We start from the raw sequence: 46,648 nt of genomic DNA on the forward strand, positions 1-46,648 counted from the left end.
TCAGAAGTGAAACCTAATAGCGGCGATGGTAGTGTGGGAGGTCCCATGTGAGAGTAGCACACTGCCAGACTCCTATTGAAGAAAAGCCCGTTAGGAAAGTAACGGGCTTTCTGCTTTTCTGCATTCTGATTTTTTGAATATCAACGTTGAGCTTTTAAATTAATTACTGGCTGATATAGCTGAATGAAAATGATTAGATGAGTGTAGATTGAATCAGAAGTGTTTATATTGAGAATTAGCAGTTGGTTTGCGCGAATTATCTACCTTGATAATTAAAACTCCATGTTTACGCGCAACCCATTCAATACTGCTATCAGCTTGTCTGTCCTAGACGGCTATCCTTGATCTTTCCTTGTTAAGCTACCTTGCTTGTACTCTTCCTGAGTATGTCCTTTCCTGTTCCTTTTCCATTTTTCCTGTTAGCATCATGCTATTTGTCGTCATCCTTGGTGCTTCCTAGCTCCTTTCGACATTGTTAATTCTAAGTAATCGGACCTGTTATTAAAGTATCTGAAACGAATAAAAACGTGTCATATTATTGTTAATTTAAAAAACTTCATATATTTCATTCGGTTAGTGTTCAGGTAAGGTTAGATTCCTGTAATTAAAAAGCAAAAACCTACGGTGGTGTGAGAAATATCTTACGTTGTATTTGGTTTATATCGCTTCTTATTCTTATTTACGTTTTATTTAGTCACCTAGAGAGATAGCCATCAATTTAGTGTAAGTTAATTGATCATCAACTCTATGAGATTGGTAAAGAAATATCTCTTCTGCTAACCAAGTTAAGGGTGGTAATTTATTATTAGTTAAGTCAGGTTCTCTATCACGGATGTAATTTCTGAATAAACTAATGTGAGGTTTAAAAGCCTGTAACGATGTTTGTGGTAGAAACCCTATCAGTTTAGCTCTTATTTGATTGGCTAAATCAGTCAGTACGTTAGTAGCGTATGAATCAACGGATAAATAAAGCACCTTTGGTTTTTTAAAGTGGTTAAGCTCTTTGGTATATAGCTCAATTGCTTTGGCTCTAATTTGAGTTAGCTGGTATTTTATCTCTTTTAGCTCAGTAACTGCCTGTATACCAATAAAGCACAAGGTGATATGGAAATTGGAGCTGGCGATAGGTCTACTATAATTTAATTGTATTTTATCTTGTCTGAACTGCTCAATCTGTTTAGTGGCATGGAAGGGGATATCAAACCCTACAAACAATCGAATAGTATCTTCATTCATTTTATTAATTGTTAGTGCCTTTTTTTAGATGAATTAGCATAATATGAGATTAGAATAATTTATTAAGCCTGCACACTTTGTTACCAATAGAATCTTGTTTTGACCAACTGCTTAATGCATTCAAATCCAACATTAATGTCACACTACAGGCACCACCTGGTACAGGTAAGTCTACATGGCTACCTTTAGCGTTACTCAATAGCGGTCATTTTAAAGGTAAACTGTTATTACTTGAGCCAAGACGAGTTGCTGCTCGCAATATCGCAAATTATTTAGCATCTAAATTAGGCGAAAAGCTAGGGCAAACAGTTGGACTGAGAATGCGAGGTCAAAGTCTCGTATCAACTCAAACTAAATTAGAAGTGATCACTGAGGGTGTCTTAACTCGGATGATACAGTCAGACCCTGAATTACTCGATTACGAGCTGATTATATTTGATGAGTTCCATGAGGCTTCATTACAGGCAGATACCGCATTTGCTTTTTGCTTTGACGCTCAGCAGGCACTGAGAGACGATCTCAAGTTATTAGTCATGTCAGCAACTTTAGATATGCAACGCATTAATCAAATTTTGCCTGATGCTCCGCTAATTGAGGTCGATGGTCGTCTCTACCCTGTTGCAATTCATTATCGTCCAATTGCTAAAAATGACTATTTGATCTCTCATTTAACCAAAGTCATTCAGTATGCAGTTAATCAGCATCAGGGCGATATCCTCGTATTTCTGCCCGGTGTTGCTCAAATTAATCAATTGTATAGCCAATTGCTTGAGCATTTGCCTGATTGCCAAGTCGAAACATTGCACGGTCAACTCAACTTGCAACAGCAGCAATCGGTACTGGCTCAATCGCACGCTGCGCAGCGGGTTATTCTATCTACCAATATTGCAGAGACGAGTTTAACCATTGAAGGTGTTGAGGTGGTTATCGATTCGGGTTTGCATCGCAGAGTACACTTTGATGATAAAACTGGCTTTAGTCGTTTACTAACCGAAAAAATTTCAATCGCTTCTGCTACTCAAAGAATGGGTAGGGCTGGAAGGGTTAAAGCAGGTCATTGCTACCGTATATGGCCAGAATCAGAACATGCACGATTGCGCGCTGATTATCCTGCCGAAATAGAGACCGCTAATATTGATGCTTTATTGCTAGACACCTTGCAGTGGGGAGCTCAAACTATTGCTGAGCTTAACTTTGCTACTTTACCGACCGACAATCAAATTGAAAAAGCTTACTCTAGATTAAAAACAGCAGGTCTTGTCTGTGAACAGCACAAATTAACTAAACTCGGTCGGGCTGTCGCTGAAGTTGGGTTTGAGCCTTATATCGGTATATTAGTACAACTAAAAGATAATACAGCGGCTAGGCTAGCTGCTTATCTGACAGATAGCCGTCCACCTGTCTTAGCCAATGAATGGCGTTTAGAAAGGCAAATTGAGCACGCGTTTTATCAGAGTAAAAGCTTGTCTAATCAAGCTAAACGCTATGGATATGATAATTCATCAGAATGCCGCTCAGAGTTTGATCGGGCCGAGCTTGCAAAAGCGCTGATTCGTATTTGGCCTGAGCGTATTGCAATGAAAGTGGGTGATAAATACAAGTTAGCTTCAGGTAGCAGTGTTGTGTTCCATCACAGTGTAACTCACTTACATCAGCCAGATCTTCTCATCGTGACAAAAGCGAGCTTCAGCCAAAATCAGGCCGCGGGTATTATTAACCAGGCTTTAGAAATAGATTGGCCTTCTATTGGCCCTTATATTGACAATATCACTGAAACACAGGTAGAGGCCGAATTAGATAAAAAAGGTCAACTCGTCTTTATCGAAAAACAGCAGTTATTTGCATTAACCATTAGTGAGCAACGCTTAACCAGTAAGCCTAATAAAGAGCAAAGAAAGCAAGCATGGCTGAGTTATATTAAGCAGAATGGATTGACAACGTTTAAACAATTTAAAGCGCTTGAGCAGCTTCTTGCAAAGATAAGTTTAGCGAAATCTCTTGCACCAGAGCATTTTGAAACTTTAGTGGACTTACCCTTAATCGAAACTAAGCCTTGGTTATTTTTTGCAATGTGGCTTGATGATATTCACAGCATTGAACAGCTACTGAGTATTAATTTAACTGAAATTGTTAATACTTATTTGAGTTACCCTGAACAGCTTTGGCTAAAGGACAACCTACCGAATAGTTATATTACGGCTGATGATAAAAAGGTAAAACTTGATTATTGCGATCCCGCGGGTGTGAAAGTATCAGCGCCTATGCAATCTTTTTACGGCATCACTGAGCACCCTAAAATTGCATTAGGCCAGGTTGTGTTAGTGATTGAAATGTTATCCCCCGCCAAACGACCGATTCAAACAACAAATGATTTACCGGGTTTTTGGCAAGGTAGTTACAGCTTGGTTCAAAAAGATATGAAAAGCCGTTACCCTAAGCATTACTGGCCAGACGATCCTGCTAACGCGATAGCAGGTACCCAAACTAAAAGAGCAAGAGGCATTTAGTGGCAAAAAAACAAGCTAAAAAAGCAACATCAGCAAATTCTAAGATGAAGTGGCTTAAATTACTGTTTATTAAGTTAGTCGTTTTGTCTTTAGCTGTTGTCATTGCTTTTGGTGTCTACCTTGATGCGCAAATTAAACAGAAGTTTGAAGGTCATAAATGGCAGCTACCCATACATGTTTATGGGCAAGCTATGGACTTTGCTAAAGGGGACGCTCTGACTCGAACAGGGTTAATCGAACGTTTGAAGCTGCTCGATTATAGTCGAAATGATCATCTCACTCACTCTGGCCAATATGCTTTAATGGCTAATAAAGACCTGCTCGAATTTGTACGCCGAGGTTACGAAACCCCCGATGTGCAAGTTGCCGCTAAGCATTTAAGGGTTCAGTTCTATCAAGGTCGCATTAAGCGCATATATGATGTTAAAGCTAAATCGCAATTGTCTGGCTTTTCTCTCGAGCCTTTCTTAGTTGATAGCATTCAAGCAAACAACTTTGAAAATCGAATCTTAGTCAATTTAGATGAGGTACCTGAGTTCTTAACTCAGTCACTTATTTTAATTGAAGATAGAGATTTTTATGATCACCACGGTGTGGCACCTTTATCTATTGTGCGAGCGCTTATCCAAAATATTAAAGCAGGTCGAACAGTGCAGGGCGGAAGTACGCTGACTCAGCAATTAGTAAAGAATATGTTCTTAAGCCATGAGCGCAGCTTGTGGCGAAAAATAAAAGAAGCATATATAGCCGTTCTGCTCGATGCCCAATATAGTAAAGAAGAGATTTTACAAGCCTATGCCAATGAAGTGTATTTAGGCCAACACAGCAAAAAATCGGTGAATGGTTTTGCAATGGCTGCAAGGTTTTACTTTGCTAAGCAATTATCTGAATTAGAGCATCATCAACAAGCACTGTTAGTTGCCCTCGTAAAAGGTGCATCGTATTACGACCCGAGACGCAACCCAGAGCGTGCGACAGAAAGACGTGATTTAGTTTTAAGGCTAATGACAGAGCATAACTATTTGTCTCGAAAAGAGTATGAATATGCGGTTTCTAGGCCACTAGATGTGATCAGTAAAGACAAGATCTTATCAGGCCGTTTTCCTAGTTACATCGCCAAAGTTAAAACAGAATTCAAGAAAATTGTTAAAGAGCAAGCTTTTAGTTTTGACCCTCATTCAGGCGTAAAACTCTTCACTCACTTTGATCCACTTGCTCAGACACGCGCGCAAAATGCTGTCGCTCGAAAATTATCTCAGCTTGAAAGCGCTAAAGGCAGTAAGCAATTACAAGCAGGTATGGTGGTTATCAATAGTCAAAACGGTGCCATTTTAGCTCAAATTGGTGATAGGAAAGCGAATTACAAAGGCTTTGATCGCGCGCTGTATGCCAAACGCAATATTGGCTCTTTAGTAAAACCCGCTATTTATTTAACTGCATTAAACCACCAACAAAATTATCATTTGGCAACACCGTTGCAAGATGAGCCTATTGCGCTGGGAAGTGAATCGGGTAAGCGCTGGCAACCAAAAAACTATGATGGTAAGTATCAAGGGCAAGTGCTACTTATTGATGCTTTGTCAGCTTCACGTAATGTACCGACAGTAAATCTTGGTATGGAGTTGGGTATTGATAAAGTGACTGATACCTTGCGTCTACTTGGTGTTGATTCATACATCCCTCAATATCCTGCCATGTTACTGGGCTCGATAGAGATGACACCCATGCAAGTTGCGAGTATGTATCAACCCATTGCTAATATGGGTTACAAACGCGATTTACACGCTTTATTCGCTATCAAAGCGCAGCACAAAGTGATTTGGCGACAGAACAATGAATACAGTCAAAAAGTTATTAATGCAGAGCAAGCTTATTTACTGAATTATGCGCTGCAAGAGACAACCAGAACAGGGACTGCAAAGTGGTTGAGTAACATGTACAGCAAAAGCCGCTTTGCAGGCAAGACAGGGACGACCAATGACAGTCGAGATTCGTGGTTTGTTGGTTATGACCAAACGGAACTTGCCGTCGTTTGGGTGGGGCGTGATGATAATAAACCAACCAAGTTAACTGGGTCATCAGGCGCGCTAAAAGTATACGGAGAGTATCAAGCTAAGCGAAAACCCATTAACCTTGTAGTGCCAAAACCTGAGTCTATTGCTCTGCGTTATTTCGATAAAAAACAGGGTACACATTTAGCACCAGGGTGTGAAAATGTGCGATTACTGCCTGCACTTTATCAAGCTCTTCCCAAACCAACAATGTGTCAGCGTAAGCCGAAAAAAGGTGAAGCTTTTGAAAAAGAACCTGAAAAGAAAAAATCGTGGTTTGAGAGGTTATTTGGTGGCTAAGACGGTTTGACTCTTACGGAAAGAGTCAAAGCAAATTGAGCCACGACTTCTCTATGTGGCGGTTCGTAAGTACCACAATAAGCACTAACGTTAACTTGTTGGTTGACCCTTTGGCCTGTATTGATTGCTCTACTGAGTTGTTTATCAATTAAATGGCCTTGCTCACAGACAAAGTAAACATCCGACTCTGGTCTTTTTAGGAATTCAGCTTGCATATCTTTAAAGGCAAAATGTATGGTGTGATTGCCCTGTTCCGCTTTGGCAAAGACCATGAAGCCTGCCGCTAAATCAGCCCCGATACACAAAGTGCCAAAATACATGCTCTTAAGGTGATTACGGGTAAACCAATTTAACCTGATCTTTACTGCGATATTTTCATCATTAATAGCTAGAATTTTAGGTCGACAGAAAAAAATCATCGGCACCTTAGTTAATGCAAATAAAGTGAGTTGCTTATTTGCGTGTTTTAAGAGGTCACTCATGCAACTACTCGATCAAAAAGACTACCTTTAGCCTAGTTTACTCAAACCAGTTTGGATAATGCGTTCTCAATTTTTTCAAATATGAACGACCAATTGGTACCAAAGTTTCTGCCAATAATAAACTGTAGCTAGCTTTGTTTTTGTTTAGCCCTGAAATGTATCTTGGGTTAATTAAATAGGAGCGATGTACTTGAACAAGTAAATCTGGGAAATAGCTTCTAATTGCTCGTAAACTCAAGTAAATGTAACTCGGATTTGTTTTGTTTTTACAATAAATACCAGAATAACCACGGGCGCCTTGAATAAATAAAATATCGTCTTTGTGTTGACTGATTTCGTGTAATTCGGCCAATAATTGTGGTTGCTTAATAAGTTTCCTAACTTGTTTTCTCGCGAGTGTGACAAGATGGGCTATCTGGGAAAAATACTGGGTTTGCTGCTCTGTTAATGTTTGCGAAAAAGTCAGGTGTAAATGAAAGTCAAAATGATCGGGATCGGTTATCTGGGCAGCGCATTTATCGTGGCTAAATATTAAACTTGGTATTTGTTCATTGTCACTAGCAGGCTCACCATCCGTTTTCACAGCAGTACAATGACCTATTTGTTCGACTACTTCATGCTCTTCAATCAGTTTTAGACCACTGACAAGGTGCTCATCTTTTAAAAAGTTAAATAAACTAGCAAGCATATCAGACAGTGAATCTTGCTTTTGCATTAATAAAGTAAAGGCTTCTAGTTTAGCTAAAGGCTCTTCTAGTGTTTCTTTAATTTGATGCTGCTGTTTGGGTTGCAGCTTGGCTATCTGAGGAAGCTGGTAACTCAGTTGAGCGGCTTTTAAAGCAATTAAATTAACTGAGTTTTGTTGTTGATCGGTTAATGAGACGGCTTTGGCAGGGTTCGATATAAGTGAAATTAGCTGCTCAGAAAGCTCAGGAAGTTGCACTAAAGCAGAATCAAACTGTTTCTTATACCAGCGCTTTTGCCCATACCAAATTAAAAAAGCCGTGAGCAGAAACAAGCTCAGCCAGATTAGGGCAAATAACCATGGCATAAGCGGTTTGATATAAGCCAAAAAAGCTAAATACCTTGCATAAAACGGGTATTCAAATTGGTGTATTTGCTTTGACAAACTGGTTTTATCACTACTATCGGCAATGATATCTGAAATAGCCATTCCAGCTAGTTGATGCTTTGCACTGAATAGCAGCTTTTCGGCTAACGAGCGATTACTTTCATAACTGATGAAGATCGCTTTTTCCCGGTTATATAGGCTGCTTGCTTTTGCTTGTTCATGCCATTGTTGGCGATAGGTGCTGTCTTGCAACAAGGTTTGAATGTGTTGGTGGCTAAACTTTCCTGTCGCACCTTGCTGATAGTCATCATAAGTCCCCATAGGAATTGACTGATAGCTTTGTCCTAGTCCTTGTTCTATGTCTTCTACACCTTGCCAACCCATGCCTAAACTCGTGATACTGATAACAAGTTGTCTATTTGGCAAACCTTGTTCAAATAGCTCTTTTACGGCGCGGGCAATATTGTCATCTACTCGGTTTTTCGCTGAAAATAACGGAGCTTTGTGTCCGGTATTCTTATTCCATGCGCCGTGATATTCGTGTGCGATAAGATTAAAAAAGCTCACGTGTTTAGCAAATTGGCTAAAATCCCAATTAACTCGATACAAGGCTTTATCTGGTACGGTAATACTGAGTACACAATCTTGGCAGGCTTGCCTTAGTTTTCTAATTAATAGTAAGTAGTTACTTACATCATTTGCTCTGACTTGTTGATTGGGTGTTGTTTTAAATCCAGGAAATCGCCAATCAATTTCAAATCCATCAAAGCCATAGCTTTTTTTCAACGCCAGTGCTGACTGTATAAAGGTTGCGGTTTTATTTTCATCGGCTGCAATATCTGAAATAAAATTAGATTGTGCCCAACCGCCAATACTCAACATGACATTTAGATCGGGGTGATTGGATTTGAGGCTTTTTATGCCGTTGTAATTGCCTTTTACACTCTGGCCCGCATCGTTTAATTGTTTTAATTCAAAGTCTATAAAATGGTCGCTCGATAACACTGTGCCACCTGGACTTAGTGCTGCTTGACTGTAAATTAAATGACTGTAGTGCGGGATTGCGAGTTGCGCGATCGGCTTGTCCAAATAACTCTGGTGCCCGTGGAAGTACCCAATGAGCTTGAACGGCTGCCCAAGCGAAGGTCCGCTAAAGAATATGATTAAAATAAGGAGTGAAAAAGTACGCATCTTTTTTGTTATTTTCGAATGACTAACTTATGGCTGACAGTTGAGCATTATTGCAAACACACTAGCGTTTAACAAAACACAGATACCATCAGTTCATATGAAAAATCTCTTTACTCAGCCAATAATTGAGCTCAGTGCTTTAATTTTTCACTGTGACTTATGGTCACTTATTGTCTAAAGTTAAATAAAAACAATATCTTATGTGTTTTCTATACGAAGGTGACAGTCGTTAGCCTACTCACTATACCGTTGAGACCTTTCAAATTACCGTTCATCAAATATTGTTATACTATTTTCTGTATAAGTTATTGATTTTAAATATTAAAATTGTTTTTTAGGTGTCGTTTATAAGATGGCATTGTCCTCCCTCTTTTTTAACAAGATTTTTACATTTAGTTTTTATCTCGTACCTCACATCGCTATGCCGATTGTTGAGGGTTTCAATCAACTTGATAACGAGGTCGATAATAATGAAAAAAACCACACTAGCCTTATGTTTGACGAGTTTACTGGGCGCCAATGCTTTTGCTGATGTTTGTAACGACACCCATGTTTACCCTGATTTCCCACAAACTAACTGGCAAGGTCAACCTAGCCATGCCGATCAAGGCGATCAAATGATTCACAATGGCTACTTATGGCAAGCCAATTGGTGGACGCAAGCTGAACCAACAATGCAGGCTAATGCATGGCAACAACTACAACCAATTGATTGCAGTGTTGGGGATATTGGCGACGGTGCCATTCAATTTAAAGGGTGGGAGTTAATGGTTAATGAAAGCTTCTATTGTGCAAATGATATCAATGCCTGTGAGCAAATGGCGTTTGATCAAGAAGATGAGTTGCTATTAAAGCTGCAATACATAGACTTTAGTGACGATGACCCACAAAGCCCTAATTTTGGTGGTCGACATTTCTCTATTGACCTTGCACTGGACAATATTGAAATGCTGACAAAAATCATTGCTTCCGGGCAAACTCCTGCATTGAATGTTGCAACATGGAAAGATAATTTACCTGCTGCCTATGCAATGCAGCACGATGATTGGTGTTTAGATAGCGCCAATGGCATAGGTGAACATGTTTTTCCTGAAGTGGCTGAGCGTGGTTTAACCACGTCAATTGGGGTAATAACCAGCCTGTGCGATGAATCTAAATGGCAAAAAGCAAAAGCGTTTGTTGATGCTGGTTTTAGTATTTTCAATCATTCAAAAACACATGCATATCCTGATGCACCCAGCTGGGATCCTAACGCTGTTATCACTTGGGATGACGAGCAAGAGGTTACTGTTGCCAACCAAGAGATATACGCACAAACTGGCTTTATGCCATCAATGTTTGGTATCCCCTATGGTTTGTTATCAAGCGATAGCCTACAAATGATGCGCGATTCAAACTTGATCACTATGGTCCGCAAACAAACTTTCCTCGATGGTAACTTTACGATGAGTCATGGCATCAATGCTGCCGATTTTTCTGACCCGTACCAGTTATTAGGAAATTTATACGATGATGAGTGGGGACCGTATAACCAAGCACACGAAGGGGCGGCAAAAATTACTGCGTATTTGGACGATACCATTGCTAATGGCGGTTTTGGTTTGCAATATTTCCACGGCGTTAACGATACTTCTTATTACAGTGTACCGCTTAATGAGTTTACCGAGTTTTTAGATTATTTAGCGGTAAAAGTGGAAGACAAAGCGGTTTGGTTAGACACACCTGAAGCGATAGTTAATTATCGTATGGCCAGCCAGAATTGTTCACTTGATATTCAAACAGTGCCTTTTGGTTATATTGCACAATTTGATTTATCAAACCCTGCATGTTCAGCATATCAAGCTGAATTGACACTCACTATAGATCAATCTCAGAAAGTAGCAGCTATTTATCAAGGAGCCTTAGCTTTGCCCTTTAATCAAACAGAGCAAGGTGTTCAGTTTGATGTGATGACTTCAGGCTTAGCTATCACAGTATTACTTGCTGGTGATCAAGTATCTGAAGGTGATTGCCAAGTTGTTGCAGATTACCAGGCTGGTCAAGTGTACTTAAAGGGGGAAAAAGCCATTTATCAAGGTACTGTTTATCAAGCTAATTGGTGGACAACAAGTATGCCTGACAATAATCCATGGGGTGCTTGGACTAAGTTAGAAGGCTGTTTATAAACACTATTTTCTCATAGCCATTGGCAGTACTTTTAATCAACTGATTTGGGTGCTGCCTTTTTTAATTGTTGCTCATTTGCAACCGACCGGTAGGTCGGTTAGAATCATTTTGTGTTCAGCAAACTAAAGTAGGTGTATATGAGAGATGCAGAGTTAACGCGTCAGAAAATCCTTGAAGTCGCCGCTGATGAAATTCACAAGCAGGGTTTTACTGCCACTAGCTTATCTTGCATATTAAAGCGTACAGGTGTTTCTAAAGGCGCGCTTTATCATCATTTCGATAATAAACTGGAACTTGGCTACGCCGTTTTTGAAGAAGTTTACACACCACAGTTTTTAGAAGCTTGGAGACCCGCAGTTGAAGTAGAAGACCCTATTAGTGGTCTAATAGCGTTTTTTTCTAGTTATTGTCAGCAGGCAGATCTGGACGACTTAATGTGTGGTTGCCCGCTAAATAATCTTTGCCAAGAGATGTCGAGTGTCGATGAAGGTTTTCGGGTTCGTATTTTAAGTTTGCAACAGCAGTTAAACACATTGATTGCCAGTAATTTAGACCGTGTCAGTGATAAGTTGAGAGATGGTGTTGATACCAGCCAAGCCGCTTATTTTATGGTTGCGTCTTTTCACGGCGCTAATAATTTGGCAAAAAGCAGTCGCAATACAGAATTATTTGAGAAAGTGATTGCAGAGCTTTGCTCTTATATAAAAAGCTTAAGTACTTAATAACTGATTCAATACAAGGCTAGTGTTACTAGCCTTGGCTTCAAATAAACGCCTTTCATTTAACCTCGGTTAACGACCTTTTATCTCAAACATCATAAATTGTTCACAATAATTCTTTACAAACCGCTTGGTCGGTATGCATAATTAACAAAACAAACCGCTTGGTCGGTTTATGTTTGAATCGCTTCTTAGTTTACCAATCACATTTAGCTAAAAAGCGCTGAAATAGAAATGTTGGGAGAGGGTCATGAACAAACACATTGCGAGCTTTTTTATTTTCTTTGCAGTCTTATTGATTAGCTTAAATACAGCCGCTGCACATAAAGAAGCGGGCTCTCCATACCAGGTTGTTAAAGTTACAGGTGAGCATTTATTTAGTCGTATCCAGCTTGAACAAACCAATTTGAAATCAGACCCCAAATTGATGCAGAAAATTGTTTTAGAAGAGTTAATGCCTGTTGTTGATCACAGATACGCAGCTTACAAAATTTTAGGTAAAACATATAAAAAAATGACAAAGCAACAACGCAAAGACTTTGTTGTCTCTATGAAAAACTACTTAGTGAAAACTTATGCTAACGCCTTGATGCAATATGATGATCAGCAAGTTATCTATCAAAAGCCTCAGGCGATTAAAGGTAAGAAATTAGTGTCTGTGGCAACAAAAATTGTAGCTGACGGTGCACCTGAAATCAGTTTGGTTTTTAAGATGCGCCAGAATAAAAAGACTCAGCAGTGGAAAGCTTATGACATGGTTGTTGAAGGAATTTCACTTATTGCCAGTAAACAGGCGGAGTTTAAAAAACGAATTTCGCAAAAAGGTATTGAGCAAGTCACGCTGGAATTAGCCGCGTTGTAAATCAAACATCATTTAAAGTCAGCTTAGGGTTTTTAGTTCATTTTTCTTCCTAAGCACCTTTGCCGCGTAATTGATAACACATGATTACGCGGCTTTTTTATTTGAGTTATAAAAAAAGGCGTTAAGTAATGATACTTAACGCCTTTTCAATTAATAGTTGGTTTAGCTTAAAGCTGAGCAAATGCCTTCTCTGCTGCACTGATTGTCTTTTCAATATCCGCATCTGTATGCGCTGTTGAAGTAAAACCAGCTTCATAAGCACTTGGTGCTAAATATACGCCTTGCTCTAACATTAAGTGATAAAACTTTTGGAAGCGTTCAATATTGCATTCCGTTGCTTGTTTGTATGTTGTAACTTGTTCTGCTTCGGTAAAGAAGAAGCCAAACATACCGCCAACTTGACTCGTTGTTAATGGAATACCGGCTTTATCTGCGGCAGCTTTAAAGCCTTTAACTAGCTTCTCGGCTTTAGCGCTAATATCAGCGTAGATTTCGTCTTGATTAGTCTTAAGCTCGGTTAATGCCGCAATACCTGCTGCCATTGCAATTGGGTTACCCGATAAGGTACCGGCTTGATAAACTGGGCCTTCAGGTGCAATGTGCGCCATAATTTCAGCTTTACCACCAAATGCACCAACTGGCATACCGCCACCAATTACTTTACCTAAACAGGTTAGATCTGGAGTCACATTGTAATGTGCTTGTGCACCACCTAAAGCAACACGAAAGCCGGTCATTACTTCATCAATGATAAGCACTGCACCTGATTGATCGCAAATTTCGCGTAAGCCTTCTAAAAAGCCTGGTACAGGTGGGATACAGTTCATATTCCCAGCAACCGGTTCAGTAATGATACAAGCGATATCATCACCGTGCTCTGCAAATAGTGCTTTTACCGAATCTAAGTCGTTAAAATCGGCTGTCAGTGTGTGTTGTGCTAATTCAGCTGGTACACCTGGCGAGCTGGGCTCACCTAGGGTTAACATACCTGAGCCTGCTTTTACTAGTAAGCTATCTGCATGGCCGTGATAACAACCTTCAAACTTTACGAGTTTGTTTCTACCCGTATAGCCACGCGCTAAGCGGATAGCTGTCATCGTCGCTTCCGTACCCGAGTTAACCATACGCAGCTTTTCCATTGACGGAACGATACTTTTTACCAGTTCAGCCATAGTGACTTCATTTGCCGTTGGTGCACCGTAACTTAGGCCTTTTTCAACGGCATCAAGCACTGCTTGGCGAATTGTTGGGTGGTTGTGACCTAAAATCATTGGCCCCCAACTACCAACGTAATCGACATAGTCTTTGCCATCAGCGTCGTACAAGTATGCACCGTCGGCGCGTTCGATGAAAATGGGGTCGCCGCCTACACCTTTAAATGCACGGACGGGTGAGTTTACGCCACCAGGAATTGTTTGCTGTGCTTTTGCGAATAATTGAGCTGATTGAGTTGTCATAATTGTATTAACCTTGTGATTTATTGCTGAACCAAACGACTTTGTCGTCATATTGTTCTACGACATTTTCAACACCTAAGGTGCAAGCAAATAATGCCATTCGCATTAATACGCCATTATCCGCTTGACGGAAGATGGCTAAGTTCGGGTTTTGGTTCATATCGTTATCTAACTCATTAGCCGCTGAGCGTGAGTCACGAGGAAGAGGGTGCATGATCACTGTGTTTGACTTACAGTGTTGAGTATAAATTGCTTGGTTTAAGCGGAAGCGTCCACGGTATTTATTCGCTTCTTCTTCTGATTCAAAGCGCTCTTCTTGAACACGCGTTTGATAGACGATATCTGCGTCTAAATTGCCTTCAAGCTGATCTTTAATTTCTACCTTATGTCCAGCATCTTCAACGGCTGAAATTACGCTGTCTGGCATGGCTAAGGCATTGGGTGAGATAAACGTAAATTTGATATCTTTGTACAGGCGCAATAACTTAGATAGTGAATGCACAGTACGGCCATACTTGAGATCGCCAACCATCGCGATGTGCATACCGTCGATTGATTTGCCGTGAGCCGATTGCTCTTTACTAATAGTAAACAAGTCTAGTAAGGCTTGAGTAGGGTGTTCATTAGCGCCATCGCCGCCATTGATAACCGGTACGCGAGAGCCTTCAGCAAACTCAGCTACCGACCCCGCTTCGGGGTGACGCATGGCGATTACATCTGAATAGCTGCTCAAAACTCGGGCCGTATCGTATAAAGATTCACCTTTAGCTAGTGCAGAGTTACTGATACCTACCGTTTCACGAACATGGCCGCCAAGTAGATTAAACGCCGTACCAAAGCTGACGCGAGTACGGGTACTTGGTTCGAAGAACAAGTTACCTAAGATTGCACCATCTAACACACGTGTACGTTTTTGACGGTGGGCATAAGGCTCCATTTTTGAAGCAATATTAAACAAATATTCAATACTTTCACGGTCGAATTGATTGACCGATAGGATGTTTGCACCTTGAAACTTCAGCATTTTGGCTTGTCCTGTCGAAGCTAACGGTTATAGGGAAAGAGATGTTTCGAGCTCTGCTCAAAATTGGCGGCAATCATAGCAAAAATATGACATTTTTACTAAGTTCACCCGCCAATTTTTATCAAGTCAAAAGTGGGCGTTTGTCAGCTTGAGTTAGAATGGCTTTACAACTACCAAGATTACAATGGCAAAAAGTACAATGACAGGCGATTCATTGACGAATCGGTAAAAGCGCGGACTGTGTTTGTTACGGTCATGCTGAAAGTCACGCATGAGCTTGAATAGGTAACCGTGGTAAATATAAAGTAGCGCAACCAAGGTCAATTTTGCATGCATCCAAGGTGAGGCTTTAAGCCAGTCTGTACCGTACATGTAAATAAGTGAGAAGCCAAAAATAGCGGTTAAAACGGCAAAGGGGGTAACAAAAAACCACAAGCGTCTTTCCATTATTTTGAACTGCTCATTGATTACTTTTTCATTATTACCTATTTGGTTTGTCGCGTGATAAATAAATAACCTCGGCAGATAAAAAATGCCGGCAAACCATGCCACCATAAAAATAATATGAAATGCTTTAAGCCATAACATTTAGTTGATACTCCATGACAAATTTCTCATTATAATGTGCCTTTAATCAGTCGTTTACGGACATCTTCCCAGCTCATTACTCCAACAATATTATCGAGTGTTTCGGTGTAAACATAAACCCAGCCATCGCGCTTTAAATGTAAGAGTTCAAATGGTTCTGCCAGAGTATACCGAGAATCGACGGCCAACATATCTTCGAAACTAAACAGTGAGTCTTTGTTGTAATCGAGACTGACATCGTAATGAACGAGCTTGAAAGTCGTATCTAGTTCGGTGACTGATTTTAGAATAACGGGGCGTTTACCTGCGCGATCGAGTGCGTTGCGAATAACGTCTGGGTCATTATCTTCAACCAAGATAAAATTGCGTCGCATATCTGCACTGATACCAATTTTTTGCAATGCTTCATATGCAGGAGGGGTTTGATAGTCGAGTTTTTGAAATTCCAGCTGTAAAATGAAGATAGATCGGTTTCTAAAAAGTTGGCTCGAAGTAATATGTGCAGTGACAATCACCAACATAGCAGGGAGAATAATATCTGGATTATGTGTAAGTTCGAGTACTGTTAGCAATGCGGCTAGTGGTGCATTGAGGGTTGCAGCCATCAAGCCTGCTAAGGCAATAACGCCGTAGGTTTCGACAAAGCCTTCTGGGTTTCCAATAAATAGCGCGCCAAGAGCCGCTAATATCGCACCAAAGAGCATGCCTAAAGCCATTATCGGTCCTATGATGCCACCCGGCACACCTAGGCTGATAGCAAAGAAGGTTAGTAGCGCTTTGCTAACAAAGATAATGATCAACAGGTTGGTTTCTGTGGTGACCAAATCAATGAGGTTAATGCCCGCAATACCAGTACCCATTGCTAATGGCACGAAGTAACCAATCAGCGCAGTCATTAATGCGGCAAGTAGTAAACGCGGCACCATGCCAATGGGTTTAAACGAACGCAGCATTTCAATTAACTGACGGTTAAATGCAAATGCAAACGCACCTATGGCTAATCCCATAAATAGTAAATAAGGATAATGGATTAAATCTAAGGCGTGAATCTGCAATTCACCTAAGTCGTGGTAGTCACCATAAAACCAACGAGTGGCGATAGCACCGGTTACAGATGCCAGCATAATTGGGATGAATACGTGAATTTTGTATTCCCTTAAAACCACCTCCATTACAAAAATGACGGCCGCTAAAGGGGTATTAAACGAGGCGGATATACCGGCAGCAATACCGCAAGCGGTTAAGGTTTTAATCGAGTTATAGGGTAGTTTTAAGCTGCGAGATAAGGCACTGGCACTGGCGGCACCTAAATGCACGGATGGACCTTCTCTACCTACACAAAAGCCCGTTGCCATCGCAGCAATACCGGCAAAAAATTGGTTTAAGGTATTTTTGAAAGGCATCATGCCGTAAAAGCTTTTCATCCGGTAAATAACAAAAGGGATACCAGTACGTTGATGTTTGAATTTGGTCCATTTTGCTACGAGCAAAACAAACACAATACCGACAAAGGGTAGGGCAAATCGCTCTAAATCGGATAAAGTGCTGAAATCGTCTGGGTTTTCCAAGTATATTAGTTGGATATTTTCAATTGCACTACGAAACGCAATAATGATGGCTGAAGCGAGTAGGCCGACAAGTAGCCCTAACAAACTCAATTGTACAGAGGTTTTGGGATAGGCGAGTTGCAGTCTCAGTTTTTCTAACCACATTGGGTTTGGGCGCTCGATTATTGTAGTGTTATAAAGATGGCGTTTATCGGGTTTTCATTGCTCATTTCAGCAAAGGCATGAATAACCTATATCGGACAGAGAAAAGTTAAGTGAATCAAGAGCAGAATACAAGCGAAAATCAGGCTGAATTGCCTGAACAGCGAGAAAAAATTGTTTATAGCAACCTAGGTATTATTTGGCAGAACCTCGCTAAGTTTTATACTGGGGTGTTGGGTATCTTAGTTTTAGTTGCTGTGGGATTTTTAGGTTTCTTTATTGCGAATAAATTACAAACGCTAACCGAACAAGATTATCAAACTGCACAAAGGGTACTCGCTGATCGTGAGCAAAACCTGTTTGAATTGAATCAGCAACTCAACTTTTTACGCGTAGAGCTCGAGGTTGAGAAGGTCGCTAACCAGAAAATCCAACAAAGTCTCAATGAACTGACCAAAGAAAATACCGAATTGAAAAAAGAATTGGCGTTTTTCCAAAATGTCATGGCACCTGAAAAATATGCTGAAGGGATTATGGTCGAAGAATTTGATGTGATCCCTACATCGAGTGCCAATCGTTTTAGATATCGAGTTGTGTTAGTACAAACGCGAAAAGAAAAACGCTTTGCAAAAGGCAATATTCAAATCCAGCTTTATGGTCAGCAGCAAGACAAAGTAACGCGCTATGATATGAAGGATTTAGAATTAGATAAAAAGGCTAACTTTAAATTCAGTTTTAAATATTTTCAGGTTATTGAAGGTGAATTCGAAATTGACCCCGTTTTCAAACCTGAACGCGTGCAAGTATCGACAATTATTCCAAAAACACGTTGGCAAAAATACAACAAAGTTGATGCTGAGTTTAATTGGAAACTGAATAGCGATAGCTAAGCAATTTAACTAATACTTGATTGAAACACTCAGGTATTAGATAATTTAACCAGTAGTTGTTTTTATAGGTGATGGTAATGGATCAGTTACCCATTAAGTTTACTGACAAAGCTGCCACAAAAGTGAAGGCTTTAGTTGAAGAAGAAGAAAACCCGAATTTAAAGCTTCGTGTATACATTACAGGTGGTGGTTGTTCTGGTTTCTCTTACGGTTTCACTTTCGACGAAAAAGTTAATGAAGGTGACGTAGAAATCGAAAAACAAGGCGTATCGCTAGTTGTCGATCCTATGAGTTTACAATACCTTCTCGATAGTGAAGTGGATTACATGGAAGGCCTAGAGGGCTCTCGTTTCTTTGTAAACAATCCAAACGCCACCACAACATGTGGTTGCGGTGCTAGCTTCAGCGTTTAATTCTGAAAGGCTCCTGTTGGAGCCTTTTTTATTTCCAGCCCTATTAACCATTTTCTACATACCGCTAGAAATATCTTGCGATAAACCGCATTTCTCGATTGTTTGTTATCTGTACTAGTGCTAGAATTCGCCACCCGATTTTTTCGGGCTTTGAAAATGGTGTGCTTTGGTCGCGAGGTCCACCTGAATTAATTTTATCGGAGAAAATCCCATGTCATACGAATTAGACGCTAGCGTACGTACAGAATTAGGTAAAGGTGCGAGCCGCCGCTTACGTCACGCAGGTCAAGTACCAGCTGTATTATACGGTTCAGAAAAAGAAGCTATCTCATTAACTTTAGCGCACAACAAAGTGTTCCAAGCTCAAGAAGATGAAGGTTTCTACACGCACATTTTAACGTTAAACGTTGATGGCGAGAAGCACGAAGCAATCGTTAAAGACATTCAACGTCACCCGTTCAAAAATCAAGTAATGCACTTAGATTTCCAACGTGTTGATGCAGCGCACAAAATCCATAAAGCTATTCCAATTCACTTCTTAAACGAAGAAGTTGCGGCTAAGAAAGGTGGTAACATCACTCACAATGCAAACGAAATTGCTGTCACTTGTTTACCTGCTAACTTACCAGAGTTCATCGAAGTTGATGTTGCTGGTTTAGAAGTTGGTCAAACATTACACTTATCTGACGTTACTTTACCTGCTGGCGTAACTTCTGATGAGTTAGCAAAAGGCGAAGGCCACGACGTTGCTGTTGTTACTTTAGCTGCGCCTAAAGGCGGTGCTGCTGAAGACGAAGCTGCTGAAGAAGCTGCTGAGTAAGCAATAACGCCATATGGCTGATATTGCTAAATTAATCGTGGGTCTGGGTAATCCAGGCCCCGAGTATCAAAATACCCGTCACAATGCGGGTGAATGGTTTGTAAGGCAACTTGCTGACCTTTACCGCACTCCTTTAAAAGTTGAATCTAAATTCTTCGGTTTAACTTGTCGTATCAATATGCAAGGGCAAGACGTTCGTTTGCTCGTACCTACTACGTTTATGAATCGCAGTGGTCAAGCCGTTGCCGCAATTGCTCAGTTTTACAAGATAGAACCTGAACAAATTATCGTTGCGCACGATGAACTCGCTATTGAACCTGGTATTGCCAAATTTAAACGCGGTGGTGGACACGCTGGCCACAATGGCCTTCGCGATATCATTGCTCGTTTGGGTAATAACAAAAACTTCTTGCGTTTGCGTATTGGTATTGGTCACCCTGGTGACAAAAATAAAGTATCTGGTTTTGTCTTAGGCAAACCACCAGCTACAGAACAAAAGCAAATTGATGAAGCAATAGATGAGGCATTGCGTTGTACTGAAATTTGGTACAAAGACGGTCTCGCTAAAGCAACTAATCGTTTACATACTTTCAAAAGTGAGTAGGCTTTAGCCTGCTTATTTCATTAACAGATTCTCAAGGTAACGAACTATGGGTTTTAAATGTGGCATCGTAGGTTTGCCTAATGTCGGTAAATCAACTTTATTCAACGCCTTAACTAAGGCGGGTATTGAAGCAGCTAACTTCCCGTTTTGTACAATTGAACCAAATACAGGTGTAGTACCTGTACCTGATACGCGCCTTAATGCTTTAGCGGCTATCGTTAACCCACAAAAAGTATTACCAACAACGATGGAGTTTGTTGATATTGCAGGTTTAGTAGCTGGTGCGTCAAAAGGTGAAGGTTTAGGTAACCAATTCTTAGCAAATATTCGTGAAACTGATGCAATTGGTCATGTTGTTCGTTGTTTTGAAGATGAGAACATTGTTCACGTATCTGGCCAAGTTGATCCCGCTGATGATATTGAAGTTATCAATACAGAATTAGCTCTATCTGATTTAGACACTGCAGAGCGCGCTATTCACCGTGTTGGTAAACGTGCCAAAGGTGGTGACGGTGATGCTAAGTTTGAATTAAAAGTATTAGAGAAAATCAAGCCGACGTTAGATGACGGTGGCATGTTGCGCTCTGTAGCGTTAGAAAAAGAAGAGCTAGCGGCAATCAGCTACCTTAATTTCTTAACGTTAAAGCCAACGATGTACATTGCCAATGTAAGTGAAGACGGCTTTGAAGATAACCCGCGTTTAGATAAAGTACGAGAAATTGCATCGACAGAAAATGCGGTTGTTGTACCTGTATGTGCAGCTATCGAATCTGAAATTGCTGAATTAGATGACGAAGAGAAAGATGAGTTCTTGGCTGATCTTGGTATCGAAGAGCCTGGTTTAAACCGCGTGATTCGAGCGGGTTATGAGTTATTGAACTTACACACGTATTTTACAGCGGGTGTAAAGGAAGTTCGCGCATGGACAATTCCTGTTAACTCTACAGCACCACAAGCTGCAGGTAAGATTCATACCGATTTTGAAAAAGGCTTTATTCGCGCTGAGATTGTTGGTTTCGATGATTACATTGAACACAACGGTGAATCTGGTGCAAAAGATGCAGGTAAGTGGCGTCTAGAAGGTAAAGACTACGTAGTTAAAGATGGTGACGTCATTCACTTTAGATTTAACGTCTAAATCAAGTCATTTGATAAAAGCCCGCTTTATAGCGGGCTTTTTTGATCCTGTGTTAAACATAGCTAATTGTCGTTGAATGTAACTTTCTATTTCAGCTTGTTTATTGGTTAAACTCAATTTGATTGCTAAATATCCATATTTACTGTTTTTTAAAAATAAATGAAAAAAGATAAAAAAAACGCGAAAAAAGTGTTGACGACAAAGGGCCTGATCAGCATAATACGCGCCACTTGCTAAGGCGAGGTTGTTGGCTACATAGCTCAGCTGGTTAGAGCACATCACTCATAATGATGGGGTCCCAGGTTCAAATCCCGGTGTAGCCACCACTTTTTAAATTAGTAATGCGGGCGTGGCGGAATTGGTAGACGCGCTGGATTTAGGTTCCAGTATCGCAAGATGTGAGAGTTCAAGTCTCTCCGCCCGCACCATGTTGGGGTATCGCCAAGCGGTAAGGCACCAGGTTTTGATCCTGGCATTCGTTGGTTCAAATCCAGCTACCCCAGCCACTTTTCTAATTTAATTTATCTCCCACGCAACGAGTTTTAAGGATGGGGTATCGCCAAGCGGTAAGGCACCAGGTTTTGATCCTGGCATTCGTTGGTTCAAATCCAGCTACCCCAGCCAACTCTCCTTTCTGATTAGATTCAAATTATTCCTTTTAAAAACAAAAAACACCCGATAAATCGAGCGTCTTTTAATTCTTGTTCTAGCTTATTTATTTTCTGTTAGCGCTTTCTGTTTTCAGTTGATCAATGCGTTTATCTGTTTGTTTAATTTTACAGCTGCGGTACTCATCAGCCGGGTTACCCTCGTGTTGTTTTTCGAAAAACACACCTCGGCATTCAGATTCAATAAATTGCAAGTAGAAGTCATTAGCTTTATTAAATTGCATGACAACGGATGTGCGGCCAGTTGATTCAGCCATCGCTTCAAGCTCTAAACGTCTATCTTGGATCCAGGTTTTTAACTCCCTGTCTTTTAATTTCATCGCTTCATCTAGGCAAATAGAGAACTTGGCTGAAGTCGGGCTTTGTGCTTTGCACTTTTCAATGCTTTCATTGGCATGAGCTGAAAATGCCATAACGGCCAAAAAGCCAAAAGTTAGTAGATTTCTTTTCAATTTATACATAAGGATCATTTAAACCTAGAGCAAAGTGTAGTGCAGTTTGCTTTAACGGACTCATTTTATCTAAAGTATTTAAAGTGAACTTTCTGAACAATTTAACTGGGACTAAATCATTACTGAAGAGTTTGTAGATGCTATCCATAGCAAAACTGGTTTGGTTATCATCTTTTACTCGGGCCTGATTATAGCGTTGCCAAATGTCAGCTTGGTGCCAGCTTTCACCTGCATTGATCGCATTGAGTAAAGTATGACTGGCTGCGGCGACATCCCTCAAACCTAAATTAACCCCTTGTCCTGCTAGCGGATGTATTGTGTGCGCTGCATCGCCAACCAATAATGCTTGATTGTGATAACGTTTGTTAACTTGTCTCTTCGTTAAAGGAAAGGCGCCAGCTTGGATAACATCAAAATCGGCCGTTATTTTCTCTTTGAACAGTTCAGCAAGTGCTTGCTTTAAACTCGTTTCGGATAGTTGCTGCAGTGCTTTGATCTTATCCGCTGAGTCATAAACGATAAGACTAGCGAAGTTGTCAAACAGTGGTAAAAAAGCAATTGGACCCTGAGGCCTGAAAGTTTGCCATGTCGTAGTTTGCTGCACTTTAGGCAAGGCCGAGTGAAATTCAATATTGACTGACAAGCAGCTTTGTCGATATTGCCAACCAAATTGAGCAAAGTTCAATGCTTGTTTGATTTGTGAATTAGCACCATCAGCCGCGATAATGAATTTAGTACGAGTCTGTCGTGCATTTTCAAACTCAATATCCCAACCTTGTTCATTCGCTTTAATAGAGGTGATGGCTAATTCTAGTTGTTGGCAATTTGCCACTTTTAGAGCTGCTTGTTGTAAATGTTTATTTTCAACAAAACAACCTAATTTATCTTCGTTGATATCGGCAGCATTAAATTGTAAGTGAGCGCCACCTTTTTCATAGCCCGCTAATGCGTTGTAAGTTTGAATTCTCGATGGGTCAAGCTGTTGATATATGCCTTGCTGCTTAAGCCAGCGAATAGCGCCTAAATTGAGTGATGAGACTCTCAAATCAGGTTGCTGTGAAAGAGGGGTTGAAGGTAAGTGTTTATCAATCAATAAGATAGATAATCCACTTTGATTAAGTGACGCGGCCATACTTGCGCCAATCATGCCTGCGCCAACAATGACGATATCGTATTGAGGGTTAATTTGCATATTGCTAATTTTATCTCTAACTTAAGTACTGGAGTCACGTAACTCATTGCTTTTAGTCACTATACTATGACTGACAGTGAGTTTCATGATTTATTAATTTAGCTTGGGGTTTTCACCGGGCAAATAAAAATTTAAGGAAATAAGCAATGGCTGCAACAGCAAAAATTTATGATTATGATTTAGGATTCAGACGTAGTTATGATGAAAATGAGTATCCAAACGATACTAACTTGAAAGCTGATAAAGAGCGTGCAGTTTTAGCTCGCTTACAAGCAGAACTTGTTTTACCTGAAGATACGATCTTAAAGGTAGACATGGACTTTGACGTCAATAGCGGTTATAACGGTAACGCAGTTATTGTTATGGATGATTTAGGTGCGGAACTGATCGCAGATGCCTTTACTTTTAAATATGGCGAACAAGCTGGTAAGGCTGTTTTGGAGAAATGGCAAAACCGTGACCAACCAGAAGACCCTCGCTTACCCACATTCTTATTTGTGCAAAAACCAGAAAAAGCAGGTGATATGCCTGTCATTTTTGCTGGCTGCGGTACGCGCGACCACACGCCACCGAGAAAGGCAAAATAGTCATTCCGTCACGTCTATCCAAGCCCGTTTAATCGGGCTTTTATTTACATTCTGCTGCTTTAGCTATTCCGCCCAAGCACTGACTCCAATTAAACCCAATAACCAAGTACTCTACAGCTCAGATATGGTGACAGAAGACTATATTTGGCTGGGTAATCAATCAGGTTTGTTTCGATACGATGGTCAGCACGCAGTTAACATTCTCGATTACACCAATTCATCTTCTTTTACTTGGGTGCGAAGCATGCACCTTGAAAATAACTACCTTTACTTTTCAACAGGTGAGGGTGGTTTTTGGCGGTTAGAAAAAGACAAATTCAGCTTAGAGAAGCTCAATATCAAAAAGCCATTCACTGCGCAAACTTGGGCAATGACTAAAGTTGGGCAGTTATTGTATTACTCCGATAAATTCGGTTTATTTCAGTACAATTTGGCATCGGATTCAAACGTTAAGTTAGAGTTTGACGGTACGGTCACTGACTTACTCAAACACCAAGATACGCTTATTATTGCCGCAAAAGAAGGGTTATATCGCTATCGCGACGATAAGATTGTTCAGCTATCAATGCATGCTGTGATAGCGGTTAGTTCTGATCAACAAGCGGTCACCTATATTGAAAAGCATCCTGAGCATGGTTTACAGCTTTGTCAGCTTAAGTCGATGATGTGCCAGGCCATCGACAAACAAAATATTTTGCAAATAGCACCCGATCGATATGAACAAGGTTTTTGGCTGTTGTTCAAAGACGGTCAATTACAATACTGGCAGGTTGGCGAAAAAAGCGCGAAGCAAAGCTATCAAGTCAAATTGCCAAGCCAATTTATTTACAGCATGTCGCAAGATAAACACGGTGTATTGTGGTTTGCTAGTAACAAAGGGCTGTATAAATATCACCCTCTGCATTATCGAGATTTAGCAATAGAGTACGCCAATCAAATTGAGCTCAATTATTTAATGTTGGCCAAACATCAAGAGCAAGTTGTCGTCGGTACCAATGGTGCAGGGCTTTATCAATTTGATACTGAGTTACAACAAGCTAAACCGCTAGCGTTTAATTCTTCGTTATCAAATTACTACCAGCGACAAATTACTGGGTTTGCATCTGACAATAATACGCTGTTCTTCTCTACCTTTAGAGGGGTATACGCGACCAACGATATGCAAACACTTGAAAGAGTTGACCAAAGTAATCATCAAGCGCTTTATGTGCAAATGACCCAACTCAAAGATTTACTGTTTGCTTTTAATGAAAGTGAAGGGGTTGAGGTTTACGATATTAATACGCGTATGCATCGCCATACACTGTCTGTTGAAAATAACGGATTGCCGACTAACGAAGTCTTAAGTGTGGTGCAAGATAAAGCGGATCGTTATTGGGTAAGTACTGCAAAAGGGGTCGTCATTCTTGACACCTTGTTATCCCAAGCACGAAAACTTGAAAATATGCCAACTGTTAGTAAGTCATCGTCACTGCATGTCATGGGAGATAAAGTTTATATTGGCACTGTCGGTAATGGTTTATATATCTTCAATACTCAAGGTGAGTTACTCAACCATTTACTAGCTGGTCGAGTTATTTTTGCTTTAACTGAATTTAGAGACGTGCTTTGGGTTAGCACGAATATGGGTTTGTACCAAATTAATATGCGCGAAGACAGCGCGTCTTTGGTGATTGGGACCGATCATTGGCATGTTACCGATGGCATCATTCCCGTAGGGGAGAACCTACTGGTGCCAACTATGCAAGGTGTAATGCAGGTACCTTGGTTTAGTCAAACGCCATCTAATCCTAAAGTGACGATAAGCGAAGTAATTTCATCATCAGGTTCATCATTATTTAGTGATGATATTCAGTTAGTCAGCAGTGAAGAACTCGTCACGCTCAATCTCGCCGTGCTCGACTTTCGAAATACCATAAATCAGAGATACCGTTACCGAATAGATGACGGTCGTTGGCAAGAGTTTAACGGCTCTAGTTTATCTTTAACTGGATTATCTGGTGGTACGCATATCTTGCAGATTCAAGGCACAGACTCGCTGGGCTTTTGGTCTAACAACGAAGTGTTTGCCAATATACAAGTTAAGCCTAAGTGGTATTGGAATGATTTTAGTCGCTTTATTTATGCGGCATTAATTTTACTCATCGCTGGTGCTATCTCTTGGCTCATTAAAATCAAAGCGCAAGCGGCTTTTAATGCCAAACAATTACTGCAAGGTGAGTTACTCCTCAAGCAGAAAACCTATTCTTTGGTGAAATTGAGCCTGCGCAAGATTTATCAATTGAGTGAGCAAAATGATGATTTATCCGCATTAACTAAAATAAGAGAATTGAGTGAAAACGCTTTACAACAAATAGCCCTTAAAAATCATCAAGGTATGTTTGATTCACTCGGTACACGCAGCTTAGAGACGGCATTGCCGCTATTGGTCAATCACTTATCGGATCAATACAAATGTACGATCGAATTAAACATGGATATCGACAAAGATATCCAATTGAATTACGAGGTGCAATCCGATATTTATCGCGCTTTATATGAGCTTGCTAACCTATCGATTTACGAAGCACAAAGCAGTCATGTCGAACTGACATTGCGCCATTACAACGGGAAAATTTGGTTGATCTGTCACGATGATGGTGAAAGCTTAACTCTACTGCAAAAGCACGTTGGTGTGGCTGTTGGCATTCAATTGCTCAAACAAATAGGTGAGAAATATCAATCGCGTATCGAATTTGGTCGACGTAAACAAAACGGAAATGCCATCACGCTTGCTTTTGTATTAAACCCATCTGAGCCTTAAACTCCACCCTTGGCGTATAAAATTTACACACTTTAGAGCGAATTGATATTAGCCTTTGCTAGTTTCAGCTTTTGTTTACAGGTAGAATACGCCCCCATTTATTAAAGCCGTGTTATTTATTGGCATTAGGCTGTATATTTTAGTAATTATTTTTAGGCGTTTTAGTAGACAATGAGTAAGAAATTATACGTAAAGACTTGGGGCTGTCAGATGAACGAGTACGACTCGCAAAAAATGGCAGACTTGTTAGATTCTACGCATGGCTATAAACCAGTTGAAGAAGCTGAAGATGCAGATGTGATCTTACTCAACACTTGTTCTATTCGCGAAAAAGCGCAAGAGAAAGTATTCCATCAATTGGGTCGTTGGAAGAATCTAAAAGACGACAACCCAAACTTGATTATTGGTGTGGGTGGCTGTGTGGCCTCACAAGAAGGCGATGCCATTCGTCAACGTGCGCCTTTTGTTGATATTGTATTTGGTCCACAAACTCTGCACCGTCTTCCTGAAATGATTAACCAGATCCACAATGACGGTGAGTCTGTTGTTGATGTCAGCTTCCCTGAAATTGAGAAGTTTGACCGTTTACCTGAGCCAAAAGCTGAAGGTCCTACGGCATTTGTTTCGATTATGGAAGGTTGTTCTAAGTATTGTACTTTCTGTGTTGTACCTTATACACGTGGTGAAGAGGTTTCTCGCCCAGTCGATGATGTACTATTTGAAATTGCTCAGTTAGCCGACCAAGGCGTGCGTGAAGTCAACTTACTGGGACAAAACGTGAATGGTTACCGCGGTGAACATCACGATGGCAGCATTTGTCACTTCTCAGAATTATTGCGTCTAGTGGCGTCAATCGATGGTATCGACCGTCTGCGTTACACGACTTCTCACCCCGTTGAATTTACAGATGACATCATCGAAGCATATGCAGATGTTCCTGAGCTAGTAAACCATTTACACTTACCCGTTCAATCTGGTTCAGACCGTATTCTTGCAATGATGAAGCGTGGCCACACTGCGATTGAATACAAATCTAAAATCCGTAAACTGCGAAAGATTCGCCCTAACTTGTGCATGTCTTCAGACTTCATCATTGGTTACCCAGGTGAGACGGTACAAGACTTTGAAGACACAATGAAATTAATCCATGATATTGATTTCGATATCAGCTTTAGTTTCGTATACAGTGCTCGTCCTGGTACACCTGCTGCCGATGCAATCGATGATGTATCTGAACAAGAAAAGAAAGAACGTTTATATATTTTACAACAACGCATTAACCAGCAAGCACTGAAAATTGCTAGAGATATGCTAGGTACAGAACAACGTATCTTAGTAGAAGGTCCTTCGAAAAAGAATCCAATGGAGCTTCGCGGCCGTACTGAGAATAACCGTGTGGTTAACTTCGAAGGTCCGCATACGTTAATCGGCGGTTTTGCTGATGTGAAAATTGTTGATGTATTCTCGAATTCTTTACGCGGCGATTTTATCCGTGGCGAAGACGAGATGAACCTACGTGTAGAAACTTCACCTTCTGAAATATTGGCTCGTTCACCTGAACAAGCGACAGAAAGTGGTGCCACTATCTATAACCCAAATATTTAAAGGCGAATTAAGCACTTTGAGTAACAAATTAACGACTCTCGAGGTTTTTCTCGAACCTGCCGATAATCATCGTTTGGCCTGCCTTTGTGGGCCATTTGACGACAATATCAAACACATTGAACGCCGTTTAGGTGTTGAAGTTACATACCGAGACAATGCGTTCAAAATCACTGGTAAAAATACCGCGGTATTGGGAAGTGCTGAATTAATCAAAGCACTTTACCTAGATACTCAGCCGGTTAAAGGCCAAATACCTGACATCCTACCTGATCAAGTTCACTTAGCTATTCAAGAGATGAAAGTACTTGAACAAGCTGAAGCTGATGAAGATGAGTTTGGTAGTGAAGTGTTTATCAAGACTAAACGCGGTGTTGTTAAGCCTCGCAACCCCAATCAAGGTCAATATGTTGCCAATGTCTTTCATCACGATATTACATTTGGTATTGGCCCTGCTGGTACAGGTAAAACCTACTTGGCTGTTGCCTGTGCGGTTGATGCACTTGAGCGCCAAGAAATCCGTCGTATTTTACTGACTCGTCCAGCAGTAGAAGCGGGTGAAAAGTTAGGTTTCTTACCAGGTGACCTATCGCAGAAAGTCGATCCGTATTTACGTCCTTTGTACGATGCATTATTTGAAATGCTGGGCTTTGAAAAAGTTGAGCGACTTATCGAACGCAATGTTATTGAAATAGCGCCCTTAGCCTATATGCGTGGCCGTACATTAAACGATGCCTTTATTATTCTCGATGAAAGTCAAAATACGACAGTAGAGCAAATGAAAATGTTCTTAACCCGTATTGGCTTTAATTCTAAAGCGGTGATTACCGGAGACATTACTCAGATTGACTTACCGCGCGGTGCGAAATCAGGTTTACGTCACGCGATTGAAGTTTTACAAGGCGTTGATGATATCAGCTTTAACTTCTTCAGAACTCATGATGTTGTGCGTCATCCTGTGGTACAAAAAGTTGTCCAAGCTTATGAGAAGTGGGATGAAGAAAAAAGTCGTGAAAAGGCTGAAAAAATAAAGCTAGCTGAGCAGGCTAAACAAGCTGAAGCAGCCAAAGCAGAGTAGTTAATGACAAATTTAATGCTCGATTTACAATCAGCGGTGGGTGATATCAATCACCCAAATGTCGAAAAAATGCAGCTTTGGCTAACAACTGCACTTGCTGCTGAAGCTGAACCGGGTGACTACGAGCTAACGGTTAGAGTGGTCGAAAACGATGAATCTCAGCAACTAAACGGTCAATACCGTGGCAAAGATAAGCCAACTAACGTACTGTCATTTCCATTTGAAGCACCAAAAGGTATTCAGCTACCTCTGTTAGGCGACTTAATTGTCGCACAAGATGTTGTCGCTGATGAAGCTGTTATACAAAACAAACAGTTAGAAGCGCATTGGGCACACATGTTAGTGCACGGCTGTCTTCACCTACTCGGCTATGATCACATTGATGATGATGAGGCTGAGGAAATGGAAAGTAAAGAGATTGCAATTTTAGCTGAATTGGGTTTTGATAACCCTTATCAAGATGATTAAGTCAGCTAACAAGCAACTTTATTTATAGATTTTTTGGAGAATAAAAATCAATCATGAGTGATGATAACCCCCACTCGAGCAACGGCTCTGCAAATAAAACTTGGTTAGAGAAAATCGGTCAGATATTTACTGCAGAGCCGCAAACAAAAGAAGAGTTACAGGACGTTTTTACTGAAGCGGCCAGTCGTGACTTAATCGATACTGAAGCCCAGAATATGATTGCTGGTGTTTTAGACATCGCTGAAATGCGTGTTCGTGACATTATGGTTCCGCGCTCGCAAATGGTGACGCTAGAGTCATCAGATCCTATCGAAGAACTATTACCTCAAATTATCGACTCTCAGCATTCTCGTTTTCCTGTTATCACTGAAGACAAAGATCACGTTGAAGGAATCTTACTCGCTAAAGATTTACTGAAATATGGATTCAAAGCAGAATGTGATTTCAATCTAGCCGATATCTTACGTCCTACTGTTATTGTGCCTGAGAGCAAGCGTGTAGATAGTATGCTAAAGGAGTTCCGCACTAAACACACTCACATGGCGATTGTCGTTGACGAATTTGGCGGTGTTTCCGGTTTAGTGACAATTGAAGATATCCTTGAACTTATTGTCGGTGAAATTGAAGACGAAACCGATGCTGAAAATGAAGATATCGATGATATCCGCAAGGTAGGTGAACGTGTCTACAGTGTCACTGCTTTAACCGAAATTGATGATTTTAACGAGTACTTCAAAACTGAGTTTAGTGATGAAGATGCCGATACCGTCGGTGGTTTAGTTGTTCACTCTTTTGGTCATTTACCCGAAAGAGGCGAATCAACTGAATTAAATGGCTACAGCTTTAAAGTAATTAATGCGGACTCTCGTCGTATTCTGCAATTGCAAGTGACTGTACCTAAAACACCAAAAGTTGAAACAGAAAACGTAAGCGAAGAATAAATTAATATTCGATGATGAAAGCGCTTTCAATTGGCTGGCCGAGTATACTGGTTTTTATACTTGGCTGCCTAAGCCCACTCGCCTTTGCTCCCTATCATTTTTGGTGGTTGCCAATTCTGCAATTTGCTGGATTGTTTTACTGCTTAGAAAGTCAAAAACACAGTGATACCAAGCTCGCCTTTTTCTTTGGCCTAGGCTGGTTTTTTTCTGGTGTTAACTGGGTTCATATCAGTATTGATATGTTTGGAGGCATGCCTTGGCTAGTATCTATGTTGATGGTGCTATTACTGGCTGCTTATCTCGCTTTATTTCCTGTCCTCGCCGTCTGGCTTGCCCGGTATTTAGGGCAACACAACCACACTCGTCTACTGATTATTCCGTTTACATGGTTACTGGCTGAATGGCTGCGTTCATGGGTTTTAACTGGCTTTCCTTGGCTCTCAGTAGGCTATAGCCAACTTGATGGCCCATTAAATGCGCTGTTCCCGATCGTTGGAGAGTTTGGCGTTAATTTTGTATTGATTGCGCTTATCGCTTGGTCTGTATATTTACTAAAACACAAACACAGATTTGTATTTAAATCGGATCACCGGGCTAAGTTAATCGCTGCTGGTTTGTTTGGGCTTGTTATCGTCACTGTGCTCAGTCATTTTTACTCACCTTACAAAGAGACAAATAAGCAAGTGGCTCTGGCCTTAGTGCAAGGTAATATCGAACAAAGTAACCGTTGGCAACCTGAAAACATGATGCCGATTGTTAGAAAGTATATGGCATTGAGTGAACCGCATTATGCCGATGCCGATATTGTCATCTGGCCAGAAGCGGCGATTCCAATTGTTGAGCCTTATGCTCAAGATATTCTCAATCAACTTGACCCTATCATAGCTGCCAACCAAGCTGCTTTGATCACGGGTATTATCGATTACCATCAGCGCACGGCTAGTTACTTCAACGCGTTAGTGACACTGGGGTTAAAGCAATCAGCAGACGAGTTAGGGCATTATCAATATGGCCATGATAACCGTTTTGCTAAACACCACCTATTGCCAATTGGTGAGTTTGTTCCGTTTCAATCTTTACTCAGAAAAATTGCCCCGATATTTGATTTGCCACACTCTTCATTTAAGCGTGGTGAATATGTGCAAGATAACCTAATAGCGAAAGGTTACTCGCTATTGCCCGCGATATGTTTTGAAATTGTCTTTGCCGAGCAAATTGCAGCTAATTTAAAAGATGAAACTGACTTTATCTTAACCGTGAGCAATGATGCCTGGTTTGGTGATTCCGTTGGCCCACATCAGCACTTACAGATCGCCCGAGCAAGAGCGCTTGAATTTGCTAAACCTGTTGTCAGAGTAACCAATACTGGTATCACAGCGATTATTGATGCCAATGGCGATATAGTTGAGCAATTACCACAATTTGAAGATGGTGTTTTAACTCAGCGTTTAGCATTGCCTGAAGGTAAGAGTTTGTACGCACAATGGCAAAATAAGCCTATGTATTATTTGATGTTACTAGCATTTATTGCTTTTGTTTTTCGTCGATATCGTCAGTCATAGATATGTCTGACGACTAAACATGGCTTGATTGCCTAAGAAATTGCTCTGAACCGCACTCAATACAAGGTCTGATAGTTTGCACATGCTCGATAATCAATTGATGGCCACAGTTTTCACATTCTAGTTCGCCAAGAGCAATTTCTTCCCCCGCTTGATAAATACCATTGTGCTGAAAATCACTGGTTAATGCTCGCCATTCGAGTTGGGTCTTATCTGTCATCTCTAACAGCGTATGCCAGATTTGGTCTTTGATTCTCAGGTAATAGGGCGACTCTTTTAAGTCATTTTGTGAGGATAAGTAGAATTGTGCTAAGTCTCTTTGCAAGTAAAATATTTGTGTTTCTAAGGCTTCTTGGCCTACATCTAAGCCCGTTGTTGCCCATTCTTGCACAAAATCTACTCCTTGCGCTAAATCCTTTACTTCATGCTCTTTTACGTCATTTAGCCAGTCGTGAAACTGATTTAACAATGCTTGATAAGTCTTAATGGCATCCATAGCTAATACCCAATTGAGGTTCACTTCATTAAGTATAGCCAGTGGCTGATATTCAACCTGAAAAAATATGCACTAATTGATTTATCGCAAAGTTAATTTTAACCGTGATAATTTCGTAATAAACAAATGATGATTTTGTGACACCCGTTTGAGATTTACTTCCTAAATTGAAAAATGAGCTAATTAGCAATAGGAAGAAAACAATGAAAAAAACTTACCAACTAACTGCTTTAATGGCAGCGTTATCAATCAGTACTGCAGCTATGGCCGCTGATCTCGAAATCAGTGTGACAAACTTAACGCAGGGTATTCACTTCACTCCATTATTGATTACCGCACACACAGGTGATGCGCACTTATTTGAAGTCGGTCAAACTGCATCTGCTGAATTACAAGCAATGGCAGAAGGCGGTGATATATCTGGTTTAGCGGGTATTGCCGATAGCATTAGTGCCAACTCGCTCGCTAACCCCGCTGGCGGATTATTAAACCCTGGAATGACCGCTAGCGGTGAGTTAATGACTGATGATGGCAATATGTATTTATCTATTACCGGCATGATGTTACCGACTAATGACGGTTTTGTGGGTTTGGATAGCTGGATGATTCCATCCGATGCTGGTACTTATACTACCTACCTCAACGCTTATGATGCCGGCACTGAAGCCAATGATGAAATTCGTGGTTCGGGTGCACTGGGCATGCCAGGTATTCCTGTTCCACCACCATTAGAACCGCTATTAGGTGCAAATGGTACCGGTGTTACTAGTGAAGAAAGCAACAGCTATATACACATTCATCGCGGTAATTTAGGTGATGATAATGCAACCGGTGGTACAAGTGATTTCAACAATACTGTACATCGCTGGCTAAACCCTGTTGCAAAAGTAACGGTAACTGTTCGATAGGAGGCGGGTATGCGTAATTTATACAAACCAATTATTCCAACCTTAGCGACGGCTCTATTTTTGGTGGGTTGTGATGGTGACAGCAATAACGAGCTGAATTTAAATACTGCAAATGTTGAAATGGCTACACCTGTACCTGCTCAATATCAAATCACAGCAATTAACTTAACTCATGCTCAACCTTTATCACCCATTGCTATTTTGCTGCATAACGAAGGCCAAATTTGGCAAATAGGTCAGCCTGCGTCTAATGCACTTGAACAATTAGCAGAAGGTGGTCAAAACCAAGCCGTACTTGACCTAGCATCGGTTAACGTGTCGACGGAAGGTATCTTAATGCCAGGCATGAGTACGAGTATTTCGATCACCGCCGATGCATCAGATCCAAAATTATTAACAATTTCTAGCATGTTGGTGAATACAAACGATGCCTTTGTCGGTCTTAATGCGATGAGTCTTGCTGACTTAGCAGTTGGAGACTCAATAACAATGAGCGCAAATGTTTATGACGCTGGCACTGAAGCCAACTCTGAAGCATCTGGCACTATCCCTGGACCTGCCGATGGCGGTGAAGGTTATTTACCAGAGCGAGATGATGTTGATTTTGTCGCTATGCACGCAGGCGTAGTAGGTGTTGATGGTGGCCTTTCCACTTCAGTACTCAGTTCTGTGCATAAATTTGATAACCCAAGTGTGCGATTTATTGTTAGCCGAATAGAGTAAACACTCAAAGTCATGCCTGTATTTGAGTGTTTTAGACTAACTCAAATGCAGGTAGGCATTATGACTGAAAGAGTATTGATTGTTGAAGACCAAGCCGATATTGCCGAACTAATAAAAGTGAATTTGGCAGACTTGGCGATTACTACAGAACATGCCGATGACGGAGCCATCGCGCTTGAAATGGCTTTAGAGCAAGATTTTGATTTGATTCTACTCGATATCATGCTGCCAAAAGTCAGCGGCCTTGATATTTGCCAAAAGGTTCGTCTATCTAAACCAGAGCAAGCCATTATTATGCTGACTTCCCGCAATAGTGAAGCGGATCGCGTTGTTGGGCTTGAGCTTGGCGCGGATGATTACCTCACTAAGCCATTCAGCATACGCGAGCTACAAGCGCGAGTCAGAGCGCAATTAAGGCGAGTGGCGTTGATGAGTCAATTACATGCCCAGCTCGCTCAGCCACAAGTGGTATTAGCGGATGATATTGCCCAAACACAGATGATTTCGAGCAGCAATATTGAACTGGGCAAGCTGACGATTAATCTAAAAAAACACCAAGCGTTTTTGGACAATCAAGAACTCAGTTTAACGAGCACTGAATTCGAGTTATTACATTTTCTGGCATTACATCCTGAACAAGTTTTTTCCAGAGAGCAGTTACTTAACTCTGTTTGGGGCTACCAGCACTCAGGTTATGAACACACGGTTAACTCTCACATCAACCGTCTGAGAACTAAATTGGAGTGCAGTGTCAGTGAACCCAAAATCATTCAAACCGTTTGGGGGGTGGGCTATAAATTCAATCCTCAAGGCGTATTACACGATTAGGTAAAGCCATGAAAATCTCTCTTTATCAGAAACTTGCACTGGCCTTAGTTTTATTGTTTCTTATTTTAACCAGCCTGGTATTGCTTTGGAGTCAGCACTTAACGAGTCAAACCAAAGCGGAAAGTGAGCAACGCTTACATTTAGCTTTAGCTGAACATTTGGCGCAAGATAACCCTTTATTGGCCAAAGGCGTTTACGATTATTCGGCATTGAAAAACCTCTTTCATACACTGATGTTATTGGGGCCAAGCTTTGAATTTTACTACTTAGATCCAGCGGGTAAGATTCTTACCTATTCAGCTGAACAAGGAAAAGTGAAGCGCAGCCATGTTGATTTATCTCCGATTAAACATCTGATTGCAGGACCTGATGCCTTACCTTTGTACGGCGATGATCCGAGAAATGAGTCTGGGCAAAAGATCTTTTCCGTCGCACCGGTTTACGCTCAAGATGAACAGAGTAAGCAACTTCAAGGGTACCTGTATGTCATTATTGGCGGAGAGATCCACGATAATATTTTTTCCAGCTTAAAAGCAGATGAAAACTTCAAGCTACAAGTGAGTTTAGCGCTCGCCGCGCTGTTGTTTTTACTTTTGGTTATTCTAGGTTTTATTCACTATTTAACCCGACCGTTAAAGCGTTTATATGAGGATATGAAAGCCTTTAAACTCGGTGAGGAGCTGGATAGTAATCGCTTTGTTGGTTGGCAAAATCAACCCGCAAATGAAGTGGCTACACTAGGGCAGGGGTTTTATCAGATGGCTGAAAAGATCAACCACCAGTATCAGCAATTGACTGAATTAGATAAACAAAGACGCGAATTATTAGCGGACTTATCTCATGATTTGCGAACTCCTTTAGCTTCTTTACAGGGTTATATTGAAACGGTGGCACTAAAAGGAGAGAACTTAACTGAGCAACAGCGACAAGATTTTCTTAATGTGTCATTAAAAAATGCATGTGACTTGAAAAAGCTTATCGATCAAATCTTTGAGTTGGCTTACTTAGAAGGTGGACAAGTTAAAGTCAGTAACGAGAGTTTTGATTTAACCGAGCTGCTGTACGATATCAAAGCGAAATTTGCCTTAAAATCAGAGCAAAAACAGCTCAGTATTGAGATTGAACCTGCTGAAATAAACTGTTTAGTAAATAGTGATTTAGCTAAAGTAGAGCGTATTTTGTCTAACTTGATCGACAATGCTATTCGGCACACCAAAGAGCAAGGACAAATTAAAATTATTATCGATACTGAATCGGACAACAAAGTGCAAATCAGTGTTGCTGATAATGGCGTCGGTATCAGCGAGCAAGAAGTTGATTATATTTTTGATACTCGATATCGCGCCTCTAATACCCAAGGCAAAGCCAATCACAATGCCGGGTTAGGGTTAGCCATTACAAAAAAATTGGTTAACTTATTAAATTCGGATATCTCGGTGCAAAGCCAGCTTGGTAAAGGTACGGCTTTTAGCTTCTATTTATCGCCTCAAAATTAACGCATATCTACATTAAAGCTGAGTGAAGCACTCAGCTTTTCTTATTTCTGGTCTCTCTCATTTGCAATGAATATATCGGCTCGATAACTTGCAAATTTCTCATGGCTAATTCATTAAAGTTCTAGTTTGCATCATCTAGCTAAGGTATCCTATGGGGCTATTTTAAGAACCATAAGTTATCGGGTTTGCCGTTAATTAGCTCAGCAAACGCGTTAACCATCTATCATTTGACAAGATCCGAAGAATCAAAATGACAATGCATGAAGAGTACAGCCCTCAGCAGCTAGAACAAGCTGTTCAGAAATACTGGGAAGAAAACAAAACATTTGAAGTTAAACATGAAGCAGACAAAGAAAAATTCTACTGCTTATCTATGTTCCCGTACCCGAGTGGTAAATTACACATGGGCCATGTTCGTAACTACACCTTAGGTGACGTCGTTTCTCGTTACCAACGCATGTTAGGTAAAAATGTTATGCAACCTATGGGTTGGGACTCTTTCGGTTTACCTGCTGAAAATGCGGCTCTTAAAAACAACACCGCCCCAGCTAAATGGACTTACGCCAACATCGATGACATGAAAGCGCAATTAAACAAGTTGGGCTTTGGTTATGACTGGTCTCGCGAAGTGACTACTTGTACACCTGAATACTACCGTTGGGAGCAATGGTTGTTCACTAAGCTTTATGAAAAAGGTTTAGTCTACAAAAAAATGGCGACAGTTAACTGGGATCCGGTTGACCAAACTGTACTTGCCAATGAGCAGGTTGTTGATGGCCGAGGCTGGCGTTCAGGTGCATTAGTTGAACAAAAAGAAATTCCGCAATGGTTCGTTAAAATCACTGATTATGCGGAAGAGCTATTAAATGATATTGACCAATTAGAGGGGTGGCCTGAGCAGGTTAAAACCATGCAGCGCAACTGGATTGGTCGTTCTGAAGGTTTAGAAATTGATTTCCATATCTCTAGCCTTGAACAAGACTTTACGGTTTATACCACTCGCCCTGATACTTTATTAGGTGTGACATATGTAGCACTTGCTGCACAGCACCCATTATCACTAAAAGCGGCAGAGAGTAATCCTGAATTAGCTGCGTTTATCGAAGAGTGTAAAAACAACAAAGTAGCGGAAGCCGATATGGCGACCATGGAGAAAAAAGGTGTTGATACCGGTCTTCGTGCTATCCATCCATTAACAGGTGAAGAAGTACCTGTATGGGCTGCTAACTTCGTATTAATGGATTATGGTACGGGCGCTGTGATGTCAGTTCCGGCTCACGATCAACGCGACTACGAATTTGCACAAGCTTATAACCTACCGATTAAACAAGTGATTGATGCTGCCGAAGGCCAAGAGCCGGCTGATGTATCAACTGCTGCTTACACTGAACGCGGTGTATTAGTTAATTCTGGTGAGTTTGATGGTTTAGATTTTGATGGTGCGTTTAAAGCACTTGCTGCCAAACTAGAAAGTTTAGGTAAAGGTAAAGTAACCGTTAATTATCGTCTTCGTGATTGGGGTGTGTCTCGTCAGCGTTATTGGGGTGCTCCAATCCCTATGATTAACCTAGAAAATGGTGACGCTGTACCTGTTCCAGAAGAGCAATTACCTGTCGTATTACCTGAAGATGTTGTGATGAATGGTGTGACTTCACCAATCAAAGCCGATCCTGAATGGGCAAAAACAACTTATAACGGTGAACCAGCGTTACGTGAAACGGACACGTTCGATACCTTTATGGAGTCGAGCTGGTACTACGCGCGTTACTGTTGTGCAACTGATGATACGCAAATGTTGGATCCGGCTGAAGCTAACTACTGGCTACCTGTCGACCAATACATAGGTGGTATTGAACACGCTATCTTGCATTTATTGTATTCGCGCTTCTTCCATAAGTTATTACGCGATGTAGGTTTAGTTGATTCTGATGAGCCATTCAAGCGCTTGCTTTGTCAAGGTATGGTATTGGCCGACACTTACTACCGTGAAGATGACAACGGTGGTAAATCTTGGTATTCACCAGCTGATGTTGATTTAGAATATGACGAAAAAGGCGGCGTTAAGTCAGCCACTTACAAGCCAGACGGTCAGCCTGTTATTCCTGCTGGCACGACTAAAATGTCAAAGTCTAAAAACAACGGTATCGACCCTCAATCGGTAATCGATCAATATGGTGCTGATACAGTTCGTTTATTTATGATGTTTACTGCTCCTCCAGAGCAAACACTAGAATGGTCTGATTCAGGTGTAGAAGGTGCGCACCGCTTCATCAAACGTTTATGGCGCGCTGTGTTTGAGCACACAGATAAAGGTGCAGTTGAAGCACTAGACAAAGCTAATTTAACAGGCGAACAAAAAACACTTCGCCGTGAACTACACAAAGCCATTGCAAAAGTATCAGATGATTTTGGCCGTCGTCAGACGTTCAATACTGCTATCGCTGCGGTAATGGAGTTACTAAACAAGCTGAATAAGGCCTCTACAGAAACAGCTCAAGACAGAGCGATTATGCAAGAAGCTTTAGAAGCGATTACTTTATTGCTTAACCCAATTACGCCGCATTTATCTCATGCGTTATGGGCTGCATTAGGTCAACAAAGCGCTGTTGAAACTGCGCCTTGGCCAGTTGCTGATGAAGCTGCTTTAGTGGAAGATGAGAAGCTAATCATCGTTCAGGTCAACGGTAAGTTACGCGCTAAGTTAACAGTAGCCGCTGATGCAGGTAAAGAAGCGGTTGAAGCCCTAGCTTTAGCTGATGAGAATGTTGCTAAATTCACTGATGGCAAAACTGTTCGCAAAGTGATTTTTGTTCCAGGTAAGTTACTTAATATCGTTGCAAACTAAGCGTGATGATTTCATCACGCCTTCTATAAGGTCCGTTCGATGTTCAAAACATCTATTAAGCCTTTACTAAAACAAGCCAGCATATTATTGCTGGCTTGCTTGATTGTAAGTTGTGGGTTTCAAATGCGCGGTAGCTATCATGTACCGGCACATTTAAAAAACTTGTGTTTACAAGCAGATAGCGAAAAGCCATTGGTTAAAGCTTTACGTGAACGCCTTAAACTATCTGGCGTACAGTTAGCCGACAATGATATTGCCGCGCAAGTCAGTGACAGTGAATGTGCGCAATTGGTTTTGCTAAGCGATACGCTTGAGCGCAGAACATTGTCCCTGTTTCCCAACGCACAGGTTGCTGAATATCAACTTATCTATCAGGTCAAATATCTAGTCGAATTTGATTCAGCTCGTGGCACTGAGCGTCAAATTGAAGATTTTGAATTTGAAATCTACCGTGATTATCAAGACGACCCAGATCGCGTATTAGCTAAATCACGCGAAATGAAATTAATCTTATCTGAAATGCGTCAGCAAGCTGCAGATAGGATCGTTCGTTCTTTATCTGCGATTCAATACTAGAGTTTTATGCGCGTTTATTGGGATAAACTCAGCCAGCAAGTTCAACAAGGTTTGCCACCTGTCATCATGCTATTTGGTGATGAGCAGTTTCAGCTGCAGCAGGCCTTAGATCAAATACGCCAAGCCGCCAAAGCACAGGGTTGTGAAGAGCGAGTGCGCTTTACTCACGACAATCAGTTTAATTGGCAGTTGTTATTTGATGAGGCACAAGCGTTATCTTTGTTTGCAACTCGCAAGTTGATTGAAGTTGAAATAGCAAATGGCAAGCCAGGTAAAGAAGGCTCGGCACAATTAAACGCTTGGGCTGAACTCCCTAACAATGAGCACATCTTGCTATTGTGGGGCGGTAAAATAGAAAAGGCGCAAACGAACAGTAAGTGGTTCAAGACACTTGATAAATTAGGCTGGTTTGTCCCTGTTTATGAAATTGATTCACAGCGTTTACCTCAATGGTTGCGCAATCAATGCCAGCAAGCGGGTGTGCAAATTACACCTAACGCTATTAATTTAATGACACAAATGTTCGAAGGCAATTTACTTAGTGCCGCTCAAGAAATCACCCGTTTAGCCTTACTTTATCCGAACCAAACGGTTGATGAAGAACACATTCGCGATGCCGTTTCTGATCAATCTCGATTCTCAGTCTTTCAATTAGCAGATGATTTGCTACAAGGAAACTTTGCCAAAGCGATTCATATTTTAGAGCGCTTGCAAGGTGAAGAATTAGAGCCTGTGATCATTAGCTGGGCCTTGCAAAAGGAAGCTGATTTACTGGTTCAACTTCATTTAGCCCAGCAGCAAGGGCAAAACTTAAAACAAGCCTTTAGCCAGTTGAGAATTTGGGATAAGCGCCAACCGCTTTATCAAAAAGCGTTGCAAAGATTAGATTTAGCTCGGTTAAAAGCGTTAAGTTCTGCATTAGCTGACTTTGATTTGGCTTATAAAAGTCAAGGGATGTCATACCCTTACACGCAAATTGCTCATTGCTGTGCTTTGTTCACGGGGAGCGAACAACTTGCTCGTTTCAATCAGATGATGCAGGAGACAAATTGATGCAGGCACCAGTATTAGTCGTCGGTGGCACTTTTAACCCGATCCACTTTGGCCATTTACAACCTGCTATTGAACTCGCCGATAAAATCAGTGCCGCTGAAATCAGGCTGATCCCTAATCGCTTTCCTCCACACAGAGAAAAACCGGATACCAGCGACAGCGATAGATTGAACATGTGCCAGCTAGCAGCGCAGTTAGATCCACGTTTTATCGTGGATGATAGAGAGCTGATAAAGAGTGCTACGTCTTATAGCATTGATACACTTATTGAGTTAAACCAAGAGCTACAACAGCCGGTTTGCTTTGTCATGGGAATTGATGCGTTTAATCATTTGGATTCCTGGCATCGTTGGCAAGAATTATTATCGCACTGTCATATTATTGTTGCTAAGCGCTCAGGTTATAGTGTTGATATCAGTAGTCGACTCAATAGTTTTTTTTTAGCACATAAAGCAGAGCATTCAATTGAATTAAGCCAGAGTAAATTTGGTAAAATTTACTTAGCGAAAACCAGTAAGTTAATGATTTCTTCAACTTACATCCGTCAGCGATATCAAGCTGAAAAAAACTCAGCGTGCTTGTTACCACAAGCCGTTAATGATTATATTTTGAGCCATAAGCTCTATACTTAAGATACATTTAATTTTAGGAGCAATTGCATTTTGCAAACAGAACAACTCGTCACTTTTTGCCAAGAAAAATTAGAAGATATGAAAGCCCGTGATATTGAAATCATGGATGTTAGAAATAAATCTACGATCACTGATTTTATGATCGTTTGCTCAGGAAACTCAAAAACGCATGTTAAGGCGATTGCACAAAACGTAGAAGTTGAAGCAAAAAGAGCAGAGCAACAACCTTTAGGGATTGAAGGGGCAGAATTTGGTGAGTGGGTTGTAGTGGATTTGAGCAGCGTTGTTGTTCATGTCATGTTAGATGCACAACGCGACTTCTATCAATTAGAAAAATTGTGGGGTCAAGATTCCCCATCGGCTGAATAACCCGATATGAAAATCCAACTCATTGCAGTCGGCACAAAGATGCCGGCTTGGGTGACACAAGGTTTTAATGAGTATCAGCGACGCTTTCCACGTGATTGTGCATTAGAACTGATTGAGATCCCTGCGGGTAAACGCGGTAAAAACGCCGATATTGCTAGAATTCTTGCCAAAGAAGGTGAGCAAACACTTGCTGCAATTGGTAAAGGGAATCGCGTGGTGACACTCGAAGTGACAGGCAAGCCTTGGTCAACCCCTGAACTTGCTAAGCAATTAGATGTTTGGCAACATGATGGACGTGATATCAGTTTACTGATTGGTGGGCCTGAGGGGTTAGCACCAGAGTGCATTGCTTTATCTGAGCAAAAGTGGTCATTGTCGAACCTCACATTACCGCACCCTATGGTGCGTATTTTAGTGGCTGAAAGCTTGTATCGCGCTTGGAGTGTAAACCAGAATCACCCTTACCACAGAGAATAATAATTAAGGTAATCATCATGGCTGTTAGCCTGGCTGTTGTTTTACAAGGTCGTGTGCAATGTGGGTAAAGCGCCGAGTTGCAATACGTGACCATGCCGCTGAAGCAAACTTATTCACCCGTCGTGCCAGTATTGCATTGGTCGGGGTGTTATTTCTCTTATTCTTACTTTTATACAAAGCTTACAAGCTTCAAGTTGAGCAATTCAGTGATTTCCAAACGCAAGCTGATGGTAACCGAATTAAAGTCCAAGCGGTTGCGCCAAACCGCGGTTTAATTTCTGATCGAAACGGTAAGTTACTCGCGGTCAATAAACCTGTCTATAACTTAGATATCATCGCTGAAGAAGTTGATGATATGGATGTGTTGATTGAGGAAATTGGTCAACTGATCAATTTAGAAGAGCGTCATATCAAACGTTTTCGCCGAGACTTAAGAGGCACTTCTCGTTTTAACCCTGTCACCCTTAAAACCCGTTTATCAGAACAAGAAGCCGCGGTTATTTCTGTCCATCAACACAAGTTCCCCGGCGTCATTATCGATGCCGTATTAAAACGAAATTACCCGTATCAAGAAACACTGACTCATGCTGTCGGTTATGTTGCAAAAATCAACCCTAAAGACAAAGCAAAGTTAGAAGCTGAAGAGAAAACTGCCAATTACAAAGCGACAAAAGATATTGGCAAGCTAGGGCTAGAAAGGTATTACGAAGAATTATTACACGGTCAAGTTGGTTATCGGAGAGTGGAAGTTAACAACCGAGGACGCGTGATCCGCGAGTTGGAAATGGAAGAGCCTATTCCAGGGGAAAACCTGATCTTGCACTTAGACCTTGAGCTACAGCAAATGGCCCAGCAGCTATTAGAGGGGCACAGAGGCTCGATTGTGGTATTGGATGCACAATCAAACGGTATCTTTACGCTATATTCCAACCCTAGCTACGATGCCAATTTATTTGTCCATGGAATTAGTTCAAAAAACTACCGCGCTTTACTTAACTCCAAAGATAAACCTTTAATTAATCGAGCCACTCAAGGTCGGTATGCACCCGCATCAACCGTTAAACCACACATTGCGCTATTGGGGTTAGATGAACAGTTAGTGACGGCCGAAACGCGTATGCGCGACCCGGGGTTTTATCAAATTAAGGGCATTGACCATAAATATCGTGATTGGAAAAAATACGGTCATGGTTGGGTCGATGTCTACAAGGCAATTGAAGAGTCTTGTGATACTTACTTCTACGATCTGGCACTTAGGCTAGGTATCGACAAAATTTCAGAAAAGATGAACCGCTTTGGTTTTGGTGAACAAACCGGCATTGATATTTTTGAAGAAACGGGGGCGGTTATGCCTTCACAAGGTTGGAAGCGAGCGCGTTGGCGCCAACCTTGGTATGCAGGTGACACAATTTCTATTGGTATTGGCCAAGGCTACTGGACAGCCACTCCTTTGCAAATCGCTCTATCGACCAGTGTTCTGGCCAATCGTGGACAATTTTTTGAGCCAAAATTACTAGCCGCGATGCAGCATCCTAATGGCGAAATAGAAAGAGTGCCTGAACAAGACAGACCACCATTGGTGTTAAAAGATGATAGTCATTGGCAAACTATTATTGATGCGATGGACAATACGCTGAACAAAGAAAATGGCACCGCTTATAAAGCCTTTAAAGATGCAAAATACCGCGCTGCTGGTAAAACCGGTACTGCGCAAATTATTAGTATTGCGCAAGATGCAGAATATGATGCAGATGCCATTGATGAACGATTTAGAGATAACGCATTATTTGTTGCGTTTGCCCCTATTGAAAAGCCTGAAATTGTTGTTGCTGTGATCATGGAAAATGTAGGCGGGGGGAGTTCCAATGCAGCCCCTGTCGCCAGAAAATTGATGGATCATTACTTTGATCATAAAAAGCCAAGCGCATTTCACCAAGCGGATATGGAATATAAATTGGCGAATAACAAAGATATTGAAATTGAGGGCTTGTTGACTAGCCAAGTCACTGCGGACTAGGAGCTTATTTTGGATAACCCTGAACGAGAGAGAAAAAACTTCTGGCAACGTATTCACCTCGATTTACCTTTGCTAACGGCCTTGTTGTGTCTGATGGGTCTGGGGGTTGCCGTTATTTACAGTGCTGGCGGTGGTGATACTGGGCTGATTATTCGCCAATTGACCCGACTGGGGTTAGCTATTGTTGTGATGCTTGTTGTCGCACAGATCCCGCCTGCTTTTTACCAGCGCTGGGCAGTGCCGCTGTTTGCTCTTGGCTGCGGCATGCTAGTTGCGGTATTACTGTTTGGTCATGTTGGTAAAGGTGCACAAAGGTGGTTAGATATTGGTGTTACCAAGTTTCAACCCTCTGAGATAATGAAACTTGCTGTACCTATTATGTTGGCTTGGTTTATTAGTAGAAAACCATTACCGCCTACTTTTAGAGATGTTTTTATTGGTTTTGTCTTGGTGCTTACCCCCACTTTATTAATCGCCAAGCAACCTGATTTAGGTACATCTTTACTTATTGCAAGCTCTGGTATTTTTGTTTTATTTCTTGCAGGTTTAAGCTGGAAAATAATAGGTGGAATGGTTTTAGCCTTCTCGGCTTTTTTGCCTATTATGTGGTTTTTTATCATGCATGCGTATCAAAAACAGCGGGTGTTAACTTTCCTCGATCCACAACAAGACAAATTGGGCTCGGGCTACCATATTATCCAATCGCAAATCGCCATCGGCTCTGGTGGTGTTTCTGGTAAAGGTTGGCTCAATGGCACGCAATCACAGCTTGAATTTTTGCCTGAGCGACATACTGATTTTATCTTTGCCGTATTTGCTGAAGAATTTGGCTTGTTTGGTATTTTATTTTTACTGGCACTTTACCTTTATATTGTTGGTCGAGGTATGGTGATTGCAATGCGTGCACAAGAAGCTTTTACCCGCTTATTAGCTGGTAGTATTATGCTGACTTTCTTTGTCTATGTGTTTGTTAATATTGGTATGGTTTCTGGCTTACTGCCTGTAGTTGGGGTGCCCTTACCTCTGGTCAGTTATGGAGGTACCTCAATGCTGACCTTAATGGCAGGTTTCGGTATTGTGATGGCTATTTCTACTCATAGACGCTTGCTCCACAATAACCGCTAAATTGTGATTTTAAATAAAAAAGCCGACTTATCGTCGGCTTTTTTATTTGCTCTGACCCGTCCTGAATAAGGTTGACACTTTTCCAACTTCAATTTGGAGAAGATAATGAAACCAATAACTAAGCGTACACAAAAAGATTATTCACTTGCCTTTAAATTATCCGTCGTTGATAAAGTAGAAAAAGGCGAATGTACTTACAAACAAGCGCAAGACCACTACGGTATTCAAGGTGCTTCAACCGTTTTAACTTGGCTTCGCCGGTATGGTCAACTAGATTGGAGTAAAGGTACACCCAATCATATGAATGAGCTTCCCCTTATGTCTAAACCCAATGACTTAACACCTGAGTAAAAAATCAAAGCCCTCGAAAAAGAGCTAGAAGATACCAAGATAAAAGCACAATTCTTTGAAACGATAGTCGATGTACTTGATAAAGATTTCGGAGTACGTATCACAAAAAAGCAACGCAACGCGTTATTGAAGAAAAAAACATAACCAAGCTATCTGTCAGTAGAGCTTGT

Annotated in this window: 39 protein-coding genes, 4 tRNA genes and 1 pseudogene; 34 read left to right on the forward strand and 10 right to left on the reverse strand. The window is 41.1% G+C overall.

Annotation, left to right across the window (positions count from 1 at the left end):
* Positions 1–690 precede the first annotated feature (690 nt).
* Positions 691–1,236, reverse strand: a complete 546-nt coding sequence (thpR, locus tag HR060_RS16130) for an RNA 2',3'-cyclic phosphodiesterase (protein ID WP_174201326.1) — start codon at positions 1,234–1,236, stop codon at positions 691–693.
* A gap of 77 nt (positions 1,237–1,313) precedes the next feature.
* Here thpR and hrpB point away from each other — a divergent pair, with 77 nt between their 5' ends.
* Both hrpB and mrcB read left to right on the forward strand, forming a co-directional pair.
* Complete coding sequence (hrpB, locus tag HR060_RS16135; protein WP_174201327.1) at positions 1,314–3,743, forward strand: ATP-dependent helicase HrpB; 2,430 nt, start codon at positions 1,314–1,316, stop codon at positions 3,741–3,743.
* Positions 3,743–6,094 (forward strand): penicillin-binding protein 1B, encoded by a 2,352-nt coding sequence (gene mrcB / locus HR060_RS16140; protein ID WP_343044259.1) that lies wholly within the window; start codon positions 3,743–3,745, stop codon positions 6,092–6,094. The genes hrpB and mrcB overlap by 1 nt, the downstream gene beginning before the upstream one ends.
* Here mrcB and HR060_RS16145 read toward each other — a convergent pair.
* A complete protein-coding gene (locus tag HR060_RS16145; RefSeq protein ID WP_174201328.1) occupies positions 6,091–6,576 on the reverse strand; it encodes a DUF4442 domain-containing protein in 486 nt (161 codons plus the stop codon). The genes mrcB and HR060_RS16145 overlap by 4 nt on opposite strands.
* A gap of 37 nt (positions 6,577–6,613) precedes the next feature.
* Entirely contained in the window at positions 6,614–8,839 is a 2,226-nt protein-coding gene (locus tag HR060_RS16150; protein ID WP_281362628.1) for a glycosyl hydrolase family 18 protein, read from the reverse strand.
* Positions 8,840–9,309: 470 nt separating this feature from the next.
* On the opposite strand from HR060_RS16150, the gene HR060_RS16155 reads away from it, so the two are divergent.
* From HR060_RS16155 to HR060_RS16165, 3 genes are all read left to right on the forward strand, one after another.
* Complete coding sequence (locus HR060_RS16155; RefSeq protein ID WP_174201330.1) at positions 9,310–11,004, forward strand: cellulose-binding domain-containing protein; 1,695 nt, start codon at positions 9,310–9,312, stop codon at positions 11,002–11,004.
* A 138-nt stretch (positions 11,005–11,142) separates the two neighbouring features.
* Positions 11,143–11,727, forward strand: coding sequence for a TetR/AcrR family transcriptional regulator (locus tag HR060_RS16160; RefSeq protein ID WP_174201331.1), 585 nt, complete (start codon positions 11,143–11,145; stop codon positions 11,725–11,727).
* A 247-nt stretch (positions 11,728–11,974) separates the two neighbouring features.
* Entirely contained in the window at positions 11,975–12,586 is a 612-nt protein-coding gene (locus tag HR060_RS16165; RefSeq protein WP_174201332.1) for an MlaC/ttg2D family ABC transporter substrate-binding protein, read from the forward strand.
* Positions 12,587–12,753: 167 nt separating this feature from the next.
* Here the strand turns inward: HR060_RS16165 and hemL are convergent, their stop codons facing one another.
* From hemL to HR060_RS16185, 4 genes are all read right to left on the reverse strand, one after another.
* On the reverse strand, positions 12,754–14,043 hold the full coding sequence (gene hemL, locus HR060_RS16170; RefSeq protein WP_174201333.1) for a glutamate-1-semialdehyde 2,1-aminomutase: 1,290 nt from the start codon (positions 14,041–14,043) through the stop codon (positions 12,754–12,756).
* 7 nt (positions 14,044–14,050) lie between these two features.
* A complete protein-coding gene (locus HR060_RS16175) occupies positions 14,051–15,067 on the reverse strand; it encodes an aspartate carbamoyltransferase (protein WP_425487465.1) in 1,017 nt (338 codons plus the stop codon).
* A gap of 153 nt (positions 15,068–15,220) precedes the next feature.
* Positions 15,221–15,655, reverse strand: a complete 435-nt coding sequence (gene hemJ, locus HR060_RS16180) for a protoporphyrinogen oxidase HemJ (RefSeq protein ID WP_174201334.1) — start codon at positions 15,653–15,655, stop codon at positions 15,221–15,223.
* 29 nt (positions 15,656–15,684) lie between these two features.
* A complete protein-coding gene (locus HR060_RS16185; RefSeq protein ID WP_174201335.1) occupies positions 15,685–17,367 on the reverse strand; it encodes a chloride channel protein in 1,683 nt (560 codons plus the stop codon).
* 110 nt (positions 17,368–17,477) lie between these two features.
* Between HR060_RS16185 and HR060_RS16190 the strand changes: the two genes are divergently transcribed.
* The 9 genes from HR060_RS16190 to HR060_RS16230 all read left to right on the forward strand — a co-directional run bounded on the left by HR060_RS16190 (position 17,478) and on the right by HR060_RS16230 (position 21,853).
* Positions 17,478–18,254, forward strand: coding sequence for a DUF6776 family protein (locus HR060_RS16190; RefSeq protein WP_174201336.1), 777 nt, complete (start codon positions 17,478–17,480; stop codon positions 18,252–18,254).
* A 71-nt stretch (positions 18,255–18,325) separates the two neighbouring features.
* Entirely contained in the window at positions 18,326–18,667 is a 342-nt protein-coding gene (gene erpA / locus HR060_RS16195) for an iron-sulfur cluster insertion protein ErpA (RefSeq protein ID WP_174201337.1), read from the forward strand.
* A gap of 211 nt (positions 18,668–18,878) precedes the next feature.
* Positions 18,879–19,487, forward strand: a complete 609-nt coding sequence (locus tag HR060_RS16200; protein ID WP_174201338.1) for a 50S ribosomal protein L25/general stress protein Ctc — start codon at positions 18,879–18,881, stop codon at positions 19,485–19,487.
* Between the two features lie 13 nt (positions 19,488–19,500).
* Complete coding sequence (gene pth, locus HR060_RS16205; protein ID WP_174201339.1) at positions 19,501–20,091, forward strand: aminoacyl-tRNA hydrolase; 591 nt, start codon at positions 19,501–19,503, stop codon at positions 20,089–20,091.
* 46 nt (positions 20,092–20,137) lie between these two features.
* Positions 20,138–21,229 carry a redox-regulated ATPase YchF gene (ychF, locus tag HR060_RS16210; protein ID WP_174201340.1) on the forward strand — a complete coding sequence of 364 codons (1,092 nt, stop codon included), beginning with the start codon at positions 20,138–20,140 and terminating at the stop codon, positions 21,227–21,229.
* A gap of 249 nt (positions 21,230–21,478) precedes the next feature.
* Positions 21,479–21,555, forward strand: a tRNA-Met gene (locus tag HR060_RS16215).
* 17 nt (positions 21,556–21,572) lie between these two features.
* Positions 21,573–21,657: transfer RNA gene (locus HR060_RS16220), tRNA-Leu, on the forward strand.
* 3 nt (positions 21,658–21,660) lie between these two features.
* Positions 21,661–21,735 (forward strand) — tRNA-Gln (locus HR060_RS16225).
* Between the two features lie 43 nt (positions 21,736–21,778).
* Positions 21,779–21,853 (forward strand) — tRNA-Gln (locus HR060_RS16230).
* A 91-nt stretch (positions 21,854–21,944) separates the two neighbouring features.
* Here HR060_RS16230 and HR060_RS16235 read toward each other — a convergent pair.
* Together HR060_RS16235 and HR060_RS16240 are read right to left on the reverse strand one after the other, a co-directional pair.
* On the reverse strand, positions 21,945–22,358 hold the full coding sequence (locus tag HR060_RS16235) for a lysozyme inhibitor LprI family protein (protein ID WP_174201341.1): 414 nt from the start codon (positions 22,356–22,358) through the stop codon (positions 21,945–21,947).
* Positions 22,351–23,541 carry an FAD-dependent monooxygenase gene (locus HR060_RS16240; RefSeq protein ID WP_174201342.1) on the reverse strand — a complete coding sequence of 397 codons (1,191 nt, stop codon included), beginning with the start codon at positions 23,539–23,541 and terminating at the stop codon, positions 22,351–22,353. Before HR060_RS16240 ends, HR060_RS16235 begins: the two co-directional genes overlap by 8 nt.
* A gap of 146 nt (positions 23,542–23,687) precedes the next feature.
* Here HR060_RS16240 and HR060_RS16245 point away from each other — a divergent pair, with 146 nt between their 5' ends.
* The 7 genes from HR060_RS16245 to lnt all read left to right on the forward strand — a co-directional run bounded on the left by HR060_RS16245 (position 23,688) and on the right by lnt (position 32,582).
* Positions 23,688–24,128 (forward strand): hypothetical protein, encoded by a 441-nt coding sequence (locus HR060_RS16245; RefSeq protein WP_174201343.1) that lies wholly within the window; start codon positions 23,688–23,690, stop codon positions 24,126–24,128.
* Positions 24,079–26,931 (forward strand): ligand-binding sensor domain-containing protein, encoded by a 2,853-nt coding sequence (locus tag HR060_RS16250; RefSeq protein WP_174201344.1) that lies wholly within the window; start codon positions 24,079–24,081, stop codon positions 26,929–26,931. The genes HR060_RS16245 and HR060_RS16250 overlap by 50 nt, the downstream gene beginning before the upstream one ends.
* Before the next feature lie 171 nt (positions 26,932–27,102).
* Positions 27,103–28,536 (forward strand): tRNA (N6-isopentenyl adenosine(37)-C2)-methylthiotransferase MiaB, encoded by a 1,434-nt coding sequence (gene miaB, locus HR060_RS16255; protein WP_174201345.1) that lies wholly within the window; start codon positions 27,103–27,105, stop codon positions 28,534–28,536.
* A 16-nt stretch (positions 28,537–28,552) separates the two neighbouring features.
* A complete protein-coding gene (locus HR060_RS16260) occupies positions 28,553–29,611 on the forward strand; it encodes a PhoH family protein (protein WP_174201346.1) in 1,059 nt (352 codons plus the stop codon).
* 3 nt (positions 29,612–29,614) lie between these two features.
* Positions 29,615–30,079, forward strand: a complete 465-nt coding sequence (gene ybeY / locus HR060_RS16265; protein WP_174201347.1) for an rRNA maturation RNase YbeY — start codon at positions 29,615–29,617, stop codon at positions 30,077–30,079.
* Positions 30,080–30,132: 53 nt separating this feature from the next.
* Positions 30,133–31,020: a CNNM family magnesium/cobalt transport protein CorC gene (gene corC / locus HR060_RS16270; protein WP_174201348.1), complete on the forward strand. Its 888-nt coding sequence runs from the start codon at positions 30,133–30,135 to the stop codon at positions 31,018–31,020.
* Between the two features lie 11 nt (positions 31,021–31,031).
* Positions 31,032–32,582, forward strand: a complete 1,551-nt coding sequence (lnt, locus tag HR060_RS16275) for an apolipoprotein N-acyltransferase (protein ID WP_246283199.1) — start codon at positions 31,032–31,034, stop codon at positions 32,580–32,582.
* A gap of 13 nt (positions 32,583–32,595) precedes the next feature.
* Here lnt and HR060_RS16280 read toward each other — a convergent pair whose 3' ends face one another.
* A complete protein-coding gene (locus HR060_RS16280) occupies positions 32,596–33,078 on the reverse strand; it encodes a zinc ribbon-containing protein (protein ID WP_174201349.1) in 483 nt (160 codons plus the stop codon).
* A 203-nt stretch (positions 33,079–33,281) separates the two neighbouring features.
* On the opposite strand from HR060_RS16280, the gene HR060_RS16285 reads away from it, so the two are divergent.
* From HR060_RS16285 to HR060_RS19890, 13 genes and pseudogenes are all read left to right on the forward strand, one after another.
* Complete coding sequence (locus HR060_RS16285) at positions 33,282–33,986, forward strand: spondin domain-containing protein (RefSeq protein WP_174201350.1); 705 nt, start codon at positions 33,282–33,284, stop codon at positions 33,984–33,986.
* 9 nt (positions 33,987–33,995) lie between these two features.
* Positions 33,996–34,709 (forward strand): spondin domain-containing protein, encoded by a 714-nt coding sequence (locus HR060_RS16290; RefSeq protein WP_174201351.1) that lies wholly within the window; start codon positions 33,996–33,998, stop codon positions 34,707–34,709.
* 60 nt (positions 34,710–34,769) lie between these two features.
* Entirely contained in the window at positions 34,770–35,537 is a 768-nt protein-coding gene (locus HR060_RS16295) for a winged helix-turn-helix domain-containing protein (protein WP_174201352.1), read from the forward strand.
* Positions 35,538–35,545: 8 nt separating this feature from the next.
* On the forward strand, positions 35,546–37,033 hold the full coding sequence (locus tag HR060_RS16300; protein WP_174201353.1) for a sensor histidine kinase: 1,488 nt from the start codon (positions 35,546–35,548) through the stop codon (positions 37,031–37,033).
* A 256-nt stretch (positions 37,034–37,289) separates the two neighbouring features.
* Positions 37,290–39,878, forward strand: a complete 2,589-nt coding sequence (leuS, locus tag HR060_RS16305) for a leucine--tRNA ligase (RefSeq protein ID WP_174201364.1) — start codon at positions 37,290–37,292, stop codon at positions 39,876–39,878.
* Positions 39,879–39,917: 39 nt separating this feature from the next.
* Positions 39,918–40,454: an LPS-assembly lipoprotein LptE gene (locus HR060_RS16310; RefSeq protein ID WP_174201354.1), complete on the forward strand. Its 537-nt coding sequence runs from the start codon at positions 39,918–39,920 to the stop codon at positions 40,452–40,454.
* A gap of 6 nt (positions 40,455–40,460) precedes the next feature.
* Entirely contained in the window at positions 40,461–41,507 is a 1,047-nt protein-coding gene (gene holA, locus HR060_RS16315) for a DNA polymerase III subunit delta (protein WP_174201355.1), read from the forward strand.
* On the forward strand, positions 41,507–42,139 hold the full coding sequence (gene nadD, locus HR060_RS16320; protein WP_174201356.1) for a nicotinate-nucleotide adenylyltransferase: 633 nt from the start codon (positions 41,507–41,509) through the stop codon (positions 42,137–42,139). The genes holA and nadD overlap by 1 nt, the downstream gene beginning before the upstream one ends.
* 30 nt (positions 42,140–42,169) lie before the next feature.
* A complete protein-coding gene (gene rsfS / locus HR060_RS16325) occupies positions 42,170–42,508 on the forward strand; it encodes a ribosome silencing factor (RefSeq protein WP_174201357.1) in 339 nt (112 codons plus the stop codon).
* Between the two features lie 6 nt (positions 42,509–42,514).
* Positions 42,515–42,985 (forward strand): 23S rRNA (pseudouridine(1915)-N(3))-methyltransferase RlmH, encoded by a 471-nt coding sequence (gene rlmH, locus HR060_RS16330; protein WP_174201358.1) that lies wholly within the window; start codon positions 42,515–42,517, stop codon positions 42,983–42,985.
* A gap of 58 nt (positions 42,986–43,043) precedes the next feature.
* Entirely contained in the window at positions 43,044–45,002 is a 1,959-nt protein-coding gene (mrdA, locus tag HR060_RS16335; protein ID WP_174201359.1) for a penicillin-binding protein 2, read from the forward strand.
* Between the two features lie 9 nt (positions 45,003–45,011).
* On the forward strand, positions 45,012–46,127 hold the full coding sequence (rodA, locus tag HR060_RS16340) for a rod shape-determining protein RodA (RefSeq protein WP_246283200.1): 1,116 nt from the start codon (positions 45,012–45,014) through the stop codon (positions 46,125–46,127).
* Positions 46,128–46,232: 105 nt separating this feature from the next.
* Positions 46,233–46,407, forward strand: a pseudogene (locus HR060_RS19890) (helix-turn-helix domain-containing protein); the annotation flags it as partial.
* Positions 46,408–46,648 lie beyond the last annotated feature (241 nt).

This window comes from Marinifaba aquimaris, from assembly GCF_013328345.1.
Taxonomy (GTDB): Bacteria; Pseudomonadota; Gammaproteobacteria; order Enterobacterales; family Alteromonadaceae; genus Marinifaba; species Marinifaba aquimaris.

Excerpts from the sequence above, each read along its gene's own strand:
- thpR (WP_174201326.1), bottom strand. The coding sequence starts at position 1,236 with ATGAATGAAGATACTATTCGATTGTTTGTAGGGTTTGATATCCCCTTC.
- HR060_RS16145 (WP_174201328.1), bottom strand. The coding sequence starts at position 6,576 with ATGAGTGACCTCTTAAAACACGCAAATAAGCAACTCACTTTATTTGCA.
- HR060_RS16150 (WP_281362628.1), bottom strand. The coding sequence starts at position 8,839 with ATGCGTACTTTTTCACTCCTTATTTTAATCATATTCTTTAGCGGACCT.
- HR060_RS16155 (WP_174201330.1), top strand. The coding sequence starts at position 9,310 with ATGAAAAAAACCACACTAGCCTTATGTTTGACGAGTTTACTGGGCGCC.
- HR060_RS16160 (WP_174201331.1), top strand. The coding sequence starts at position 11,143 with ATGAGAGATGCAGAGTTAACGCGTCAGAAAATCCTTGAAGTCGCCGCT.
- HR060_RS16165 (WP_174201332.1), top strand. The coding sequence starts at position 11,975 with ATGAACAAACACATTGCGAGCTTTTTTATTTTCTTTGCAGTCTTATTG.
- hemL (WP_174201333.1), bottom strand. The coding sequence starts at position 14,043 with ATGACAACTCAATCAGCTCAATTATTCGCAAAAGCACAGCAAACAATT.
- HR060_RS16175 (WP_425487465.1), bottom strand. The coding sequence starts at position 15,067 with ATGCTGAAGTTTCAAGGTGCAAACATCCTATCGGTCAATCAATTCGAC.
- hemJ (WP_174201334.1), bottom strand. The coding sequence starts at position 15,655 with ATGTTATGGCTTAAAGCATTTCATATTATTTTTATGGTGGCATGGTTT.
- HR060_RS16185 (WP_174201335.1), bottom strand. The coding sequence starts at position 17,367 with ATGTGGTTAGAAAAACTGAGACTGCAACTCGCCTATCCCAAAACCTCT.
- erpA (WP_174201337.1), top strand. The coding sequence starts at position 18,326 with ATGGTAATGGATCAGTTACCCATTAAGTTTACTGACAAAGCTGCCACA.
- HR060_RS16200 (WP_174201338.1), top strand. The coding sequence starts at position 18,879 with ATGTCATACGAATTAGACGCTAGCGTACGTACAGAATTAGGTAAAGGT.
- pth (WP_174201339.1), top strand. The coding sequence starts at position 19,501 with ATGGCTGATATTGCTAAATTAATCGTGGGTCTGGGTAATCCAGGCCCC.
- ychF (WP_174201340.1), top strand. The coding sequence starts at position 20,138 with ATGGGTTTTAAATGTGGCATCGTAGGTTTGCCTAATGTCGGTAAATCA.
- HR060_RS16235 (WP_174201341.1), bottom strand. The coding sequence starts at position 22,358 with ATGTATAAATTGAAAAGAAATCTACTAACTTTTGGCTTTTTGGCCGTT.
- HR060_RS16240 (WP_174201342.1), bottom strand. The coding sequence starts at position 23,541 with ATGCAAATTAACCCTCAATACGATATCGTCATTGTTGGCGCAGGCATG.
- HR060_RS16245 (WP_174201343.1), top strand. The coding sequence starts at position 23,688 with ATGGCTGCAACAGCAAAAATTTATGATTATGATTTAGGATTCAGACGT.
- miaB (WP_174201345.1), top strand. The coding sequence starts at position 27,103 with ATGAGTAAGAAATTATACGTAAAGACTTGGGGCTGTCAGATGAACGAG.
- ybeY (WP_174201347.1), top strand. The coding sequence starts at position 29,615 with ATGACAAATTTAATGCTCGATTTACAATCAGCGGTGGGTGATATCAAT.
- corC (WP_174201348.1), top strand. The coding sequence starts at position 30,133 with ATGAGTGATGATAACCCCCACTCGAGCAACGGCTCTGCAAATAAAACT.
- lnt (WP_246283199.1), top strand. The coding sequence starts at position 31,032 with ATGATGAAAGCGCTTTCAATTGGCTGGCCGAGTATACTGGTTTTTATA.
- HR060_RS16280 (WP_174201349.1), bottom strand. The coding sequence starts at position 33,078 with ATGGATGCCATTAAGACTTATCAAGCATTGTTAAATCAGTTTCACGAC.
- HR060_RS16285 (WP_174201350.1), top strand. The coding sequence starts at position 33,282 with ATGAAAAAAACTTACCAACTAACTGCTTTAATGGCAGCGTTATCAATC.
- HR060_RS16290 (WP_174201351.1), top strand. The coding sequence starts at position 33,996 with ATGCGTAATTTATACAAACCAATTATTCCAACCTTAGCGACGGCTCTA.
- HR060_RS16295 (WP_174201352.1), top strand. The coding sequence starts at position 34,770 with ATGACTGAAAGAGTATTGATTGTTGAAGACCAAGCCGATATTGCCGAA.
- HR060_RS16300 (WP_174201353.1), top strand. The coding sequence starts at position 35,546 with ATGAAAATCTCTCTTTATCAGAAACTTGCACTGGCCTTAGTTTTATTG.
- leuS (WP_174201364.1), top strand. The coding sequence starts at position 37,290 with ATGCATGAAGAGTACAGCCCTCAGCAGCTAGAACAAGCTGTTCAGAAA.
- HR060_RS16310 (WP_174201354.1), top strand. The coding sequence starts at position 39,918 with ATGTTCAAAACATCTATTAAGCCTTTACTAAAACAAGCCAGCATATTA.
- holA (WP_174201355.1), top strand. The coding sequence starts at position 40,461 with ATGCGCGTTTATTGGGATAAACTCAGCCAGCAAGTTCAACAAGGTTTG.
- nadD (WP_174201356.1), top strand. The coding sequence starts at position 41,507 with ATGCAGGCACCAGTATTAGTCGTCGGTGGCACTTTTAACCCGATCCAC.
- rlmH (WP_174201358.1), top strand. The coding sequence starts at position 42,515 with ATGAAAATCCAACTCATTGCAGTCGGCACAAAGATGCCGGCTTGGGTG.
- mrdA (WP_174201359.1), top strand. The coding sequence starts at position 43,044 with ATGTGGGTAAAGCGCCGAGTTGCAATACGTGACCATGCCGCTGAAGCA.